The organism is Devosia sp., assembly GCF_028290625.1.
Taxonomy (GTDB): domain Bacteria; phylum Pseudomonadota; class Alphaproteobacteria; order Rhizobiales; family Devosiaceae; genus Devosia.
This window is the reverse complement of the sequence record NZ_JAQGJM010000009.1, coordinates 1-57,671: the sequence shown is the minus strand read 5'-3', so window position 1 is coordinate 57,671 and position 57,671 is coordinate 1. Positions and strand designations below refer to the sequence as shown.

52 protein-coding genes and 1 other RNA gene (1 of these 53 running past the window's edge) are annotated in these 57,671 nt (G+C 62.9%); 29 read left to right on the top strand and 24 right to left on the bottom strand.

The features are described from left to right. The 4 genes from JWR51_RS03955 to JWR51_RS03940 all read left to right on the top strand — a co-directional run. On the top strand, nt 1-130 hold the 3' portion of the coding sequence (locus JWR51_RS03955; RefSeq protein ID WP_299743974.1) for a response regulator. The gene continues 317 nt to the left of window position 1, outside the view; only the last 130 of its 447 coding nucleotides appear in the window; its start codon lies beyond the left edge, outside the window; it ends in the stop codon at nt 128-130. A gap of 3 nt (nt 131-133) precedes the next feature. Further along, nucleotides 134-1,162, top strand: coding sequence for a histidine kinase dimerization/phosphoacceptor domain -containing protein (locus JWR51_RS03950; RefSeq protein ID WP_299743971.1), 1,029 nt, complete (start codon nt 134-136; stop codon nt 1,160-1,162). Between the two features lie 143 nt (nt 1,163-1,305). Continuing rightward, nucleotides 1,306-3,510: an EAL domain-containing protein gene (locus tag JWR51_RS03945; protein WP_299743968.1), complete on the top strand. Its 2,205-nt coding sequence runs from the start codon at nt 1,306-1,308 to the stop codon at nt 3,508-3,510. A 147-nt stretch (nt 3,511-3,657) separates the two neighbouring features. Further along, nucleotides 3,658-4,095, top strand: a complete 438-nt coding sequence (locus JWR51_RS03940; RefSeq protein WP_299743965.1) for a VOC family protein — start codon at nt 3,658-3,660, stop codon at nt 4,093-4,095. A gap of 49 nt (nt 4,096-4,144) precedes the next feature. Here JWR51_RS03940 and rnpB read toward each other — a convergent pair. From rnpB to JWR51_RS03905, 7 genes are all read right to left on the bottom strand, one after another. Then, nucleotides 4,145-4,536: RNase P RNA component class A (rnpB, locus tag JWR51_RS03935), an RNA gene on the bottom strand. 185 nt (nt 4,537-4,721) lie between these two features. Further along, nucleotides 4,722-5,459, bottom strand: coding sequence for a DnaJ family molecular chaperone (locus JWR51_RS03930; protein ID WP_299743962.1), 738 nt, complete (start codon nt 5,457-5,459; stop codon nt 4,722-4,724). Nucleotides 5,460-5,594: 135 nt separating this feature from the next. After that, on the bottom strand, nt 5,595-6,464 hold the full coding sequence (locus JWR51_RS03925; protein ID WP_299743959.1) for a hypothetical protein: 870 nt from the start codon (nt 6,462-6,464) through the stop codon (nt 5,595-5,597). A gap of 184 nt (nt 6,465-6,648) precedes the next feature. Then, nucleotides 6,649-7,545, bottom strand: coding sequence for a methylenetetrahydrofolate reductase [NAD(P)H] (metF, locus tag JWR51_RS03920; RefSeq protein ID WP_299743956.1), 897 nt, complete (start codon nt 7,543-7,545; stop codon nt 6,649-6,651). A 12-nt stretch (nt 7,546-7,557) separates the two neighbouring features. After that, nucleotides 7,558-8,487 (bottom strand): metalloregulator ArsR/SmtB family transcription factor, encoded by a 930-nt coding sequence (locus JWR51_RS03915; protein ID WP_299743954.1) that lies wholly within the window; start codon nt 8,485-8,487, stop codon nt 7,558-7,560. A gap of 259 nt (nt 8,488-8,746) precedes the next feature. Next, complete coding sequence (locus tag JWR51_RS03910) at nt 8,747-9,550, bottom strand: hypothetical protein (RefSeq protein WP_299743952.1); 804 nt, start codon at nt 9,548-9,550, stop codon at nt 8,747-8,749. Nucleotides 9,551-9,649: 99 nt separating this feature from the next. Further along, nucleotides 9,650-10,783 (bottom strand): DUF2336 domain-containing protein, encoded by a 1,134-nt coding sequence (locus tag JWR51_RS03905; RefSeq protein WP_299743950.1) that lies wholly within the window; start codon nt 10,781-10,783, stop codon nt 9,650-9,652. A 206-nt stretch (nt 10,784-10,989) separates the two neighbouring features. Between JWR51_RS03905 and JWR51_RS03900 the strand changes: the two genes are divergently transcribed. Both JWR51_RS03900 and JWR51_RS03895 read left to right on the top strand, forming a co-directional pair. Then, nucleotides 10,990-12,750, top strand: coding sequence for a tetratricopeptide repeat protein (locus tag JWR51_RS03900; protein ID WP_299743947.1), 1,761 nt, complete (start codon nt 10,990-10,992; stop codon nt 12,748-12,750). After that, complete coding sequence (locus JWR51_RS03895) at nt 12,747-14,285, top strand: tetratricopeptide repeat protein (protein ID WP_299743944.1); 1,539 nt, start codon at nt 12,747-12,749, stop codon at nt 14,283-14,285. Before JWR51_RS03900 ends, JWR51_RS03895 begins: the two co-directional genes overlap by 4 nt. Nucleotides 14,286-14,440: 155 nt before the next feature. Here the strand turns inward: JWR51_RS03895 and rarD are convergent, their stop codons facing one another. Then, complete coding sequence (gene rarD, locus JWR51_RS03890) at nt 14,441-15,385, bottom strand: EamA family transporter RarD (RefSeq protein WP_299743941.1); 945 nt, start codon at nt 15,383-15,385, stop codon at nt 14,441-14,443. Nucleotides 15,386-15,551: 166 nt separating this feature from the next. On the opposite strand from rarD, the gene JWR51_RS03885 reads away from it, so the two are divergent. Then, complete coding sequence (locus JWR51_RS03885; RefSeq protein ID WP_299743938.1) at nt 15,552-16,001, top strand: host attachment protein; 450 nt, start codon at nt 15,552-15,554, stop codon at nt 15,999-16,001. A 252-nt stretch (nt 16,002-16,253) separates the two neighbouring features. On the opposite strand, the gene JWR51_RS03880 is transcribed toward JWR51_RS03885, so the two are convergent. The 4 genes from JWR51_RS03880 to ettA all read right to left on the bottom strand — a co-directional run bounded on the left by JWR51_RS03880 (nt 16,254) and on the right by ettA (nt 20,095). Then, nucleotides 16,254-17,096, bottom strand: a complete 843-nt coding sequence (locus tag JWR51_RS03880; protein WP_299743935.1) for an alpha/beta hydrolase — start codon at nt 17,094-17,096, stop codon at nt 16,254-16,256. Next, nucleotides 17,090-17,413 (bottom strand): hypothetical protein, encoded by a 324-nt coding sequence (locus tag JWR51_RS03875; RefSeq protein ID WP_299743933.1) that lies wholly within the window; start codon nt 17,411-17,413, stop codon nt 17,090-17,092. The genes JWR51_RS03880 and JWR51_RS03875 overlap by 7 nt, the downstream gene beginning before the upstream one ends. Nucleotides 17,414-17,563: 150 nt before the next feature. Beyond that, nucleotides 17,564-18,343 (bottom strand): hypothetical protein, encoded by a 780-nt coding sequence (locus JWR51_RS03870; protein WP_299743930.1) that lies wholly within the window; start codon nt 18,341-18,343, stop codon nt 17,564-17,566. A 96-nt stretch (nt 18,344-18,439) separates the two neighbouring features. Further along, nucleotides 18,440-20,095, bottom strand: a complete 1,656-nt coding sequence (gene ettA, locus JWR51_RS03865) for an energy-dependent translational throttle protein EttA (RefSeq protein WP_299743928.1) — start codon at nt 20,093-20,095, stop codon at nt 18,440-18,442. A 177-nt stretch (nt 20,096-20,272) separates the two neighbouring features. Between ettA and JWR51_RS03860 the strand changes: the two genes are divergently transcribed. The 3 genes from JWR51_RS03860 (at nt 20,273) to JWR51_RS03850 (ending at nt 24,015) form a co-directional block, all read left to right on the top strand. Continuing rightward, nucleotides 20,273-21,166: a biopolymer transporter Tol gene (locus JWR51_RS03860; protein WP_299743925.1), complete on the top strand. Its 894-nt coding sequence runs from the start codon at nt 20,273-20,275 to the stop codon at nt 21,164-21,166. A gap of 102 nt (nt 21,167-21,268) precedes the next feature. Next, nucleotides 21,269-22,645 (top strand): pitrilysin family protein, encoded by a 1,377-nt coding sequence (locus tag JWR51_RS03855; RefSeq protein ID WP_299743923.1) that lies wholly within the window; start codon nt 21,269-21,271, stop codon nt 22,643-22,645. A gap of 2 nt (nt 22,646-22,647) precedes the next feature. Further along, entirely contained in the window at nt 22,648-24,015 is a 1,368-nt protein-coding gene (locus JWR51_RS03850) for a pitrilysin family protein (RefSeq protein WP_299743920.1), read from the top strand. A gap of 28 nt (nt 24,016-24,043) precedes the next feature. Here JWR51_RS03850 and JWR51_RS03845 read toward each other — a convergent pair whose 3' ends face one another. The 3 genes from JWR51_RS03845 to JWR51_RS03835 form a co-directional block, all read right to left on the bottom strand. Beyond that, the gene (locus tag JWR51_RS03845; protein WP_299743917.1) at nt 24,044-24,997 is read right to left on the bottom strand and encodes an aminoglycoside phosphotransferase family protein; all 954 of its coding nucleotides are present in this window, start codon (nt 24,995-24,997) and stop codon (nt 24,044-24,046) included. Continuing rightward, nucleotides 24,994-27,162, bottom strand: coding sequence for an FdhF/YdeP family oxidoreductase (locus JWR51_RS03840; RefSeq protein ID WP_299743914.1), 2,169 nt, complete (start codon nt 27,160-27,162; stop codon nt 24,994-24,996). Before JWR51_RS03840 ends, JWR51_RS03845 begins: the two co-directional genes overlap by 4 nt. A gap of 299 nt (nt 27,163-27,461) precedes the next feature. Continuing rightward, nucleotides 27,462-28,619 (bottom strand): hypothetical protein, encoded by a 1,158-nt coding sequence (locus tag JWR51_RS03835; protein ID WP_299743912.1) that lies wholly within the window; start codon nt 28,617-28,619, stop codon nt 27,462-27,464. A 175-nt stretch (nt 28,620-28,794) separates the two neighbouring features. On the opposite strand from JWR51_RS03835, the gene JWR51_RS03830 reads away from it, so the two are divergent. Beyond that, nucleotides 28,795-29,445: a helix-turn-helix transcriptional regulator gene (locus JWR51_RS03830; protein ID WP_299743909.1), complete on the top strand. Its 651-nt coding sequence runs from the start codon at nt 28,795-28,797 to the stop codon at nt 29,443-29,445. Nucleotides 29,446-29,493: 48 nt separating this feature from the next. Here the strand turns inward: JWR51_RS03830 and JWR51_RS03825 are convergent, their stop codons facing one another. Continuing rightward, a complete protein-coding gene (locus JWR51_RS03825) occupies nt 29,494-29,823 on the bottom strand; it encodes a hypothetical protein (RefSeq protein WP_299743907.1) in 330 nt (109 codons plus the stop codon). A gap of 716 nt (nt 29,824-30,539) precedes the next feature. On the opposite strand from JWR51_RS03825, the gene urtA reads away from it, so the two are divergent. From urtA to urtE, 6 genes are all read left to right on the top strand, one after another. Then, complete coding sequence (gene urtA, locus JWR51_RS03820; protein ID WP_299744468.1) at nt 30,540-31,799, top strand: urea ABC transporter substrate-binding protein; 1,260 nt, start codon at nt 30,540-30,542, stop codon at nt 31,797-31,799. Between the two features lie 72 nt (nt 31,800-31,871). Next, the gene (gene urtB, locus JWR51_RS03815; RefSeq protein WP_299743904.1) at nt 31,872-33,488 is read left to right on the top strand and encodes an urea ABC transporter permease subunit UrtB; all 1,617 of its coding nucleotides are present in this window, start codon (nt 31,872-31,874) and stop codon (nt 33,486-33,488) included. 166 nt (nt 33,489-33,654) lie between these two features. Continuing rightward, entirely contained in the window at nt 33,655-34,995 is a 1,341-nt protein-coding gene (gene urtC, locus JWR51_RS03810; RefSeq protein WP_299743901.1) for an urea ABC transporter permease subunit UrtC, read from the top strand. A 4-nt stretch (nt 34,996-34,999) separates the two neighbouring features. Beyond that, nucleotides 35,000-35,749, top strand: coding sequence for an urea ABC transporter ATP-binding protein UrtD (gene urtD / locus JWR51_RS03805; protein WP_299743899.1), 750 nt, complete (start codon nt 35,000-35,002; stop codon nt 35,747-35,749). Nucleotides 35,750-35,850: 101 nt separating this feature from the next. Then, on the top strand, nt 35,851-36,369 hold the full coding sequence (locus JWR51_RS03800) for a hypothetical protein (RefSeq protein ID WP_299743897.1): 519 nt from the start codon (nt 35,851-35,853) through the stop codon (nt 36,367-36,369). A gap of 16 nt (nt 36,370-36,385) precedes the next feature. After that, entirely contained in the window at nt 36,386-37,087 is a 702-nt protein-coding gene (urtE, locus tag JWR51_RS03795) for an urea ABC transporter ATP-binding subunit UrtE (RefSeq protein ID WP_299743895.1), read from the top strand. 60 nt (nt 37,088-37,147) lie between these two features. On the opposite strand, the gene JWR51_RS03790 is transcribed toward urtE, so the two are convergent. Continuing rightward, nucleotides 37,148-37,486: a hypothetical protein gene (locus JWR51_RS03790; protein WP_299743893.1), complete on the bottom strand. Its 339-nt coding sequence runs from the start codon at nt 37,484-37,486 to the stop codon at nt 37,148-37,150. A gap of 128 nt (nt 37,487-37,614) precedes the next feature. On the opposite strand from JWR51_RS03790, the gene JWR51_RS03785 reads away from it, so the two are divergent. From JWR51_RS03785 to JWR51_RS03770, 4 genes are all read left to right on the top strand, one after another. After that, nucleotides 37,615-38,409: an urease accessory protein UreD gene (locus JWR51_RS03785; protein WP_299743891.1), complete on the top strand. Its 795-nt coding sequence runs from the start codon at nt 37,615-37,617 to the stop codon at nt 38,407-38,409. Nucleotides 38,410-38,446: 37 nt separating this feature from the next. Beyond that, entirely contained in the window at nt 38,447-38,749 is a 303-nt protein-coding gene (locus tag JWR51_RS03780) for an urease subunit gamma (protein ID WP_299743890.1), read from the top strand. Nucleotides 38,750-38,753: 4 nt separating this feature from the next. Further along, entirely contained in the window at nt 38,754-39,059 is a 306-nt protein-coding gene (locus JWR51_RS03775) for an urease subunit beta (RefSeq protein WP_299743888.1), read from the top strand. A 67-nt stretch (nt 39,060-39,126) separates the two neighbouring features. Beyond that, nucleotides 39,127-39,516 (top strand): hypothetical protein, encoded by a 390-nt coding sequence (locus JWR51_RS03770; RefSeq protein ID WP_299743887.1) that lies wholly within the window; start codon nt 39,127-39,129, stop codon nt 39,514-39,516. A gap of 61 nt (nt 39,517-39,577) precedes the next feature. Here JWR51_RS03770 and JWR51_RS03765 read toward each other — a convergent pair whose 3' ends face one another. Continuing rightward, complete coding sequence (locus JWR51_RS03765) at nt 39,578-39,958, bottom strand: hypothetical protein (RefSeq protein WP_299743884.1); 381 nt, start codon at nt 39,956-39,958, stop codon at nt 39,578-39,580. A gap of 126 nt (nt 39,959-40,084) precedes the next feature. Between JWR51_RS03765 and ureC the strand changes: the two genes are divergently transcribed. The 8 genes from ureC to ureG all read left to right on the top strand — a co-directional run bounded on the left by ureC (nt 40,085) and on the right by ureG (nt 46,373). Then, nucleotides 40,085-41,791, top strand: a complete 1,707-nt coding sequence (ureC, locus tag JWR51_RS03760) for an urease subunit alpha (protein ID WP_299743881.1) — start codon at nt 40,085-40,087, stop codon at nt 41,789-41,791. 884 nt (nt 41,792-42,675) lie between these two features. Beyond that, nucleotides 42,676-43,131, top strand: coding sequence for a DUF4126 family protein (locus JWR51_RS03755; RefSeq protein ID WP_299743879.1), 456 nt, complete (start codon nt 42,676-42,678; stop codon nt 43,129-43,131). A 76-nt stretch (nt 43,132-43,207) separates the two neighbouring features. Beyond that, nucleotides 43,208-43,591: an MliC family protein gene (locus JWR51_RS03750; protein WP_299743877.1), complete on the top strand. Its 384-nt coding sequence runs from the start codon at nt 43,208-43,210 to the stop codon at nt 43,589-43,591. Nucleotides 43,592-43,593: 2 nt separating this feature from the next. Beyond that, a complete protein-coding gene (locus JWR51_RS03745) occupies nt 43,594-44,181 on the top strand; it encodes a hypothetical protein (RefSeq protein ID WP_299743876.1) in 588 nt (195 codons plus the stop codon). An 11-nt stretch (nt 44,182-44,192) separates the two neighbouring features. Next, the gene (locus JWR51_RS03740) at nt 44,193-44,657 is read left to right on the top strand and encodes an urease accessory protein UreE (protein ID WP_299743874.1); all 465 of its coding nucleotides are present in this window, start codon (nt 44,193-44,195) and stop codon (nt 44,655-44,657) included. Next, nucleotides 44,654-45,316: an urease accessory protein UreF gene (locus JWR51_RS03735; RefSeq protein WP_299743871.1), complete on the top strand. Its 663-nt coding sequence runs from the start codon at nt 44,654-44,656 to the stop codon at nt 45,314-45,316. Before JWR51_RS03740 ends, JWR51_RS03735 begins: the two co-directional genes overlap by 4 nt. Next, the gene (locus JWR51_RS03730) at nt 45,313-45,744 is read left to right on the top strand and encodes a DUF3995 domain-containing protein (RefSeq protein WP_299743868.1); all 432 of its coding nucleotides are present in this window, start codon (nt 45,313-45,315) and stop codon (nt 45,742-45,744) included. Before JWR51_RS03735 ends, JWR51_RS03730 begins: the two co-directional genes overlap by 4 nt. Continuing rightward, a complete protein-coding gene (gene ureG / locus JWR51_RS03725; protein WP_299743865.1) occupies nt 45,741-46,373 on the top strand; it encodes an urease accessory protein UreG in 633 nt (210 codons plus the stop codon). The genes JWR51_RS03730 and ureG overlap by 4 nt, the downstream gene beginning before the upstream one ends. 9 nt (nt 46,374-46,382) lie before the next feature. Here ureG and glgX read toward each other — a convergent pair whose 3' ends face one another. The 6 genes from glgX to JWR51_RS03695 all read right to left on the bottom strand — a co-directional run bounded on the left by glgX (nt 46,383) and on the right by JWR51_RS03695 (nt 57,584). Continuing rightward, entirely contained in the window at nt 46,383-48,395 is a 2,013-nt protein-coding gene (glgX, locus tag JWR51_RS03720) for a glycogen debranching protein GlgX (protein WP_299743863.1), read from the bottom strand. Nucleotides 48,396-48,408: 13 nt separating this feature from the next. Further along, nucleotides 48,409-50,043, bottom strand: coding sequence for an alpha-D-glucose phosphate-specific phosphoglucomutase (locus tag JWR51_RS03715; protein WP_299743860.1), 1,635 nt, complete (start codon nt 50,041-50,043; stop codon nt 48,409-48,411). Beyond that, a complete protein-coding gene (gene glgA, locus JWR51_RS03710; RefSeq protein WP_299744465.1) occupies nt 50,024-51,484 on the bottom strand; it encodes a glycogen synthase GlgA in 1,461 nt (486 codons plus the stop codon). The genes JWR51_RS03715 and glgA overlap by 20 nt, the downstream gene beginning before the upstream one ends. After that, nucleotides 51,484-52,755: a glucose-1-phosphate adenylyltransferase gene (glgC, locus tag JWR51_RS03705; RefSeq protein ID WP_299743857.1), complete on the bottom strand. Its 1,272-nt coding sequence runs from the start codon at nt 52,753-52,755 to the stop codon at nt 51,484-51,486. The genes glgA and glgC overlap by 1 nt, the downstream gene beginning before the upstream one ends. A gap of 55 nt (nt 52,756-52,810) precedes the next feature. Further along, the gene (gene glgB, locus JWR51_RS03700) at nt 52,811-55,006 is read right to left on the bottom strand and encodes a 1,4-alpha-glucan branching protein GlgB (RefSeq protein ID WP_299743854.1); all 2,196 of its coding nucleotides are present in this window, start codon (nt 55,004-55,006) and stop codon (nt 52,811-52,813) included. Nucleotides 55,007-55,109: 103 nt separating this feature from the next. Further along, on the bottom strand, nt 55,110-57,584 hold the full coding sequence (locus JWR51_RS03695; RefSeq protein WP_299743851.1) for a glycogen/starch/alpha-glucan phosphorylase: 2,475 nt from the start codon (nt 57,582-57,584) through the stop codon (nt 55,110-55,112). Nucleotides 57,585-57,671: the final 87 nt, after the last annotated feature.

Below are 57,671 nucleotides of genomic sequence, written 5' to 3'. Positions count from 1 at the left end.
AATCCAGCGCTGCTACGACCTGGGCGCCAATGTCTACATCACCAAGCCGGTGAACTATGATGGCTTCGCCAACGCCATCAAGCAGCTCGGCCTGTTCTTCTCGGTCATGCAGATTCCGAAGGCCGACTGATCTATGCCCAACCGCATTCCGCGCGTGCTCTATATCGATGACGATCCCGGTCTCGCGCGCCTCGTGCAGAAAGCCATGGAGCGGCGCGGCTACTTCTTCGAACATGCAGCCACAGGGGAAACCGGTCTCACCCGGATCGCGCATGGTGGCATCGACGTCGTCGTCCTCGACCACTATCTGCCCACCGGCACTGGCCTTGACGTGCTGGCCGCGATGGCGTCGCTCAGCGACCATCCGGCCGTGGTCTATGTGACCGGCTCCGCCGAAACCGCCGTCGCCGTCGCCGCCCTGAAATCGGGCGCTACCGATTATGTGGCCAAAAGCCTCGACGACGATCTCATGGAATTGCTGGCTTCCGCCATTGACCACGCCGTCGAACGGGTCCGCCTTAACCGGGCCAAGTTGCTCGCTGAACGGGAGATGCGCGAAGCCCGCGAGCGCGCCGAAATGCTGCTGGGCGAGGTCAATCACCGCGTTGCCAACAGCCTCGCCATGGTCGCCGCGCTCGTCGGCCTGCAGGCCAATGCCCTGCAGAGCAGCGAAGCCAAGAACGCGCTGGCCGAAACCCAGGCCCGCATTTCCGCCATCGCCGGTGTGCACCGCCATCTCTACACCTCCGACGACGTCCGCACCGTCGAGATCGGCGACTATCTGCGCAGCCTCGCCGGCGAACTCGACGCCTCCATGAAGGCCGCCGGTCACCACGCGCTGATCAATGTCGAAGCGGTCAGCTTCCCCCTCGCCACCGAAAAGGCCGCCTCAGTCGGCGTCATCGTCACCGAACTCGTCACCAACGCCATGAAATACGCCTACCGCGACCAGCAAGGCGAGGTGCGCATCCGCCTGGTCCGTATCGGCGAGAGTGTCGAACTGCGTGTCGAAGACGACGGCATCGGCTGGGACGGCACCGGCACTCCGCAAGGCACGGGCCTGGGCAGCCGCATCGTCAAAGCCATGGCCCATAGCTTGGGCGCGACTGTCAGCTATGGCGGCGGGGCGGGCACCAGCGTGTCGTTGCAGTTTCCGGGATAGGCCACGGGATCCCACGGACGATTGAGGTCATCATGCGCGCCGCCGTTAAGGGGCTCTTCATCTACAACGCAAAGCATTATCAATATTAAGGCTCGCGCAAACACACCCCTCTAGGATGCTGGGTAACTGTGATGCGAGCCGAAATGATCCCTCCCACAACCGCCCCTCACCGGCTCTCCTTCCATATCGCGTGGATTTCGCTGGCATTTGGGTCTTTTCTCGTCCTCGCGCTGGTGCTTTGCGCGTCCTGGATGGCACGGGAAATCGACACGGCGGCTCTCAACGAACAAAAGAGCGCCATAGCGACCAACGTCGCGAGCATGGGCCAGCGCATTCAACTGGAGCAAAGCACCGCCGCAGACCGGACAGACGGCGTGTTCTATTCCATGCATGGCCGATTTGCCTGGGTCCCCAACGGTCTGGCCCAATGGATCAGTCAGCAGTTCAACCACGACCGCGTCTATGTCTATTACCTGGACGGATCGGTCTTGCAGGCCAGCTCGCACGGTCGACAGGCCAATGGCGCAATATTGTCATCTGACCGCCAGGCCGTGGCCTTGCTCAGCACACAGGTCGCCTACAACCTTTCCGCGCCGACGGTCGGAGGGCAGAGGCTCAGCGCCGGAAGCTTTGGGTTTCGGCGCCTGGAGGACGGTAGTCTCGCTTTCATCAGTGTGCGGCCGCTCGACGCATTTGCCAGCACGGCAGGCTTCTCCGGCAATCCACTGCTTCTGGCATCCGTGGTCCTGCTCAATGAGCAAGCCATGAACCCTATTTCACAACGCTTTGGCATTCCGGGAATCAGGACCGTCGGCGCATCCTTGTCCAGCGCGACAGTTGCTCTTAATGATGAGCTGGGCAGGCCCTTGGCTTACATTCAGTGGTCGCCTCCGGCTCCCGCGGCAAAGCTTTTCCAGCAGGTGGCGCTACCGGGGATCATGTCTATCGTGCTGGTGGGCGGCTGCATTTTCGGTCTTCTGGCATGGCTTCGGCGAACATCGCTGAGCCTGGAAAGCAGCCAGACCCATGCCAGCTTCCTGTCCCTGCACGACGCACTGACCGGCGCGGCCAATCGCATCCTGTTTGAGCAAAGCCTGCGCGAAGCGCTGCACTATCAGACGCTTGCCGAAAGCAAAGTGCTGCTAATCTCGGTTGATCTCGATCGGTTCAAGGAGGTCAACGACACCTTTGGCCACGCCGCGGGGGACGAGCTTCTCAGGGAAGTCGGACGCCGGCTTCTGGTCGAATTGCCCGAAGAAGCGACTTTGGCCAGGCTCGGAGGCGACGAGTTCGCCGTGGTCCAGCCGGGCATCGTGAGCGATGGTCATGCCAGATGGATATGCCAGCGCTTGCTGCAGGCGCTGTCCGATCCATTCGTGCTGTCGACCGGGATCATGAGCATCACGGTCAGCATGGGCTTTGCGGTGGAACCGCCAAGTGCCATTTCCCCCGAGGAACTGGCTCGACGCGCCGACGTCGCGCTGTATCACTCCAAGAAAGCGGGGCGCAATCGTTGCACGCTCTATGAGCCGGTCATGGATGCAGACCGCAAGGACCGCCTGACCCTTGAGGTCGATTTGCGAAACGCCCTGATGCAGGATGAGCTGCATCTGGCTTACCAGCCCATTTTTAGCGCCAGCGGCGGAACCATCGTTGGTGCCGAGGCCCTTTGTCGCTGGCAACACCCGGTCCGGGGTCTTATCTCCCCGGAGTTTTTCATCGGACTGGCCGAAGAAACCGGGATCATCGACGAGCTTGGACTGTGGGTTCTTCGGCGCGCATGCGTCCTTGCCAAGGAGATCGGCCTGCCCTGGATCGCGGTCAACGTTTCGCCGGTGCAGTTGAACCGGGCGGGCCTAGCCGAGCAGATCCTCAAAATTCTGCACGAAATCGGCTTCGAAGCCGATCGGCTGGAGATCGAAATAACCGAGGGCGTCCTCCTGCAGTGCTCGACCCAGGTTCAGGACACCCTGAGCAAATTGCGAGCCGCAGGCGTTCGCATTGCGATTGACGATTTCGGGGCGGGCTACGCCTCGATCAGCTACCTGCGCAACTACAAAATCGACAAGATCAAGATTGATCGCGCCTTCATCAAGTCACTGAACGACGATCCGTCTCTCATGCTGATCGTGCGCGCCATGATCGATATGGGCAAGGCGATGGGCCTCAGTGTCACGGCCGAGGGCGTGGAGGACGACGCCCAGCGTCGAGCACTGACGGCAATGGGATGCACACACCTGCAGGGCTTCCTGTTGTCGCGCCCGCTCCTGCCGGATCGCCTTGTTCAACTGCTGGCTGAGCCTGGATACGTGCCTTCTGATCGCATAGTGGCCAACAGCCTGTCTTGACGATCTTGAACTGCTCGCTCCTCGTAATTCACCAAAAAGGCCCTTCCGGCCATCTCCAACCTAAACCGTAAACTCATGAAACCCCTTGCTCATCTCGCGAGCGGTTTTATGAGTTATGGCCTGGACGACACCTTGGAGATTGGAAGCATGGCAATCAAACGGATGGATAACGTAGGGATCGTCGTCGATGACCTCGATGAGACGATTGAGTTCTTTGCCGAGCTCGGCCTTGAGCTCGAAGGGCGGGCCACGATCGAAGGAGAATGGTCCGGACGTGTCACCGGACTGCGCGATCAGCACGTCGAGATTGCCATGATGCGCACGCCGGACGGGCACAGCCGGCTCGAGCTATCCCGCTTCCTCACGCCGCCAGTCGTTGAGGATCACCGCAATGCCCCGGTTAACGCCCTGGGCTACCTCCGCGTCATGTTTACCGTGGAAGACGTCGACGACACAGTTGCAAGGCTCAGCAAGCGCGGCGCGCAGCTCGTCGACGAAATGGTGCAATATCAGGACGTGTATCGGCTCTGCTACATCCGCGGGCCCGGCGGGCTGCTCATCGGCCTCGCGCAAGAACTGAAGTAGCTCAGTTGGGCGACGAGCGGGCCTTGCGGTCGCCGCCCCCCAGAAAATCAACGCCAGTTGACCTGTAAGCCGGGTTCTGTAGGGCACGCACCTTGCGATGCGTACGTGGCGGCCATTCATCTTGAACGCCTGTTGCCAGGCGTTTCATGCAACCAACCCGGATGATCTGGCCTCAAAACAGGCTGGGGCCGAAGCCCCGCGTCATCCCTATTTGGTCTTGCTCCCGGTGGGGTTTACCGTGCCGTCCCTGTTGCCAGGTCCGCGGTGCGCTCTTACCGCACCCTTTCACCCTTACTCCGGCATGCCGGAGCGGTTTACTTTCTGTGGCACTTTCCCTGAGGTCGCCCTCGCCGGGCGTTATCCGGCACCGTGTTTCGATGGAGCCCGGACTTTCCTCCACCGCGCAGTTACCCACGCAGCAGCGGCCACCCGGTCAACTGGCAGGGGGACGTGTATGCAGGGCGTCGTGCGTCGTCAAGCAGCAAGGCCCCTCATCCCCCCTTCGGGCACCTTCTCCCACGAGGGGAGAAGGGGAAAGAATCGAAAGCTCTCAGTCATCACCCTCTCCCCTCGTGGGAGAGCGACAGCTTGCGACGCGTTCAGCGGAGCAAGCAGGGTGAGGGGCTCTAGGCGCTGAGCAGCGGCTGTACACGGGGCTTGGTGATCGCCCGGTAGGCGAGGTTAATGGCCGCCATCTTGGCGGTCGCCACGTCGATCAGCTCTTCGGGGACGCCCTTGGCGATCAGCCGGTCGGGGTGATGTTCGGCCACCAGCAGGCGATAGACCCGCCGCACTTCATCCGGCGGCGCATTGGGGGCCAGCCCCAGCACCAGATAGGGATCGACGCCTTCTTCCAGCATCACATGCTGGCTGGCCATCTGCTCGAACCGCGCCGGATCGAAGCCGAAAATATCGCTGACCGACTGCAGGTAATCCAGCTCCGCCTCATGCACCATGCCATCGGCGGTGGCGATGAAGAACAGGCTGTCGAGCACATGCTCCAGCGTTTCGGGGCTATCCTGGAAGAACCGGCCGATCTTGCGCGCATAATGCTCGTAGCCGGCCACATCCTGCTTGGCCAGGTTGAACAGGCGCTCCACCTGCGGCTCCTGCCCGGCGGTGATCTCGACCGTCATGTTGAAGGCCCGCACTTCGGACGCAGTCACGGCCCCGTCGGCGACAGCCATCTTGGCGGCGAGCGCAATCAGGGCCAGCGTGAACGCGGCCTCGCGCCCGCCCGGCAGCCAGGTGTCGGGGTCCAGAATATTGACCACCGAGCCGACGACGCCCGTGCGCTTGCTGAACGAACCGATGAATTCGGTCAGTCTCTGCCAGCCATCATGGTTCTCTTCGGGCCTGCGCACGCAGCTCAACATTCCGGCAGCCTTTCCCAAACGAAAGCGGCGCGCATCAGACGACGCAGCACCGCATATGTTCGTCCAGCATATATCGCAAGAGTGCGGCGGTCCACCGTCAGGAGTGCATGGCCGCTCTACGGATTAGTTGATGAATGGAAAAAACACCGCGTCGTCCTGCACCGGCCCGAGATAAACATCGCGGCGCGGACGGGGAGCGGCGCTATCGTCGTAATAGCCGTCCGGGAAAGCGCGCTCGCTGGTCACCGTCGCCGACGAGGATTGCTGCTGTGCTCGGCGGCGGGCGAGGAACTCGGACAGTGGGCCCGATTCCCAATCGCGCAGGTCATCCACGACCGCCGGTTGCGCATTGTTGTTGGCCAGCACTTCGGGCGGCAACACAATATCGTCATTGCGCGGCATGGTGGCGAGCGGACGTGTCACCGGCGTCGGTCGCATCGACAGCGGCATCGGCATGGGTGCGATGTTCGCCGGCGCCAGTGCGGCCACTTCGACAGGGTCGATGGCGACCGGAGCCTCCGGGGCGACAACCGGCTTGGCCGGCGCCACGACTGCGGTTTCGACCGGGGCGACGATGGGCTTGGTCACGGCCGGGGCCACTGGCTTGGCGGGCGCGGGGGCGACCACGGCCTGTGCCGGCTCGTCATCGCCGCCGGTGATATAGGAGGGCAATTTCTTGCCGGAGGACAGGAAGCTGTCGACCACCGGATTGGCAGCGGCGACGGGTTTGGCAGCGGCTGGAACCACCTGCTTGACCACGGGCGGCTGGGCTGGCGCGATCGCCGCCGTCTCGATCACCGGGGCATGGGGGCGCTGGCTCAGCGGCGCGGGAACCGGGGCTTCCGCGCGCGGCAATTCAGCGACGGTGGCGACGGCAAACTGGGGCTCATCGCCCATCAACTGCCGGGAAACGGCGTCAGCCACCGGTACGGCGACCACGACGAACAGGCCTGCCCAGGCCAGACCATTGGTAATGCGGCGGTTGATCTGCATGTTTCCCAGTCCCGAATTGCTCCGCCCTCACGGGCGACAAAGCCGGTTTTCATGGCCAATTTGTGAACTGGCACCGTCTTCCACGACACTCCCTGCGACCTGAATGGGACCTGAACGACGCTTCTTCAAGCTCGATGGCCGCCGAGCGCGGCCCTCATGGCACCAGATTATGGTGAACGCAAGGTTAATCGGGCCGCTTGCCTAACAGCCTCGCAAGAGCCAAAGCGAGATTTGATCGGTTGAGCGTATAGATGTGGAACTCGGTCACGCCCTCGTCGAGAAGCTCGATCACCTGCTCTGCGGCAACGGCCGACGCCACCAGCGCGTGGGTTTCCGGATCATCCTCCAGCCCCTCGAAGCGCTCGGCCATCCAGGCCGGAATGGTCGCGCCGGTGCGGGCCGCAAAGCCCGAAATCTGCTTGAAGCTGTGGATCGGCTGGATGCCCGGCACGATCGGCGCCGTCACCCCGGCCGCGCGGGCCCGCTCGACATAACGCAGGTAATCGGCGTTCTTGAAGAACATCTGGGTGATCGCGCGGGTCGCACCGGCATCGATCTTGCGCTTGAGATTGGCGATATCGCTATCCCAGTCCGGGCTCTGCGGATGCCGCTCCGGATAGGCGGCGACCGAGATATCGAAATCCCCGATCTTGCGGATACCTTCCACCAGTTCGGCGGCATTGCGATAGCCTTCGGGGTGCGCGGTGAACGGCTGGCCCACGCCCTCCGGCGGATCGCCGCGCAACGCCACGATGCGGGTAATCCCCGCCGCCTGATAGCCGCGCACCACCGCATCGACCTCGTCGCGCGAGGCGCCGACACAAGTCAGGTGCGCCGCCGCGTCCACTCCAGTATCTGCCTTGATCGAGGACACCATGCGCAGCGTGCGCTCGCGCGTCCCGCCGCCGGCCCCATAAGTGACCGACACGAAGCGCGGCTTGAGCGGGGCCAGCTTGTGGATCGACTCCCAGAACTTCTGCTCCATGACGTCGGTCTTGGGCGGAAAGAACTCGAAGCTGAGCTGCAATTCGGGCCGCTTTTCCGCGGTCAAACGGCTGGCGCGGGCGTTGTCGTCAATCATGATCTAAAACTTTCAGTTCTTGTCGTTCAGCCGCCAGAGGCAGACCGTCAGTCCGTTTTCGCCGTTGTCGCTGGGAAATTCTCGCGCCAGATCGACCTCCATGCCGATGGCGGCGGCCCAGGTCTCCATCTGGCTCCGCGACAGGCCAAGCCGGCGATGCGCATGCTCTTGGCGCAGGAATTCCAGGTTATGCGGCGCAAAGTCCACGATGACAATTTGCCCGCCCGGTTTGAGCAGGCGCCGCGCCTGCGCCAGCATGCGGCCCGGATCGTCGAAATAGTGCAGCACCTGGTGGATAACTATTACATCGGCCGGACCAACGCTGGCATCAAGAGCGCCGATATCGCCCAGGCGAACCTGCGCATGCCCGATCGCGGCATTCGCCAGCCTTGAGCGCGCCACCGCCAGCATTTCGCGGCTCGCATCGATACCGACGCCACGCTTATAGGAACCCGCCAGCACTTCCAGCATACGCCCGGTGCCGGTGCCTAGATCGACCAAGAGCTCGACCACCCTGCCCTCCAGCGCCTCCACCACGGCGGCTTCGACGGCGGATTCGGGTACATGCAAGGTCTTGAGCAGGTCCCAGCTTCCGGCGACCTTGGCAAAATACTGCGCCGCCTGTTCCTGCTGGGCCGCGCGCACGGCGTGTTGTCGCTCGCAATCGCGCTTGCGCTCGGGATCAGCGTCATCGACGCGGGTGATGAGCCACTGTGCCAGCTCGGCGCCCTCCCCGCCGGCGGCCAGCCCGTAATAGGCCCACGCGCCCTCGGCATTGCGCTGCACCAACCCCGCGTCCGCCAACAACTTGAGATGCCGCGATACGCGCGGCTGGCTCTGGCGCAGAATTTCCGTGAGGTCCTTGACCGAATGGTCGCCATCGGACAGCAATGCCAACAGGCGCAATCGGGTCCCTTCACCCGCCGCCTTCAGCAATCCCACCAATGTCCCCAGCTCCGCCATCGTCCCTCACGAGATATAAAGATGTCTTTATATCCGATTTGACGGAGGGGTCCAGAGGGATTTATGGGGCGGATATCCAAGACCCCTCATCCGCCCTTCGGGCACCTTCTCCCACAAGGGGAGAAGGGGGCATCGTGGCTTAGACGACCACCAGGCCAGCCCTCGCCCCTTGTGGGAGAGGGACAGATTTTCTGCGTTCAGCAGAAAATCAGGGTGAGGGGTTGGCTCCGCAAACGCCCTAGCCTTCCACAATAATCCCCAGCTCCGCACACACCACACCCAGCGCACTATCCCCCACCGGCACCGGCATCTCGGCGCGGCCGCGATTGGTGATCTGGCTGCGCCAGATATGTACGGCAAGGGTGTGGGGCGTGATGAAGGTTTCGAGCCGGCTCCCCGCCTGCATCAGCCGCGGAATCTCTTCGTAGCGCACGGGATAAAACACCTCCCGCGCTTGCACCTGCCCCGTCAGCCCTAGCGCCCGCGTATAATGCGTCAACGCAAACGGCCCGGTCGCGCCATATTGCATATATTCGGGCGGGACCGCCTGCCCCATCAGCCGCCGCGCCGCCACTTCCAGCCGCCGTCCGATCGGCAGGTGCGGCTCCAGCAGTGGCCGCTTCGTCTGGGTGAACACGGCCAGCAATCTGTCGAGCAATTCCGATTGCGCCGGCAGCAGCAGCACCGCGCCGTTGACCGAGCCTTCGCGCTCCCAGCCCATCAGATAGGGCGGCGGCTCGGCGATGGGGCACACGCAAAAAACATCCAGGTCCGCCCAGATGCCGCGCTCCGCCTTGAGCAGGCTCATGCGGAAATAATCGGAAAACACCCCCGGCGTGCCGCGGCCCTTGTAGAACACCAGCTTGTCGCGCGGCAGGATTTCGGTCGCATCGCGCCAGACGACGCCGTCCGGCAGATCGTCCATCGGCTCATAGGCATAGACTTCGACCCGGTGCCCCTGCCGCACGAACGAGACGGCGCACAGCCGCTCCAGCCAGCTCATTGGCCCGTGCCAGAACGTCACGATGGTCGGAAGTGTCATGCCTGTTCCCCGCAGCCGGCCCGGCAGCCCGCGTCCACAGGGACGCGGGTTGCCTAATAGCGGGTTGGCTGGCGAGGTCCAGCGGGAATTGCGATTGAGCTAGAGTGCCGCAGCAGTCGCCGCACGGTCCTCAGCGCCGCGTTTGCGGAACGAATGGGCACGCCACAATTCGAAGATTCCAAGCGCTTCATCGCGGCTGATCGCCTCGAAGCGGGCCAGCACATTGCGCTTGTCCATCTCGGTGGGCAGGTCGCGCCAGGGCAATATGCCGACGATGGACCCAAACAGCTCCGAGGTCAGGCCGGCGGCGCGCAAAGCCACGGTGATGGCCACATAATCCTGTCCGGCCAGCCATTTGACGAACACTTCGGGCTCCACCCGCAGGATCACCGTCAGCGCTGCCGCCGCATGGTGGCCGTATCCGAAGCGCGCGAACCGGGCCAGCGCGCGCTCATCGAGCTGCTTGCGATCGCTGAGCGCCTTGACCTGATTGTAGGCCAGCTTCCATTCGGTGGCCGAAAAGCCCGCCCGATTGCGCATGCGGTTGTAGACCACCGCATTGACCTTGCCGGCGGCGATCGGGTCGACATGGGTGTCCACGTCACCAAGCGCTTCCAGAACCTTGCCGGCCGCCTCATCGATCTGGCCGCGCAGCGAGGACCAATCGATCTCGGTGCGTGCCCGCAAATCATGGGCGATTTCGGCATCGGCCCGCGCGCGCGCCACCAGTTTGCGCAGGGTCTCGGCATCGAATTCGGCGGTCGGATTGCGCACCAGCCGGACCACCGAGGAGGTCCCGCCATGCTCGACGATCGCGCCGCCGACCCGCTCGGGGACATTGACGCGGCTGGCGATAGCCATCCGGTGGGCCTCGCCATGCGTGCTGATGATATCGATCAGGTCGTCATCGCTGAGCACGTTGGAAAATTCCAACAGGGGCCGCGCCACTTCGATGACGTCATTAGCCAGCTTGACCACCACAGTGCCGGGCGCCCGCTCGAGCGGCGCCAACAGCTTGGCGACATGCACCCGCGCTTCCACCTCGACCAGTTCGGCCAACTGGCACAGCACTTCGTCATATTGGGCGACCTGCTCGTCATCGCACTGGGCGGAGACGAAGCTGAAGAGCTGCGCCATGTTACGGAACAACTGGTCGCGTTCGGAGTGGTTTTCTTCGCCGTTCAGAACCCTGAAACTTGAAAACGCCCGCTGCCCCTGGTCAAGCTCGCTCATCGTCTGTCTCCCGGCTCCTGCCGCAAATTTGGACCATCAGGATGGACCGGGAGGTTCTCGTGCCCGCTGAAATTGCCAGTTCGGATTTGATTCAAATTGTCGGGATTTTTCGGGGCCTGCGCAGGGGGCACGGGAAACCGTCGGCGCTCCCATTCCCTCTCCTTAAATTCCGCACTAGAACTTCGCCATCGGCCCGGAGTTTGCCCATGGCGCGTCAGCCCGCCAAATCGACCGCCAGCGATCCCGCGACCGCCGCCGCGCCGGCGGACAAGCCCGTTCGCGCCCCGCGCCGCCGCGCTGCACCTAAACCCGCGGCCGTCGCTGTCGAGCCGCCTGCCGAGACTGCCCTGCCCCGACGCAAGGTGCCGCGCGTCCACCTGCCGACGCTGGAGGCCGGCTCCACCCACCTGCGCAAGGTCATTCTCAATATCGGCTTCGTGCTGGCGGTCCTGATTTTCATTCCGGTGCTGGCCAGTCAGTTCCTGCGCGATCAGGTGCTGATCGAACCGATCTCCGTGCCCGATGCAATATTAGAGCGCGGCCTCACGCCCGAAGTCGTCGCCAGTCGGTTATGGGATGGGCTGCGCGATGCCAATGCCGCCGCCCGCACCTCCAAGGCGACCGTCTCGGCCATTCCCGATAGCCAGCGCGTGCAGTTTTCGGTGCCCGAAGTGGGCCTGTCGATGGATTCCATCGTTCGCCAGACCCGGCAGTTCTTCAACATCTACCAGACCCGTATTTCCGGCGAATTCGTCTGCGCCGACGTGGCGTGCGTACCGGCCGACATGCGCCTGCGCCTGCGGGTGCTGCGCGGCAGCAGCGACGTCATCGACATGCCCCCGATCGGCAACCAGAGCCTGCGCGAGTATTTCACTGCGGCCGCCATCCAGGTGTTGTCAGTGCTCGACCCGTTCGTCGCCGTTTCGGCCATTTCCGGGACCGAGCCGGTCCGGGCCACCGCCCTCGCCCGACGCTTGATCCGCCAGCATCATCCCGACGCCAAATGGGCCTATAACCTGATCGGCAACCTGCGCTCGGTGGCGAAGGACTATCGCCCCGCTTTGGCGGAATACCGCGCCGCCGTGGCGCTGGACCCCAATTTCATCATCGCCCGCGCCAATGTGGCCATCACGCTGAGCCGGTTGGGCGACCCCGTCGCCGCCCGCGCTGAATATGACGCCATCGGCAAGGTGGAGCCCAGCAATCCCAATGTGCTGGAAGGCTATGCCGAACTCGCGGCCGCCGCCGGCAAGCCGGATGAGGCTATCGCCGACTTGCAGAAGGCGTTCGCTGTCGATCCCAATAGCCCGCATTACCTGGCGCGCATGGGCGAGATCGAGGCCAGCCGCGGCAACGAGGAGGTGGCCAACGGGTATTTCATCCGCGCTTTGCAGATCGACCCCGCTTACCCGCTGGCGCTCCAACCGCTGTTCACCGAGGCGCTAAGTACCGGCGACGTCGTCAAGGCCGAGGCCCTGGTGGGCGCCGCCGCCGATTATGAGCCGACCAGTGCTGAAGTGCAGGGGCTGCACGGCGCCGCCCTGACCTTTCTCGACCGCCACGCCGAGGCCCTCGCGGCCTTCGACCGTGCGCTGGCCATCACCCCCGACAATCCCGACATCCTCTATCAGTCGGCCAATATGTTGCAGGCTCTCGACCGCCAGGCCGATGCGGTGGTTCGGCTGAACCGGGCCATCGAACTCGATCCCTACAAGGCCGCGCCGATCTTCTCGCGCGGCACCTCGCTGGCGCTGACCGGCAATAACGCTGCCGCTCGCGCCGATTTCCAGCGCGTGCTGGAGCTCGACACCAGCGGCACCAATTACCATGACATGGCCGTCAACTTCATCGACATCCTCGATGGCCTCGACACTGCCACAGCCAAGCCCGCCACCGACGTGCCGGCCGAACCAGCCGTTCCCAAGCTGACATCCCCCGACGGCCCACGCATGGGGGTGCCGCTATGAGCGAGACCACCGCCCCCGTGCGGAATCTTTCCCTTCCCGGCATCGAGGCGATGTCGAGCACGCTGCGCACCGTGTTCATCAATATCGGCTTCTTCGCCGCCGTGCTGCTGCTGATCCCGGCGGTCGCCAGCCAGTTCTCGCGCAATGCCGTGGTCATCGAGCCCATTGCCGTGCCGCTGGCGCTGACCGATCGCGGTCTCAATGCCGATGTGGTCGCCAACCGGCTCTGGGACGGACTACAGGATTTCGCCAAGACCGCCAGCATTGCGCGCGCCACCATCATCGCCATTCCCGATAGCCAATTGGTGGAGTTCTCGCTGCCCGATACCGGCGTTTCCGTGGATTCGATCTTCAAGCAGGTCCGCCAGTTCTTCGGCGCTTACGAGACGCACATTGCCGGTGAGATCATCTGCGAGACCGCCGATTGCGCCACATCCGGCCTCCGGCTCCGCCTGCGGGTGATGCGAGGCAGCGCGGAAATCATCGACCTGCCGCCCATCGGCACCGAGTCCGAACCCGATTATTTCCGCGACGCCGCTGCAGGCATTTTCGATGTACTCGACCCAATGGTGGCCATCGCCGCCCGCTCGGTCACCGATCCACAGGGCGCCGCCAGCCGCGCCCGCCGCCTCGCGCTCAGCAACGGGCCCGATGCCAAATGGGCGTATAACCTGCTCGGCGATATCGCGCGCAATGGCGGCGATGCGGAGGGCGCTATCAGCGAATACCGTGCCGCGCTGGCGCTGGACGACAGCTTCAACATCGCCCGCATCGGCCTCGGACGCGCCCTTGCCGCCAGCGGCGACCTGCCAGGTGCCGCCGCGGCGCTGGACGCTGCTACGGCTCGTGATCCCTCGACGGTGGCGCTTCATTCGGCCCGTGCCGAGGTGGCGTTGCTGGCGGGCAACCGGGCACATGCGCTCAACGAACTGCTGGCCGCGTCGGAGATTGATCCGCTCGATCCCGGCCTGCTCGCCCGTGCCGGCGAGCAGGAGCTCGCCATCGACCGCCGCGACGACGCCGTGCGGCACCTGACCGAGGCGCTCAATCTCGATCCCGGCCACGCCGATGCCTTGCGCCTGTTGGGCGGCTCCTACCGGGCCGATGGCGATCTCGCGGCGGCCGAACGCCTGTTCAAGGACTGGGCCGATTACGATCCCAGCAGCGTCGAGGCGCATCTGGCGCTGGCGGAAATCCTGGTGGAGCGCGATGTGCTCGACAAGGCCGCCGAACAGTACAACCGTGTTGTCGCGCTGGCGTCGGAGAACCTCGACTACGCCATGGCCCGCGCCCACGTGCTGTTCACGCTCAAGCGCTATGCTCAGGCGGTCGATGGCTTGACACCGTTCGCGGATGCGGACCCTGCCAATCCGGCTGCGACCCTGCTGCTGGCGCAAATCCAGCAAGCTGCTGGCCGCACGGAACGGGCCGTGGAGCGATATCGGCAGATCCTGGCTCTGGAGATTGGCGAAAGCGAACGCGCTGAAACGGAGAAGGCGCTGGTGGAGTTGGGGGCGGACTCACCGGCTGATTGACCGCCTTCGAACGACGATCCAGTTAGCACCGTCTCTCCCACCCACCGCCCTTCCCGCGGACTTGATCCGCGGGCCACTCTCAATCCGGCACATGCGGCGAGAGGCCCGCGGATCAAGTCCGCGGGAAGGATCGTGGGTGTGGAAAAATAGTACCCCTACGCCGCAACAGCCCTCGGCCGCCGGCGAAAACTGTCCCAACTGAACACCATCAGCGATAGCCAGATCAGGGCAAAGCTCACTAGGCGCGTGGCGTTCATTTCCTCGTGGAACAGAAACACCGCTATGAGGAACTGGATCGAGGGCGCCAGGTATTGAAACATGCCGATCGTGGTCAGCCGCAACCGCTGCACCGCGAAGGCAAAAAGCAACAGCGGCACCGCCGTCGCCGGACCGGTCAGCACCAGCAGCAGCAGCATGGTCGGATCGCTGTGCACGCCGACCCCGACCGTCACCAGATTATAGCCGATATAGGCCAGTGCCACCGGCGCGATCATCAGCGTTTCGGCGAACAGGCCCGTCGCCGGCCCCAGCATCGCGGTCTTGCGGAAATAGCCGTAAAGTCCGAACGATATCGCCAGCCCCAGCGAGATATACGGCACACTGCCCAAGGCCGCGGCCTGGATGCCGATGGCGATCACCGCAATGCCGATAGATACGGTCTGCCACTTGTTCTGCCGCTCGCCCAGGAACACCATGCCGATGGCGATATTGACCAGCGGATTGATGAAATAGCCGAAACTGGCCTGCAGCAACTCGTTGGCGTCGACCGCATAGACATAGAGCAGCCAATTGCCCGCCAGCAGCACCGATGAAAGGGCCAGCACGCGCACCTTGCGACCGTCGCGCAGGAAGGCACGGACCTCGCCGAACTTGCCGGTGATGGCCAACACGATCGCCAGCAGGATCAGCGAATAGACCGTCCGTTCGGCCACGACGAGGACGGCACCTGCCTCACTCAGGGGATGCAGCAGCAGCGGCAGAAACCCCCACAGCAGATAGGCGACGAGCGCCGCCACCACGCCGTTGGCGGCATCCTTGGCATCGATGATGGGGGCTGGCGCCGGGGCGAGCGTGGCAGGCGCCGATTCTGGCAGGGACATGAAAAAGCTCCGCGCCCGGACGGCGCCGTAAGGGCCCCTGATAGCAGCCGCGACGGCGCCTCGCCAATGAAGCTTTGTGATCGCAACCCGCCCCATTTTGATGACCGGGGCCAACCTTTTGCCTGTCGGCACGTTGGTACTATTCAGACCAACAGGAGCAATTGCCATGAAGAAGACCGTCACTTGGGTATTGATCGCCGATGGCGCCCAGGCCCGCGTGCTGCAACATAACGGCCCCGGCAAAGGCCTCACTCAGGTCGATGGGCTGGACTTCGCGATCGATCCGCTGCAGGCGCAGGACATCATGTCGGACCGCCCCGGCCGTGGTCACTCGTCCAGCGGCTCAGCCCGCAGCGGCATGGAGCGCAAGACCGATCCGGTCGAATACCGCGAGACCCAGTTCGTCAAATCCCTCGCCGACATGCTCGACCGCGCGCAGCAGAAGGGCGCCTATGACCGCTTGGTTATCGCGGCCTCGCCGATTGCGTTGGGCGATATCCGCAAGGCCATCAGCGCCGGCGTGAAAAAGACCGTGGTCGCCGAACTGGACAAGGATCTCACCAATTTGCCGACGCCGCAATTGGACAAGCATCTGGACGGGATTTTGAGCGTTTAATCTCAAGGGGTTAGAAGCCGAAGGTGAATCATGCCGCCAAGCGGTTGATTCAGATTCGGAAGATGTTGATTCAAGACCTCAGTCCGACGTCTGCCTCCTACACCTCTCCCTTTGGGGGAGAGGTCGACCCTCTTGGGTCGGGTGAGGGGGCCTCTACTGGGTGCGGTGTTTGGGGAAGGCCCCCTCACCCGTCGCTACGCGCCGACCTCTCCCCCGAAGGGAGAGGTGCAGGAGAGCCAAGCCGTTACCAGATCAATCCTCGTCATCCCCATCATCCACGTCACCGCTGATCGCATCCAGAAACTGCAGCAGCAGTGGATTGACCCGATCGGGGCGCTCGATACTCGGAATATGCGCGACATCTTCCAGCACCACCGCAAACGCGTTGGGCATTTCTTCGGACAAATGATCGTGCCGCTCGATCAGGTAGTTGAAATCCTGGTCGCCCACCATCAACAGCGTCGGCGCATTGATCGCGTCCATCCGCTGGTAGGCATCCGCTCGCGGCTCTTCCTTGGTGAGTGCGGGCTTGCGCAAAGCCACCTCATTCATGTCGAGGAACAGCGTCCGCGCTGTCCCGCCGACCCGCCCATTCGCCGCGCGTGGCCCATCGAGCCATTCATGCGCCTGCACCTTGTTGAGCATGTCGAGATCGCCGCGCTCGAACGCATCTTCCTCGGCCATTTCTAGCTGCCGCTCGATCTCACTGACTTCCCACGGGGCCCCGGTGATCGACGTGCCGATCAGCACCAGCCCCAGCACGCGGCCCGGATAGCGCAAGGCGAAATCCACCGCCAGGCCGCCACCCATCGAGCAGCCCACAAACACCGCCGCATGGATATCGCGCGCTGCCAGAACCGCCACCAGATCGTCGACGTGGTTGAACGCCACGTCCTCCGAAGCCGTCTCGCCATAGCCGCGCCGGTCGTAGGCAATCGCCTCCCAGCCCTCCTCGGCGACCTCGTCCATCTGGCTCTGCCACATCCGCTTGTCGCAGACCCCGGCATGCAAGAACACCACCGGCAGGCCCTCGCCCGCCGCGATGCCCGCCAATGTTGCGCCCCGCACGGCTACCGAAAAAGGCGTCGCTACCACGCGCAGAGTTCCGCTTCCGTCTCGCGGCTCACCCAGCACGCGCCATCTTCTTCGGAGCGATCATAAGTCCCCGGCAATGGCACCGAACGCCCACCGGCCTCAAATACTGCGCCAACGCTGGCCTCACCCGGCCGGTCGATCCAAACCTGAAATGTCGGCTTGCCGGGCGCCGAAATCTCAAAGCTTCCCGCGGCGTCGAGGCTCTCGAAATTGCACGGATAATCCCCATCATCCGTGGTGTAGCAATCGGCATCTTTGGCGAAGGCCGGTGCCGCTATCATCGCGGCAACCGCGACAACACCCAGTAGCAAACGCATTCCATCCTCCCAGAAAAAAGGCCGGACTTGCCGTCCGGCCCACATCTACCGCGTCAGCGGCTTGTACGTCGCGCTTTGGAGTAGCTACAACCAACTAGACTCACAGATAAAGGCCAATCAAGAAGACAGTGAGAAATTCAACGGCGGAGGCTACCCAGGCGATGGCCATTCATCTTTGGCATATCCCCAAAGCCGCCCATCACGTTCCAACCCAATGATCGGCATCGCTATCTCAGGATACTCACCGGAAATAAGCGCAAAATAGTCACGCGCCCACAGATACTTTTCCATAACGCGACTATCGCCCGATGCATCGTACATTCCCTTGCAGATGACATATTTGTAATTGGAAAAGTAGTTGATATTTGGGCGCCAGGCCGGACGACCGGACGCTGGATAAATTTCGGTCGCCCCGAACGGCTGCATGTAGTCCAGAAAAAATCGGCCATCGAAATCTTTGCGCCACGACCTTCGAAAACCATAAGGCTCGCTCCCCTCCTTCAACAAGCTGCCATGCTGAAACTCGGCCTCAACTGCCTCATCCAACACTATTCGCGGGTAGACTGCGATATCTCGCTCAATTTTATAGGCGGTAATCATCGCCGGCCCGTAAACCATGCCCTCGCGATGATATATGGGGCCCCGGGTTATCCCGCCGCGGAGCAGAAACCCGCTCAGGCAGGCAACTAGGCACAGTTGATCGAGAAAGGTCGTCAAAAGCCCAGTGGACTGTTCCGACGACGCCAGAGCAGAAAGTACAATACAATCCGAAAACTGCGTTGCCTGGATTTTGCCAGACATATCGGGACCCGAAACGCCCAGCGATATCGTGTCCCAGAACGAACCGTATGCCGCTGCCTGTTGTCCCACGGTTTGCAGCAGGCCTATCAGCCAACCAAGATGGCGTGAATCCTGAGTAGGGTTACCCATTACCGCAGCGCTCCAGCCCAAGATATCGACAAACGCAACGTATCGATCTTCGTACGTTAGCTCATCATACTTGGGCTGGTCTAAGGTCACCCGATCCTACCGCGTCAGCGGCTTATACGTCGCGCGCTTGGGGTTCACCGCATCGGCGCCGAGGCGGCGGACTTTGTCGGCTTCGTAGTCGGCGAAGTTGCCTTCGAACCATTCGACATGGCTGTTGCCTTCGAAGGCCAGCATGTGGGTCGCCAGCCGGTCGAGGAACATGCGATCATGGCTGATGATCACGGCGCAGCCGGCGAATTCCTCCAGCGCCTCTTCGAGCGCGGCGAGGGTTTCGGTGTCCAGATCGTTGGTGGGCTCATCGAGGAGCAGCACGTTGGAGCCGCTCTTGAGCATCTTGGCGAGATGCACGCGGTTGCGCTGCCCGCCCGACAGGTTGCCGACCTTCTGCTGCTGGTCGCCGCCCTTGAAGTTGAACGACGAGGTATACGCACGGGAGTTCACCTCGCGCTTGCCCAGCATCAGCACTTCATCACCCTCGGAGATTTCCTCCCAGACGGTCTTATTGGGATTGAGGCTGTCGCGGCTCTGGTCGACATAGCCCATGTGGACGCTGTCGGCGATGGTCACGGTGCCGGAATCAGGCGTCTCCTGGCCGGTCAGCATGCGGAACAGCGTGGTTTTGCCCGCGCCGTTGGCTCCGATAATGCCCACGATGCCGCCGGGGGGCAGCTTGAAGGTCAGGTTGTCGATCAGCAGCCGATCGCCATAGGACTTGGACAGCCCTTCGATATCGATGACGTTATTGCCCAGCCGTTCGCCAGCCGGAATGATGATCTGGGCGGTCGAGGACTGCGTACGCGCCTCGTTGATCTTGACCAGTTCCTCGTAGGACTTGAGGCGGGCCTTGGACTTGGTCTGGCGCGCCTGCGGCGACTGCCCCATCCACTCGCGCTCGCGCTCCAGCACTTTTGCACGGGCCTGATCTTCGGATTTCTCCTGCGCAAAGCGCTTGGCCTTGGCAGTCAGGTAGGCGGAATAATTGCCCTCGTAAGGCACACCCTTGCCGCGGTCGAGCTCGAGAATCCAGCCCGTCACGTTGTCGAGGAAGTACCGATCATGGGTGATGATCAGTACGGCGCCTTCGAACTCACGCAAATGGCGTTCGAGCCAGGCGGTGGTTTCCGCATCGAGATGGTTGGTGGGTTCGTCGAGCAGCAGCAGGTCGGGCTTGCTCAGCAACAGCGCGCAAAGCGCCACACGGCGGCGTTCGCCACCCGATAGCTTGGTGACGTCGGCATCGCCGGGCGGGCAGCCCAGGGCTTCCATCGCCACTTCGACCTGCGATTCGAGATCCCACAGGTTTTCCGCGTCGATCTTGTCCTGCAGCTTGGATGCTTCGTCGGCGGTCTCGTCGGAATAGTCCATCATCAGCTCGTTGTAACGATCGATGACGGCCTTCTTTTCCTTGACCCCGGTCATGACATTGCCGAGCACGTTCAGCGCCGGATCCAGCTCGGGCTCCTGGCTCAGGTAACCAAGCTTGGCGCCCTGGGCGAGCCAGGCTTCGCCGGTGAATTCGGTATCGATCCCGGCCATTATCTTGAGCAGCGTCGATTTACCCGAGCCGTTCGGGCCCAGCACGCCGATCTTGGCGTCGGGGTAGAAGGACAGGTGGATATTGTCCAACACCTTCTTGCCACCGGCATAGGCTTTGGACATTCCGCTCATGTGGTAGATGAATTGGCGAGCCATCGGCTTGCAAACCTCGATAACGGGAACAGGATTTGCCCCGTATGTAGGCCAAGCCGCCCTTCGGGGCAATGCGTCTGGGCAATTGCCGCTGGGCACAACTTGCGCGGTGCCACTAGCGTCATCGAGAACCATCGGTTACGCTGGATTAACGTTCATACAACTACAAGGCGTTCCATCTTGACCTTCACCTTTCCCCGCCGCGGTCGCACTTTGTCGGCCGGTCAGCGCTCCGAACTGACCGTTATCGACATCCACGGCAACGCGTCCATCATCCTCACCGCCGATGAAATCATCGAGGCCCCGAACTGGACTGCGGACGGCACCGCCCTGGTGTTCAACGCCGGCGGCAAGCTGTTCCGCATCGCCCCGACCGGCGGCGAAGTGACCCCGATCGACACCGGCCGCCTGGCCGACCTGAACAATGACCACGTCCTAGCGCCGGATGGTTCCACCATCTATGTCAGCTCCGACGACGGCCACCTCTATGCCGTGCCCTTCGCCGGCGGCACCCCGCGCCGCGTCTCCAACACGCACGACACCCCATTCCATTATTACCTGCACGGCATCTCGCCCGACGGCAAAACGCTGTCCTACGTTGCCATCGAGGGCAAAGGCCCCGACCGCCGCGTCAACATCTTCACGATTCCCGCGGCCGGTGGCGCCGATACCCGCCTCACCGACGTGTCGGTGCCCAATGACGGCCCGGAATATTCGCCCGATGGCCGCTGGGTCTATTTCAACTCCGAACTCGCCGCGAGCCAGCCCGGCCATGCCCAGATTTTCCGCATGAACGCCGATGGCAGCGGACAGGAACAGTTGACCTTCGACAACCTGGTCAACTGGTTCCCGCACCTGTCGCCCGACGGCAAGCAGGTCGCCTTCATCAGCTTCCCCACCGGCACGCTCGGCCACCCCGCCGACAAGGATGTGCTGCTGCGCATGATGAACCCCGATGGCTCCGATCAGCGCACGCTGGTCAGCTTTTTTGGCGGCCAGGGCACCATCAATGTCAATTCCTGGGCCCCCGACAGCACGCGCTTCGCCTATGTCGCCTACCCGGTAATGCCATAGAATTGCTCGCATACCGCCACGCCGGCGGCTCGACTTGACCCCACATTGCCCTCTACAAGGCAAACCCATCGCCATCGTCGGCGGGTAAGCCTGGAGCGTCTGATGGTGTCGATGACTGGATTGGTGCGTGCATGTGCCTTGGCGCTGTCGATTGCAGCGCTGAGCCTGCCCGCCCGGGCGGAAGCCCCCACGACCGCCGCCAACGAGGCGGTCGTGGAGCATTACGTGCTCGATAATGGCCTCGAAATCGTGGTCATTCCCGATCACCGCTCGCCCATCGTCACCCATATGGTGTGGTACAAGATCGGCAGCGCCGACGAGCCACCGGGCAAATCCGGCATCGCCCATTTCTTCGAGCATCTGATGTTCAAGGGCACCAAGGCGCACCCGGCCGGCGAATTCGACCGGGTGGTCAGCGAAATCGGCGGCAACCAGAACGCCTTCACCGCCAATGACTACACCGCCTTTTTCCAGACCGTGCCGCCCGATGCCTTGCCCACCATGATGAGCTTCGAGGCCGACCGGATGCGCGGCCTGATCCTCACCGAAGACGTCATCGGGGCCGAGCGCGACGTGGTGCTCGAGGAGCGCCGGTCGCGCATCGAGAGCAGCCCCCGGTCCCTGCTGCAGGAAGAGACGCAGGCCACGCTGTTCCAGAACCATCCCTATCGCATCCCGGTGATCGGCTGGCTGCACGAGATGGAACAGCTCAACCGCGTCGACGCGACCGCCTTTTATGACCGCTATTACGCGCCCAATAATGCGGTGCTGGTGGTGGCTGGCGATGTCGAGCCCGAGGCCGTACTGGCGCTGGCGAAAACCACCTATGGCCTGGTGCCGCGCGGCCCCGACCTGCCGCCACGCGTGCGTCCGTCCGAGCCCGAGCACAATACCCGCCGCACCGTCACCATGAACGATGCGCGCGTCGGCGTACCAAGCTATTCGACCTCCTGGGTGGTTCCCACCTATCGCAATGCCCGGCCCGGCGAGGCCGAGGCGCTTGATTTGCTGTCCGAAATCCTGGGCGGCGGCACGCGGAGCCGGCTGTACCAGCAGGTCGTGGTCAAGGGCGACATCGCTTCGGCGGCCGGCGCGGGCTATGATTCAGGCGCCTATGATCCCAGTACCTTCACGGTTTATGGCGTGCCGCAGGGCGACAACACCGTCGCCAGCGTCGAGGCCGCGGTCAATGCCCAGATCGCCTCGGTGATCAAGGACGGCGTGACCGAAAAGGAGCTCGACAGCGCCAAGACGCGCTATGTCCGCAGCCTGGTTTTCGCCCGCGACGAGCAGGCCGACATGGCCAATCTCTATGGCCGCGAACTCGCCACCGGCGGCACTGTCGAGGACATCGCCGAATGGCCGGACCGCATTCGCGCGGTCACCGCCGAGCAGGTTCAGGCCGTCGCCCAGCGCTATCTCGATCCATCCGTCGCGGTCACCAGTTACCTGTTGCCGCCCGCCACCGAGGGCAAATAGCCATGGCCGTTCGTTTCATCTCCACCCTCGTCGTCGCGGCGCTGACCTTGTTCGCCATAGTGCCGGCGCAGGCCGAAGTGGTGTTCCAGGACGTCACCTCCCCCAAGGGCATCCATGCCTGGCTGGTGGAGGATTATTCCGTCCCCATCGTCACCATCCGCTTTTCGTTTTCGGGCGGCACCTCGCAGGACCCCGTCGGCAAGGAGGGCCTGGCCAACCTGATGACCAGCCTGTTCGACGAGGGCGCCGGTGACCTCGACAGCGACACGTTCCAGATCAAGCTGGATGACGCGGGCGCGGAAATGAGCTTTTCCGCCGACCAGGACGCCGTCCATGGCTCCATGCGCATGCTGGCCGACCAGCAGCCGGAAGCCTTTGGCCTGCTCAAGATGTCTGTCGAAAGCCCGCGCTTCGACCAGAACCCGATCGACCGGATGCGCAGCCAGATCGTCTCCGGCATCATGGCCAATGCGCAGCGGCCCGAAACCGCGGCCAATGAGCAATGGGCCAAGACGCTCTATGGCGACCACCCCTATTCGCGCACCAACGACGGCACCATCGCGGGGCTAACGACAGTCACCGCCGCCGATCTGCGCGCCTTCCACAGGGCCATGTTCGCCCGCTCCAACCTGCATATCGGCGTCGTGGGCGCCATCGATGCCGAAACCCTCAAGACTCGTCTCGACCAGGTGTTCGGTGACCTGCCCGCAGAGGCGGCCCTGACGCCGGTCCCCGATATCGTGCCCAAGCTGGGCCAGGACGTCGGCATCACCTACAACCTGCCGCAGACCACGATCTACATGGCCTATCCGGGCGTGCAGCGCGCCGACCCGGATTTCTTCGCGGCCTATGTGATGAACTACATCCTGGGCGGCGGCGATTTCTCCTCGCGCCTGTTCGCCGAAGTGCGCGAAAAGCGCGGCCTGACCTATGGGGTCAGCTCGTCGCTGCAGAATTCCGACCATGCCGATTCCCTGGTCATCGGCACCGCGACCCGCGCCGACCGCGCCGGCGAAACCCTCAAGGTCATCCAGGACGTAATCGCCGGCCTCGCCAAGGACGGTCCGACCGAAGCCGAGCTGGCTTCGGCGAAGAAGTATATCATCGGCTCCTATGCCATCAACAGTATGAGCTCCTCGGTGGCCATCGCCAATACGCTGGTGGGTTTGCAGGACGTGGATCTGCCCATCGACTACGTGGCGCAGCGGCCGGCCCTAATCAACGCGGTGACGTTGGAACAGGTCAAGGCGGCGGCGGCCAAGCTATTGAGTGTGAAGCCGACGATACTGTTGCTGGGTCCGGCGGCGACGCCGGCCGATGTGCCGACGCCAACCCCTGCTCCTGCGTTGGAGACGCCCACACAGCCATGAACCCGTGAGGACAGAGGCTAGGCGGCACCTATCCGCGCGCCATCGCGACAGTCGCCGTAAATGCCGCGAGCATTCTCGCCCGGTCCTCGGGCTTTGACGGCTGTTCATTGCCGTTGAACACGCCGCCATGCTCGGCCATCAGGTCGAGCAGGAATATCGCCACGTAGAGCCTGAAAATCGCATCGCCGGCCTGCTCGGCATGGTGGAGCCAGGCAGCGACGTAACCGGTCGGGCCTCCGTAGGCCAGCAGCGCCGCCAGGGTCAGCGCCGCGGGATAGCGCGGATCGCCGAAACACAGATCGTCGACATCGACGATGCCTGACAGCACGCCGGCAGGATCGATGATGACATTCTTGGTCGTCGTATCGTGCAGAAACGGCGTGGCCGGAATCTGGGCCAGCCGCTCGCGCTGGCTGGTCAATATGGTCTCGACGGTCCCGAGCAGGCCGGTATCGAACAGGCCATGAGCCGCCATGCGCTGCCGCGATCGATCGAGGTTGCCGCGCAACACGGCCTCCCAACTGGCAAAAGGCGCATCCTCCGGACGTATCGCATAGCCATAGCGGCCCGCCGATCCCGTTTGCGCCACGGCCGCCTGCGCAGCGGCCACACCTGCCGCGATACGATCGAGCTGGCGTTCCGACAGCGATCCGATGACGCCACCGAGATCGCCTCCCGCAAGCCGTTCCAGCACGATCCAGGGCAGAGGCGCCTCGATGTCCTGGGCCAACAGCGCCGGCAGCGGCACCCCGCGCGGCCGCAGCAATCGCGACAGATGCACCGCGCCCGCCATCGCGGCATGCGCCGATTGGCTACCGATGCGCACCACGACCGGCGGCAACTCGGCAAACTGCGCCTCATATACATAGTGCTGCGCGCCAGTGGTGAACCGCGTGATCGCCACGGGAGAAGCGCCCATGACCTGCTTGGCCACCGAGGCGGCCAAGGCAGCGCTCGGCACTGTGACGACGGGAGCGATCACGCCTCGATCCACACCGGGACCGATTTGAACGCCGGCGTCTTACTGCGCGGATCCACCGCCGTGCCCACCAGCACATTGGCCTCGGGGTAATACGCCATGGCGCTGCCGCGCGGCAGGTCGAATTCCTTGACCACCGCGCTCATCCGCCCGACGTCGGACGCGAGCGTCACCACCTGCCCCGCGCTGACGCCAAATGCCGCCATGTCGGCGCCATTGAGGAACACCGCATCGCGCCCCGCGCCGTCGCGATAGCTGTCATTGTCCTCGTAGATGATGGTGTTGAACTGGCCCTCGCTACGCACCGTCGCCAGCAGCAGCTTGCCCGGCTCCAGCACCGGCAACGGCGTCACCACGAAATGCGCCCTTCCGTCAGCAGTGCCGAATTCGGGCACATGCATCACCCGGTGCTTGATGTGGAATTCCTTCTTCGCCACATCGATATCTGCCAGTTGCTCTAGCCCCGGCACGATCGCCGCAATCGCCTCGCGCACTTTAGAATGCTGCGCGAACGCCTTGAAATCAATTGCGGAATCCGGCAGCAGCCGCACGGCTATATCACAGAGGATATGGCTTTCCGGCCGCACGTTCTCCAGTCGCTTGATGCCGCCATCGCTGAGGCGGACATAGTTGAACATCGATTCCTGGGTGGTCGGCTGCCACTCCTCGTCGCGCGCCGTAACCGGCAGGATCAGCACCTCGCCGTCGCCCAGCCCGTGCACGTGGCCCATATTCAGCGTCGTGGTCAGGAACAGCTTGAACCCTATGCTGCCCATGGCGCGGCTGGCGAAGTCGGTGTCCGGCGTTGCGCCCCACAGGTTGCCGCCCATGATCACCGCCGCGTCGATCTCGCCGCGCTCGGCCGCCTTGAGGCAGGCCATGGTGTCCATGCCCTGCTGGGACGGAAATCTCATGCCGAAGGCCGCTTCCATCTTGCCCAGCACGTCCTTGGCCAGCACCGGCTTGACCCCGATCGTACCGATGCCCTGCACATTCGAATGCCCGCGCAGCGGCAGCAGCCCGGCAAAACGCTTGCCCACCATGCCGCGCAAGGTCGCCAGATTGGCGATGGCCTCGACATTCTCCACGCCATGGACATGGTGCGTCATCCCCATGCCCCAGGCAAACACCGCGTTCTGAGCCTGCCCGTAACGCTGGGCGATTTCCTCGATCCGCGCCTGCGCGATGCCGCAAGCCGCCACGATCTCATCCCAAGCCAAGGCGTCTAGATCGGCCCGGAACGCCTCGTACCCGCTCGCGTGATCGGCGATAAAATCCCTCGCCTCCAGCCCCGCCGCGATCACCGCCTTGGCGATCCCCTTCATCAGCGCGATATCCGAGCCGATGCGCGGCTGCAGATAATCCGAGGCAATCTCGCTGCCGCCCTTGAGCATCGAGCTTGGCGATTTCGGCACCGCGAACTTGACCAGCCCCGGCTCCTTGGCCGGGTTGATCACGATCACCTGCCCGCCCCGCTCGCGGCAATTCTTGAGCATGTGGATGAAGCGCGGATGATTGGACGACGGATTGGCCCCGATCACGAAGATCAGGTCGCACCCGGTCAGGTCTTCGAGTTCGACGCTGGAGGTGCCTGAGCCGATCGTCGTCTTCAGCCCCTCGCTGGTGGCCTGGTGGCAGTAATACGAGCAGTTGTTGACGTTATTGGTGCCATAGGCCCGGGCCAAAAGCTGGAAAATGAACCCCGCCTCGTTGGACGAGCGCCCCGACGAATAAAAGAAACTCCGCTGTGGCTGCGTCACCTTGAGCTGCGCCGCCGCATGCGCGATGGCGAAATCCCAGCCCACCGGCTCGAACCGCTCCGCGCCTGCCGCCTTGAAGATCGGTGTGCCCAGCCGGCCGAGCTTTTCCATCTCGCGCCCGGTCAATTCGCCCAGTTCGGCAATGGAATGCTCGAAAATCGGCTCCGGAATGGCGGCGCGCACATCGCTCGATTGCGCCTGCACGCTCTTGTTGCAGACCGAGGGAAACTCCCCCAGCTCATTGGTCATGCCGCCGCGCTGGCCGCCCATGCCATAGGCACAGGCCTTGCAGGCGTTCTTGCTGGTCAGCGCCTTGGCCGCCTTGCCCACGCCCATCCGGCCAACGGTCTGCAGCGTATAGAGAACCTTCTTGGGTCCACCACCGACGATCGGCTTGCCATGGGCCATCACACACTCCCGGCCGTCTACAGCGGCGCATGGCGGCATTGTCCCCTCCCCGGCGCGTTGACGCAAGCGCGGGACAACAAAAAGGGCGCGAAACCGAAGTCTCGCGCCCCCACCGGAGACACCACAAAGGAGCGTCAGCCTCTGCAGCAGTCTGCCGATCGTATGGCAGCCGGGGAGGGATACGGCCGCCATTCCTGCGCCGTCATGTCTGGAGTGCACCGACGGTTCGCAGCCTTAACGGCGTCCGCTGGCAACAGTTCCTCCAAACGCAATCTGTGATCGCCCGATGCCGCCCGAACCTAAAGATTGCCGGTGACCGAAAACGCAATGCCGGTTTTGTCGTAGCTCTCGCCCGGATTGTCGTAGTGGCCGAACGAGACCGTCGCGCCATAGCTGAGCTGGGCCGAAGCCGCATAGCGCAAGCCCAGCGCCGCCGTGCGCCGGGACCGGATCAGGCTGGTGTCATAGAGTCCCACCTCACGCCAGAAGCCAAGCTGGGCCGATAGCTCCACCTGCGGCGCCAGGGCCACTGTGGCGGCCAGGTCGATCGCCGATGTGTGCCCTGCTACCCCATCGATTGGATCGACCAGTTCAACGCCGGTCCCCGCGTTCAGGCTCAAACTCACCCCAGCAGTAGGCACCAGACTTGCCGCCACCGCGAAATATGGCGACGTGCGGCGCAGATCGGCATGCCCCTTCGGCCACACCAGATCGAAGCCGGCCGACCCGCTCAGCGTCACTGGGCCAGCGGCGACCCGCAGGCCCGCGCTCACCCGCCCACCATCGGCGGGCGCCCGGAAAAACAGGTAGCGATCGAGTTCGGGGACCGTGGTGAACCACATTTCCATCGCCGCCAACGCAGCCATTGTCGGCGATATCGCCTTCTCCCACGCAATGCGTGTGGTGACGCTGCCAACATCCGGCTGCAATTTCAGCGGCGGCAGACCCAGCCCGACCAGTTCACTGTTCCCCTGCACGGCCCACAGTCCGGCGACATCCACCGTCACCTGCTGGTCCGGTCCCGTCACCACCAGCGTGCCGACGAATTCGTGATCCGTCTCCTCGCTGCGGATGGGAATGATGAACCCTTCGATATTCAGATCGTCGCCGGTCCAGCTTCGCGTCACGGCGTAGCCCAGACGCAGCTTGGCATCCCCCAGCGCCAGTTCGGCCTCGATACCGCCGGCCACCTCGTCGTCGTCTTCGAAGCTCGTCGCCATGAACCGCGTCTGGGTGATGCTCAGCGTGCCGCGCAACAGGGCGTTCCCGGCGACGCCGGTTAGCGATATTTCCTGGCTGTGGGTGCCGTAAAGATCGTCTTGCCCCGCCGCACTGTCGGTGGCGTTTGAGGTCCAGCCGGTTTCCACCTGGCTCTTGATCGAAAGCGGGGATTGCGCCGCGGCGGGCCAGGCCAGCAGCGTGGCGATCAATGCTGTACCAAATGCGCGCCCGATCATCCCGGTTCTCCTGCCTTCTTCGCAGGATCGCGTAGTTCGGTAACCAATATTACACGTAGCCCCTACGCGCTTATCCCGATTTTTGCTGCTTAAAATTCACCATTAAGACGCGAGAATCAGCCCGTAAGTATTTGATTAACTATATTATTCTGGTCGTTGCTGAGCTTTGTTGCCCATGATGTTCGACCAAGATCACGCCATGGAAAGCGAAATCTGTTCCGCCCTGCGGGCATGGCGCATCCGTTCGCGCCTGCGGCAGGATGCCATCGCCAAATGTCTGGGGGTGGCGCAAAGCCAGATCAGCCGCTGGGAGAGCGGGCGAGACCTGCCGCGCCCGCACAATATCGAGGCCATTCGCCGCCTGATCTGGGGCCCGGAAGCCGATCCACTGCTGGCGCTGCGGCACTTCGTGACCCATTCCACCCAGCATCTGCTGCTGCTCGATGCATCGCAGGATATCCTGGCGCGGAGCATTCCGTATCAGGCGTCGCCCAATCCGCTCGATCGCTTCGGCTGGGTCTTGGACCCGGGCCGCAACCCGGCCTTCGCCCCCGCCCACCGGCGCTACCTTGAATTGCTCCAGAGCCCCGGCGGGGTCATTGGCATGTCGATCACGGTACCGTTCGAGCATGAGGGCGAGGCCTGGTCGGCAGTCATCGGCAACACCATTCACTCGATTGCCGGCGTTCGGGTATGCCTCACCGAACTCACTTTCAGTCGCGCCGCCAGTAAAGACCGCGACGTGCGCATCCAGGAAGTCCGGCTCGATAGCCTTGGGGATATGCGCCACAGCCTCAAACTCTGGCACCAGCCGGCCCGTCTATAACAGAGGGGCCGCGCCACGGGCATGGCGCGACCCCTTGGCCGCAAGTGCTTACCAGCCGTGGTGGTGGTTGTTCTGGCCCTGGTTTTGGGTCTGCGTCTGATTCTGGCCACCGATACCCAGAATGCCGTTGCCGTTGAGCGCGCCATTCAGCAAGCCGCCGCCCAGCAGGCCATTGCCGATACCGGACAGAATGCTGCTGTTATTGCCGACGGCGACGGTATTGCCGTTGAGCACATTGATGTCACGCGTGGTGAGGCCAACAACAATGCCCGTGATATTGGTCAGGATAGGCGCACGCTTGGCAAAGAACCCGCCAGCCTGGGCGCCCGACGTCAGTGCCATGACAGCAACGACCGATACTGCGATCAAAGTCTTCATTTTCTCAACTCCCGATTGCTTATGTCTTCTCGACGAGGCGAGACAAACATCGAGCATCGGTCGCAGCAAGATTAGCGCCCAATTTTATGCGTTCCATGCAAACTATGCGCAGATTGGGCCGCAAGCGACCAAAATTAACGATGTCGGGTCGGTCACATTCGGCTCAGGCCGAGTCGAACCGAAGGTCCGCGTAGCGAATATGCTGGTTCGCGAGAACCGGACCGGAGCGTACATTCGTACGTGAGGACCGGAAGCGCAGAGAACCGGCATTTGCAGACCGGCATCAGCTGAATGGCGATGGGCCTCAGCTGAATGAAAGCCCCGCGCCGTATGCGGGCGCAGGGCCGAGGTAGTCGGTGCAAACGACCTCTGCCGAAGAATTTCTTCGGTGCACCAACACTATCCGATTTGTCGCGGCGGGTCACCTCTGCCGATTTTGCCTCTTCAAAGTCACTGCGGCCAATTATGCCCAAACATTAATCAGGCCTTAATGCTCCTGCCTAAAGAACCAGCAGTCTGCCACGGTTTGGACACAAGCCACACAACCCTTCGCTGCCGAAAACGACCTCATCCCCAATTGAATCAATCGATTAGCTCTTCCCCATAGGTGCTGGCACGGGCTTTGCAATTTGCTCTGCGGTGCAAACACCTAATCTGTCGGAGGGAATATGACAGTCGTAAACCGCATGATTGCGGGCCTGGGGCTCGGCGTGACGATGACTATGGGGGCGATAGCCGTTCCGGCATTCGCGGCAGACGACACCATCAAGGTGGGCGTGCTGCATTCGCTGTCGGGCACGATGGCGATTTCCGAAACGACGTTGAAGGACACCATGCTGTTCCTCATCGACGAGCAGAACAAGAAGGGCGGCCTCCTGGGCAAGCAGCTTGAAGCCGTCGTCGTCGATCCGGCTTCCGATTGGCCGCTGTTCGCCGAAAAGGCGCGCGAGCTGATCGCCGTCGATGGTGTTGCCGCCGTGTTCGGCTGCTGGACCTCGTCGTCGCGCAAGTCTGTGCTGCCGGTGTTCAAGGAACTCAATTCGATCCTGTTCTACCCCGTGCAATACGAAGGCGAAGAGTCTGAAAAGAACGTCATCTATACCGGTGCCGCTCCGAACCAGCAGGCCATTCCGGCCGTCGACTACCTGATGAGCGAAGAAGGCGGTTCGGTGAAGCGCTGGGTTCTCGAAGCCACTGACTATGTCTACCCGCGCACCACCAACAAGATCCTGGAACAGTACCTCCTCGACAAGGGCGTTGCCGCCGAAGACATCAAGATCAACTACACCCCGTTCGGCTTCGCCGATTGGCAGACCGAAGTTGCCGCGATCAAGGAATTCGGCTCGGCCGGCAAGAAGACCGCCGTGGTCTCCACCATCAACGGCGACGCCAACACCCCGTTCTACAAGGAACTGGCCAACCAGGGCGTCTCGGCTGAAGACATCCCGGTCGTAGCCTTCTCGGTCGGCGAAGAAGAACTCGCCGGTCTCGACACCACCAACCTCGTCGGTCACCTCGCCGCCTGGAACTACTTCCAGTCCGTCGATACCCCGGAAAACGCCGCCTTCATCGGCGCCTGGCACACCTATATCGGCAATGACACCCGCACCACCAACGACCCGATGGAAGCCGCTTACCTTGGCTTCAACCTGTGGGTTGCGGCCGTCGAAAAGGCCGGCACTACCGATACCGATGCCGTGCTCAAGGCCATCGTCGGCCTCTCCGTGCCGAACCTGACCGGCGGCACCGCCACCGTCCTGCCGAACCATCACCTGACCAAGCCAGTGCTGATCGGCGAAATCCAGGCCGACGGCCAGTTCGAAATCGTCAAGCAGACTGTAGAAGTACCCGGCGATGCCTGGTCCGACGTCCTGCCTGAAGACAAGGGCATCGAAGCCGACTGGACCGATCCGCTTACCGGTTGTGGTCATCTCGATACCGCAACCAAGACGTGCGGCGCCGCGCCTGCTTCCTGAGCGAGCCGATAGCCGCAGTGAAGGCGGGTTCGCCCGCCTTCACCACCCCTCTCTCCAGCGTTCGAGCGAGCGATGACCAACCGAATTTTGCGACTGATCGCGGTACTGTTCGCTCTCGCACTCTCTCCACTGCCTGCCCTTGCGCAGGGCACTGATTTCACCGCCATGGTGCAGGCTCTCGGCCAGGGCGGCTTCCCCGATCGCGAAGCGGCGATGAACGCCCTGGTCGCCACCGGCGACGAGCGTGTGCCCCCCATCCTGCAGGCCATGAGCGACGGCACGCTCTTTGTCCGCAAGTCCGACCAGCGCGTGCTGTTCGCCGCCAAGTCCGGTTCCGAATTCAAGCTGACCGACCCAGTCGATAGCTCCAATGCAGGCACCGCGACCAGCAAGGACATCGAGAAGGTCAAGGTCAACAATGGCCTGCGCGGCAAGATCCGCACTGCCATCGGCACCATGACCCTGCTCAGCCCCGATCGCGCCAGCCGCCTGTCGGCCGCGCAAAGCATCCTCAAGAACGCCGATCCGGCCATGCTGCCGCTGCTGGATAGCGCGCTCGCCGCCGAAACCGATCCGGCCATAAAATCCACCATGGACCTGGCCCGCGCCGTCATCGTCCTCAAATCCGACGCCACGCTGGACGACAAGCGCGCCGCCGTCGACACCATCGCTGCCCATGGCGATCTCGATGCGCAAACGGTTCTGGTCAATGCCCTCGCCGCCGCGCCCGACGAGCTCAAGCCGACTATCCAGACCGGCATCGACGCCATCGGCCGCAACCTGCAAATCTGGCAGGTGGCGCAAAACCTGCTCTACGGCGTCTCGCTGTCCTCCGTGCTCTTGCTCGCCGCCATCGGCCTCTCCATCACCTTCGGCGTCATGGGCATCATCAACATGGCGCATGGCGAAATGGTCATGCTCGGCGCCTACACCACCTTCGTGGTGCAGGAACTGATCCGTAATTTCGCCCCCGGCCTGATGGACTATTCCCTGGCCTTTGCGGTGCCCGCCGCCTTCCTGTTCACGGCGCTGGTCGGCATCGCCATCGAGCGCGGCATCATCCGCTGGCTCTACGGCCGGCCCCTGGAAACCCTACTCGCCACCTGGGGCCTGTCGCTGGCCCTGCAGCAGATGGTGCGCACCCTATTCGGCCCCACCAACCAGATGGTGTCGCCGCCAAGCTGGATGACCGGCGCCTTCGATGTCGGCGGCCTCTCCATCACCTGGAACCGCCTCTGGATCGTGGTCTTCGCCATCGCCGTCTTCGTCATCCTGCAGCTCGTGCTCAACCGCACCGCGCTCGGCTTGCAGATGCGCGCCGTCACCCAAAACCGCCGCATGGCCTCCTCAATGGGCATCCGCACTCCCTTCGTCGATGCCATGACCTTCGGCCTTGGCTCGGGCATTGCCGGCATGGCGGGCGTCGCGCTCAGCCAAATCGACAACGTCTCCCCGAACCTGGGCCAGGGCTACATCATCGATAGCTTCATGGTCGTGGTGTTCGGCGGCGTCGGCAATCTCTGGGGTACGCTGATCGGCGCGCTGATGCTCGGCGTCGGCAACAAGCTGCTCGAGCCACAATTCGGCGCCGTGCTGGGCAAGATTATCATTCTCGTCCTCATCATCCTCTTCATCCAATGGCGTCCGCGCGGCCTCTTCGCGCTCAAGGGCCGGTCCATCGAACAATGATGCTGTACAATCCGAAGTCCCCCTCATCCGGCGCTGCGCGCCACCTTCTCCCACCAGGGGAGAAGGGTGCCGACTGCAATCTCCCGGCTCTGTCCCCTTCTCCCCTCGTTGGAGAAGGTGCCCGAAGGGCGGATGAGGGGGCCTTCCTTGTTTCCGGTGTGCCAGCATGATTACCCAACTCATCCTTCGCGCCCTCGACAAGAAGGCCGTCTGGCTGGTCGCTGTCCTGGCGGTCATCGCCATTGGCGTGCCGATGCTCAATCTGGGGCTGCCGGCCGATCATCCGCTGCACATCCCCAACTATGCCGTGCCGCTGTTCGGCAAATACCTGAACTACGCCATGCTCGCGCTCGCACTCGATCTGGTCTGGGGCTATTGCGGCATTCTCTCGCTCGGCCACGCAGCGTTCTTCGCGCTCGGCGCCTATGCGATGGGCATGTACCTGATGCGCCAGATCGGCGCGCGCGGCGTTTATGCCAATCCCACCCTGCCCGATTTCATGGTGTTCCTGAATTACAAGGAACTGCCCTGGTTCTGGAACGGTTTTGACATGTGGTGGTTCGCCTTCGCCATGGTGCTGATCGTGCCGGGCCTGCTGGCCTTCGTCTTCGGCTTCCTCGCCTTCCGCAGCCGCGTCACCGGCGTGTACCTGTCGATCATCACCCAGGCCATGACCTATGCGCTGCTGCTGGCTTTCTTCCGCAACGATCTCGGCTTTGGCGGCAATAACGGGCTGACCGACTTCAAGGACATCCTCGGCGTCAACGTGCAGGCAGCCACCACCCGCGCCGCCTTGTTCGCCGCCTCGGCCTTTGCCCTGGCGCTGGCAGTGCTGGTCTGCTCGGCCATCGTCAATTCCAAGCTCGGCAAGGTCATGGTCGCCGTGCGCGATGCCGAAAGCCGCACCCGCTTCCTCGGCTACCGCGTCGACAACGTGAAGCTGTTCGCATTCGTGGTGTCGGCCGTCCTCGCCGGTATTGCGGGTGCGCTTTATGCCCCGCAGGTCGGCATCATCAACCCGTCCGAATTTGAGCCGGGCAATTCCATCGAGGTCGTCATCTGGACCGCCGTCGGTGGTCGGGGCACCATTGTGGGCCCGATCATCGGCGCCATCGTGGTGAACCTAACCAAATCCATCTTCACCTCCGGCTCATCCTATGTCGCCGCCGGCGTCGTCATCCTGATCTTTTCGGCCATCGTCGCCGTCGCCAGCGGCTGGACCAAGGGCCTGATCGTTATCGCCGCTTCGGTCGCGATCCCGGTCCTCTATGGCCTCTATCAGTTGATCCTCTACGGCAACTTCAAGCTGCCGGCTTTGTCTGACGTCTGGCTCTATGCGCTGGGCGGGCTGTTCATTTTCACCACGCTGTTCCTGCCCAAGGGCATTGTGGGGCTGATCGCGCAGTGGCGCACCATGACCACCAAGCGCGAACAGCACGATCGCAACGCAACCTCGCCCGTCGATGTCGAAGCCGGCGTCGATCCCGAACCCAATCCGGCGGAGTAGCACCATGGCTGACAAAACCGGCACCATGCTCTACCTCGACGGCGTCTCGGTGTCGTTCGACGGCTTCAAGGCCATCAACAAGCTCTCCATCATCGTCCACCCGGCCGAAATGCTGGCCATTATCGGCCCCAACGGCGCCGGCAAGACCACGATGATGGACATCATCACCGGCAAGACCCGCCCCGACGATGGCGAAGTGTTGTTCGATGGTCGCACCGACCTGACCAAGCTGGACGAAGCCGCCATCGCCAATCTGGGCATCGGCCGCAAGTTCCAGAAGCCGACCGTGTTTGAAAGCCAGACCATCTGGGACAATTTGGTCATGGCCCTGCGCAAGCCGCGTGGCGTGTTCTCGGCGCTGTTCTATTCGATGAGCGCCGACGATGAGGCCCGCATCACCGAAATCCTCGACACCGTCCGCCTGCTCAACCGCAAGGACGACCTCGCCGCCAATCTCAGCCACGGCCAGAAGCAATGGCTCGAAATCGGCATGCTGCTGGCGCAGGACCCCAAGCTGCTGCTGGTCGACGAACCAGTCGCCGGCATGACCGATAGCGAGACCGTCGAAACCGCAAAACTGCTCAAGGACATCGCCAAGACCCGCTCCGTCGTCGTCGTCGAACACGATATGAGCTTCGTCCGCGACCTCGGCTCCCGCGTCACCTGCCTGGCGGAAGGCTCGGTCCTGGCCGAAGGCACGCTGGACCAGGTCAGCGCCAACCCGGTGGTGATCGAGAGGTATCTCGGGCGATGAGCTACCGCCTAGCAATACCGATGAACATGTCGCTCGTTCGACATTGTCAGCCCGATAGAATGATGGAACGTTGCGCCATCTTCGCTTGGGGTCGTATTGCTATGCATATTTTGGGACTTTTGGTCGCCGTCATTGCGGGCGCTGGCGTTTGGTACTGGCGTTACAAGATGCTCCGTGATGTCGGCGGGGAGGTTCTCGATGCCGTTGGCCGGGCCCAGGGCGCTTTTCGCACCCGTAATTTCCGCAACAAGGCTGAGGCCTCGGTCCTCAACGCTGTCGACGATCCGGCTCTGGCGGCAACATTGTTCCTGTTTTCGCTCTCCAACGAAAATTCCGCTGGCGAGCACCTCGCCGAGCCCGAAATCCGGCGCCAGGTTGAGGCGATTGTGCCGGCCGGTAAGCTCGACGAGTTCATCGCCTATGCTAGCTGGGCCGCCCGTGGCGTCGTCGATTCGCGCGATTGCGTCCGCCGCTTCAAGCCGCTGTGGCGCCAGCATCTCGATGCCGCCGAACGCGACCAGTTGATAGACATGGCCGAGGCAGTCGTCGCCCTGACGGCCAAGCCCGAGCATAGCCAGGCCATGGCGCTCGACGCCCTGCGCACGGCGCTCACCCCATGAACCCAGGCCATCACCCATGACCGCCCTCTCCGTCCAGGCCATCGATCTCCACTATGGCGCCGCCCAGGCGCTCAAGTCCGTGTCGCTGGAGTGCAAGCCCAACCGCATCACCGCCGTGCTCGGCCGCAATGGCGTCGGCAAATCCTCGACGCTACGGGCCATCACCGGGGTCCACAATATCACCGCTGGCGATATCACGTTCGGCACCGAAATCCTGCGCAAGGCCCCGCCATACAAGCGCGCCCGCATGGGCCTGGCCTATGTCCCGCAAGGGCGCGAAATCTTCCCGCTCCTGACCGTGCGCGAAAACCTGCAGACCGGCTTTGCCAGCGTCGCCCGCGCCGACAAGAACATCCCGCCCTACATTTTCGAGCTCTTCCCCGTGCTGAAATCCATGCTCAATCGGCGCGGCGGTGACCTCTCGGGTGGCCAGCAGCAGCAGCTCGCGATTGGGCGCGCCCTGGTCACCCGACCCAAGGTGCTGGTGCTGGATGAGCCCACCGAAGGTATTCAGCCATCGATCATCAAGGATATCGGGCGCGCGCTGCAATTCCTGCGCGATGAAAAGGGCATGACCATCCTGCTGGTCGAACAATTTCTCGATTTCTGCCGCGAAATCGCCGACGATATCTATGTAATGGATCGCGGCGAGATTCAGCATGCCGGGCCGGCGAGCGATCTCGACTTGCCCGAAGTGCGCCGCCACCTGATGGTATGAGCAAACGAAAAAGCGCCCGGCCGAAGCCGAGCGCTCATGGATATTGCAATGGACTATTCGTTACTTGCTGAGACCAGCGGCCTTGCACTGCTCAAGCGTAACCGTGTCGAGATCGATCGACGTCGTGGTCGCAGCCTGGGTTTCATCGACGGCCGTGGTGGCATTGGCGGTAGCATCGGCGGCGCCGTCATTCGAGCCGGCGGCGGTGTCGTCGTCAGTATTCTCTGTAAGCGAGGTAGAGTCGGCGGTAGTCATCAGCTGGTCGCAACGAGCCTGAACGGCCGGAAGATCAGCATCAGTAACAGTCGACGAACCAACCATAGTATCAGCATAGGCGGCGCCACCAAACATAAGTGCCGAACCCATAACAATAGCACAAGTAACAGTTTTGAAGGTCATTTCATTCTTCCTCTTCTTTGTTGCTCTGTGACGTCAAAAATTCTGTGTCGGGTTCAAAACGTGCGGCTTGGGCATAGGTTCCCATGAACGGCGCAATATCCGCAACACCACTACTGTCAACCGCCCCTATGCAGCGCGCCCGTGGCGTCGGTCGCATTGCCACCAAGCTGCGCGACGGCGTCACCGTGATCGACACGCTCTACCAGGACGGCTGCGCCAAGATTCGCGTGCCCCATACCCACAGTTCCGCCCTTGAAGCCGTACTGATAAACACCGCCGGCGGCCTCACCGGGGGCGACCACATGCAATGGGGGGCCGACGCCGCGCCCGGCGGCAAGATGGTGCTGACCACCCAGGCCTGCGAGCGCATCTACCGCTCCACCGGCGCCACCGCTCGCGTCGAAACCCGCCTCACCGTCGGCGCCAATGCCCATCTCGATTGGCTGCCGCAGGAAACCATCCTGTTCGAGGCCAGCAAGCTCGATCGCCGCATCGACATCGACCTGGCCGATGGCGCCAGCCTCACCGCCATCGAGGCGGTCCTGCTCGGCCGCGACGCCATGGGCGAGATGGCCAATGATGCCTGGTTGCGCGACAACTGGCGCATCCGCCGCAATGGCCGCCTGATCCATGCCGAGGCCACGTTGCTGACTGGCGAGGGCAGCGAACGCACGGCCACGTCCCTGCTGGCCGGCGCCCGCGCCTTCGCCACCATCCTGCATATCGGTCCCCTCGCCACCCGCCGGCTGGAGACGGTCCGGGCGCTGATGCCCTCCAACGGCCTCATCGCCGCCAGTGCCATCGGCGAGCGCCTCGTCGTCCGCGCCATTGCCGAATCCGGGCTTGCGCTCCGCCGCATGATCGTCCCAATTGTTGCTGAACTGTCGGGCGCGGGCAGCCTGCCCCGCCTCTGGCACCTCTAACCCTTACCGTGATCCGATCTGGACCCAGGAAAGCCGAATGAACCTGACGCCGCGCGAAAAAGACAAACTGCTGATCTCGATGGCCGCTATCGTCGCCCGCAAGCGGCTGGAGCGCGGCGTCAAGCTCAACCACCCCGAAGCCATCGCGCTGATCACCGATTTTTTGGTCGAAGGCGCCCGCGACGGCCGCCCGGTCGCCGAACTGATGGAGGCCGGCGCCCATGTCATCTCCCGCGACCAGGTCATGGAGGGCATTGCCGAAATGATCTCCGACATCCAGGTCGAAGCCACCTTCCCCGACGGCACCAAGCTGGTGACCGTGCACGAACCCATTCGGTGACCCCATGATCCCCGGCGAAATCTTTCCTAAATCCGGCGATATCGAACTCAATGTCGGCGCGCCGCAAATCACCATCGAAGTCGCCAATACCGGCGACCGCCCGATCCAGGTCGGCTCGCACTATCATTTCTACGAAACCAATGCCGGCTTGCGCTTCGATCGCGAAGCCACCCGTGGCATGCGCCTCGATATTGCCGCCGGCACTGCTGTCCGCTTCGAGCCGGGCCAGGCCCGCGAGGTCAATCTGGTGCCGCTGTCAGGCGCCCGAACCGTCTACGGCTTCCGCGGCAAGGTCATGGGAGCCCTATGATAGTCTTGGCAGTGCCTCCGCAAAAATGCTCAAAGACCGGCTTAGCCATTCCGCTGGGACTTTTCGCATGACCAAAGAACAAGATTTCAAAAACCGCTTCGCCACCGTGCTGCAGGATTTGCAGCAGGACGGCAGCAAAGACCCTCAGGTCATGTACCTGCTGGGCAGCCTCGCGGCCGATCTGAGCGACGACCTCAAGAGCAAGAACTGGACCGAGGCCAAGCAGGTCATCACCCCGGCCCTCTATGATCAACTGCTGAAAAAGTTCGAGCACGAAGGCAGCGAACATCACACTGCCGGCCGCGCCACCCATGCCTACGCCATTCAGGCGCTGGCGGTTTCGCTGATCGCCGGCACGCAGCGCAAGGACCCCGATATGCGCGAAGGCGAGCAATTGCTGGATGCCCGCATCAACCACGCTATCGCGCTGTATCGCGCCCAGCCCAAGCCCAACTAACGCAATGCCGCAGGATCGCGCCCAGCGTCAGCATCCTGCGGCCCACCGCTTAGGACCGGTCCTAGCCGCGATCGTCCACATAGACGACGATCGAGCCATCCACATTGCTCTCCATGGCAACGACGTCATCGACCGTATAGCCGCCGGCGTCGAGCTTGGCCTTGACCGTGGGATTGTCCGTGATCGAAGCGTGCAGCGTCGCCAGTTCGTCCTTGTCTTCGGTCACGTCCAGCGGCGTTGCATTCTCCGGCAGCTCGGACAGCAGCACGATCTGCACGTCGGTTTTCTCCTCGGGCACGGCCAGATCGACCGGCGCTCCGCCTTCCACCGCGATGGACGGCGCATTCGGGTCCTCGGGCGCCACGGGAGCGGCAGCGTCCTGCGCGAACGCCGTGCTCATCAGCAGCCCGGCCGCCAACGCGGTGATGATTATTCTGTTCATGGCAATTCCTTTCGAGCCGCCCGGATTAGCCCCCGCCCGATCGCTGCACCAACGGGCCCGCACGCCGATGGTTGCGCCACGCCCCTAAACCCCAGTTCTGCCTTTTCCATCTGACGGAGCCGCCCCATGCCCGCTCGCATTTCCCGCGCCACCTATGCCGACATGTACGGCCCCACCACCGGCGATCGTGTGCGCCTGGCCGATACCGATCTCATCATCGAGGTGGAAAAGGACTTCACCACCTATGGCGAGGAGGTGAAGTTCGGCGGCGGCAAGGTGATCCGCGACGGCATGGGCCAGTCACAGGCAACCCGCGCCCAGGGCGCCGTCGATACCGTCATCACCAATGCCCTGATTGTCGACCATACCGGCATCTACAAAGCCGATATCGGCCTGCGTGACGGCCGCATCCACGCCATCGGCAAGGCCGGCAATCCCGATACCCAGCCCGGCGTCAACATCATCATCGGCCCCTCCACCGAAGCCATTGCGGGCGAGGGCAAGATCATCACCGCCGGCGGCATGGATGCCCACATCCACTTCATCTGCCCCCAGCAGATCGAAGAGGCCCTGATGAGCGGCATGACCACCATGCTGGGCGGCGGCACCGGCCCGGCCCATGGCACGCTGGCCACCACCTGCACCGGAGCCTGGCACATCCAGCGCATGATCGAGAGCTTCGATGCTTTCCCGATGAACCTCGCACTCGCCGGCAAGGGCAATGCCTCCCTGCCCGCTCCGCTGGTCGAAATGATCCTGGCCGGCGCCTCCTCGCTCAAGCTGCACGAGGACTGGGGCACCACCCCTGCCGCCATCGACAACTGCCTGTCGGTCGCCGACGATTACGACGTTCAGGTGATGATCCACACCGATACGCTCAACGAAAGCGGCTTCGTCGAGGACACCATCGCCGCGTTCAAGAACCGCACCATCCACGCCTTCCACACCGAAGGCGCCGGCGGCGGCCATGCGCCGGACATCCTGCGCGTCGCCGGCCTGCCCAACGTCATCCCGTCATCGACCAATCCGACCCGGCCCTACACGGTCAACACCATCGCCGAGCATCTCGATATGCTGATGGTCTGCCATCACCTGTCGCCATCGATCCCCGAGGATGTGGCCTTCGCCGAGTCGCGCATCCGCAAGGAAACCATCGCCGCCGAAGATATCCTGCATGACATGGGCGCGCTCTCGATCATCTCGTCCGACAGCCAGGCCAGGGGCCGCGTCGGCGAAGTGCTGATCCGCACCTGGCAGACCGCCGACAAGATGAAAAAGCAGCGCGGCCGCCTGGCCGGCGAAACCGGCGACAACGACAATTTCCGCGTCAAGCGCTACATCGCCAAATACACCATCAACCCTGCCATCGCCCACGGCATGAGCCAGCACATCGGCTCGGTGGAAGTGGGCAAGCGCGCCGACCTGGTGCTCTGGTCCCCCGCCTTTTTCGGCGTAAAGCCCGAAATGGTCCTGCTCGGCGGCTCCATCGCCGCCGCCCCGATGGGCGACCCCAACGCCTCCATCCCGACGCCCCAGCCGATGCACTACCGCCCCATGTTCGCCGCCTATGGCAAACTGCGCACCAATTCCTCCGTCACCTTCATCTCGCAAGCCGCATACGACGATGGCCTGCGCGGCAAGCTGGGCGTCGACAAGCAACTGGTGCCGGTTTCCAACACCCGCAACATCGGCAAAGCCTCAATGATCCACAACTTCGCCACCCCGGTCATCGACGTGAATCCGGAAACTTACGAGGTCCGCGCCGACGGGGAATTGCTAACCTGTGAGCCGGCAACGGTGCTGCCGATGGCGCAGCGGTATTTCCTGTTCTAAGTCCATGATGAGCCACCCCCCTTATTTTGGGAGGAAGGGCGTCGCTGCCCTTAGATATCGTCCCAGCAGCAAAGTGGCCGTCACGATGCGAAATCGTGGCGCCCATCACCCCCACCCAACCTCCCCCTCTAAGGGGGAGCAGCCGGCCAGTGGGTTGAACTGCATCGCGCCCCAAGAGCGGCGCGTACTCCTCCCCCTGCCAGGGGGAGGCTGGGTTGAATTGCATCGCGCCCCAAGAGCGGCGCGTATTCCTCCCCCCTGCCAGGGGGAGGCTGGGTGGGGGTATAATTTGACCTCGATCTCACCCCATCCACCCCTTCCCGCGGGCTTGACCCGCGGGCCTCTCACCGCAGCACCGCCGTCAGTGGCTGACCACAGGGACCCGCGGGTCAAGCCCGCGGGAGGGTCGGTGGATGTGTGAGACGTTGTCTCAGATCCCTTTGATCAAGAGCAACCTCGGCCTGGATGACACCGAGAATGGGGATGCACTTGTGCCTCTTACCCAACTAATCCCCACCCCAAATTCCTCCCGCATAATGGCCCCCGATATCCCCACAACGGCTGCGGGTTCGCGACGAACGGCCGTGGGGAGTTTGGTGGGAGGGGAATGCGGTCGCGCGATCCCTGGGCCAGCGCGACGTTCGTCATCCGCGTCAAAGGATGGCCACGTTCGAGCGGCCAGAAACCCCATCGCATGCGGCGAGACGCTGTCTCGCTTATCTACAAAACCCATGAGGCACGTCTCGCCGCATGCCGCAGTCTTCCTCCACCGTCCGTGCGAGCGGCGCGGCGTTTCCGCGCGTCCATTCAAATATCGAACGATACAATCAACAATTTCCACGCTAGACTTTACCCACGTCACAAATGCCTTGGGGGCTTTCGTCATGATCTATGTTTTCGTTCTGCTTATCGGTGTTGTGGCGGGTCTGCGTGCCGCCACGCCAATCGCCGCCATCAGCCTGGGCGCCTATCTGGGCTGGCTTGATTTCACCGGAGCCTGGTACAGCTTCCTCGGCTCGCTGCCCGCCGTCATCATCCTGGGCATCCTGGCCATTCTCGAACTGGTCGGCGACCAATTGCCCACGGCGCCAAGCCGCAAGGTGCCGATGCAGTTTGGCGGCCGCGTCGTCTCAGGCGCCATTGCCGGCGCGCTGCTGATGCCGGGCAACTGGATCATCGGGCTGATCATCGGCGCCGTCGGCGCCGTACTCGGCACCCTTGGCGGCGCCGAAGTGCGCTCGATGCTGGCCAAGGCCCTGGGCCGCGACTTGCCCGCCGGCATCATCGAGGACATCGTTGCCGTCGTCGCTGCCCTGCTGATCGTCTACTACATCGTCTGATCGGTCCGCAGCCAAACTTCCGCCCTGCGCATCGCCTAGCAAAGGCTGCGCAGGGTGTCCTCACGGGAGTCGAAGAATGACCTTTCACGTCACGCGCGTTGCAGTGTCTGTCCTGCTGCTGGGTGCCTCGGCCGCGCCCAGCTTTGCCCAGGCCGTCCAGTCCACGCTGACCCTCAGCCTCGGTGGCGATGCCGAACAGCACAGCACTGCCTATGATTGCGGCGAGCTCGGCCAGATCAGCGTTGGCTACATCAACGCCGCGCCGAATTTCCTCGCTCTGGTGCCTTATGAAGGCAAGACGCTGATCTTCGCCGCCGCCCTGGCCGCCTCCGGTGTGCGCTACGTTTCGGGCAATTACGAATGGTGGACCAAGGGCGCCGAAGCCACGTTCCACGACCTGACCGCCGCCGAGGACGCCCCGCCGCTGGCGTCCTGCTCCGAAATCACCAACACCCCATAGCCATGGACGCTCTGCCGCCCCCCGAAATGTTCCCCCATGTCCGCATCGTCATGGGCATGGTCGTCGGCCTTGGCATCACCCGACTGCTGATGGGCGTCGCAGGTCTGGTGCAGCATCCGGCGCGGGCCAAAGTCTCGACCCTGCATCTGCTCTGGGCCTTCTCCATCCTTGTCGAACTGGTGTTCTTCTGGTGGTGGCAATTCGCTCTTTTCGAGGTCGACGACTGGACCATCGGCCTGTTCTTTTTCATCATCCTCTATGCCGTCACGCTGTTCATGCTCGCCGCCTTGCTATTCCCCGATAGCCTTGCCGAATATGACGGTTACGAGGATTTCTTCCTCAAGCGCCGCCATTGGTTCTACAGCCTCTTCGCCGCCACCTTCGTGCTCGACATCATCGACACGTTCATCAAGGGTCCCAACCATTGGCAGGAATTCGGCTGGCCTTATTACATCCAGGTCCCCGTCGGCCTCGCCCTCAGCGCCATCGCCATCTGGACGCCGAACCGGCGCTACCATCTCAGCCTCGTCACCCTGCACCTGCTGTTTCAGGGCGCTTGGATCCTTAGGCTCTTCAACACCGTCACCTGAGAAAGCCCTTCATGCTACGTGCCGTATCCCACCTCCCTGCCGGTCACGGCCAAGGCATTCCGTTCGCCAGTGTCGTGCTCGAACACGACGAACGTCGCCTCCGCCGCAAGCTGCTGCGGCTACAGAACGGCGAGGAAGTCATGCTCGATTTCCCCCAGACCATTACGCTGGACCACCAGGGGGCCATCCAGCTTGACGACGGCCGCCTTGTCGAAGTCATCGCCGCCCCAGAGCTGCTCTACGAAATCCGCGCCCGCGACACCGATCATCTGGTCCGCCTCGCCTGGCATATCGGCAACCGCCACACCTCGGCACAGCTTGAAGCCAGCCGCATCCTGATCAAGCGCGACCACGTGCTCAAGACCATGCTGGAAGGTCTCGGCGCCGTGGTCACCAATGTCTCGGAGCCCTTCTTCGCCGAGCACGGCGCCTATCACAGCCACGCCGAACTCGGCCACGCTCTGCTCGCCCGATGACCGAGCAAGGCGATCTGCAAAAGCTGCTGACCTGGCTCTCCCCTGCCTTTCCGGTGGGCGCCTTCGCCTGGTCCGCTGGGCTCGAAACCGCCATCGTCGACCGCCGCATCCACGACCGGGCCACTACGCACGACTGGATAGAAGCCAACCTCGCCCATGGCGGCCTCCGCACCGACGCCATCCTGCTGGCCCACGCCCACCGCTCATCCACCGATGCCACCGCCCTCGCTGAACTGGCCGATCTCTGCCTCGCGCTCACCCCGGCCCGCGAGCGTCACGACGAAACCACCATCACCGGCGACGCCTTCGCCAGCGCCGCCCGCGCCTGGCCCTCGCCGGTCTATGCATCGTTGCCCCAGCCCTGCCCCTACCCCATCGCGGTCGGCGCTATCGCCGGTGCCCATGGCATCGATCTGGCCGCCACGCTGACGGCTTTCCTGACCGCAATTGTCCACGCCCAGGTCTCGGTCGCCGTCCGCCTCGTGCCTATTGGCCAGTCCGATGGCCTGGCGATCATGGCGGCGCTCGAACCGGTTATCCTCGTCCGGGCCGAACTGTGCCAGCATGCCGCACTGGACGATATCGGCACGATCGCCTACGCCGCTGATATCGCCCAGATGCGCCACGAAACTCTTCCGACGAGAATTTTCCGCTCATGAGCATGCTGATCGCCGCCTTCATGTTCGTCGCCCTGCTGGCGGTTTGCTTTGCCCATCTGCTCTGGTCGATCGGCCGCACCTGGCCCATCCGCGAGGAAAAGCTGCTGGCCCAGACCGTCGTCGGCACGGCTGGCATCCAGCACATGCCGCCCAAGCTTACCTCCTTCGGCGTCGCCGTCTTCACCATCATCTCCGGCGTGACGGCTCTCGCTCTCGCCGATCATGACAGCGGCGGCGTGGGCATGACCCTGCTCGGCGTCCCCTTCGCGGCCATTTTCCTGGCCCGCGGCATTGCCGGCTACACCGCATGGTTCCAGGCCAAAACCCCCGAACCCAACTTCCGCCTCAACGACCGGCGTGTATACTCGCCCCTATGCTTGGCGCTCGGCGCTGGCTTTCTGGTTCTCGTGGTGATGAGGCTCATATGAAATCGTTGAATGGCCCCCTTCGCATCGGCATCGGCGGCCCGGTCGGTTCCGGCAAGACCACGCTCTGCGAAATGCTGCTCAAGGCGATGCGCGACCGCTATTCCATGGCCGTCGTCACCAATGATATCTACACCCAGGAAGACGCGCTGATCCTGGCCCGGGCCCAGGCTATCTCCGAGGACCGCATTGTCGGCGTCGAAACCGGCGGTTGCCCCCATACCGCGATCCGCGAAGACGCCTCGCTGAACCTCGCCGCCATCGCCGATCTGAACCGCAAATTCCCCGATCTCGACATCATCCTGATCGAAAGCGGCGGCGATAACCTGGCCGCGACCTTCTCGCCGGACCTGGCCGACCTGACGATCTACGTCATTTCGGTGGCCCAAGGCGAAAAGATCCCCCGCAAGGGTGGCCCCGCCATCTCCCGCTCGGACCTGCTGGTCATCACACACACCGACCTCGCCCCCTATGTGGGCGCGAGCCTCGCGGTGATGGAAAGCGACACCCAGAAGGTGCGCGAGGGTCGGCCCTACATTTTCACCGACCTGCTCCGCCGCGAGGCTCTCGACCAGATCATCGCCTATATCGAGCACGCCGGCGGCCTGCAGGACGCCGTCGCGGCAGAATAGAAGTGAGCATTAGGCGTCCGGGTTGTCGCGCACCAGCGCCACCACCGAGCGCGGCGTCAGGGTGACGGTCCCCTCGGAGAACGCCACATCGGCCTGGTCGTCGGATTCGATCCCCACCACCCACTCGCCCTCGGGCAAGCGCGCCACCACCGGCTCGGCGCGCCGGTTGAACCACACCAGCACCTCGTCGTCTTTGGTCCGCAATTGCATGCCGAGCACGGATGCGCCCGATTGCTGCCAGTCGCCCTCGTTCATTTCGCGCCCATCCGGATGCAGCCAGACCACATCGCGGATGCCCGTCTTGTCGGTAGCCCCGGTCAGAAAATGCTCATGCGTCAGCGCCGGATGGCTGCGCCGGAACCGCTGCGCCGCCGCGACGAAGTCCACCAGATCGCCATCATTGGTTTCCCAGTCCACCCAGGTGATTTCGTTGTCCTGCGCATAGGCATTATTGTTGCCGCTCTGCGTCCGGTACATCTCGTCGCCCTGCTGGATCAGCGGCGTGCCGCGCGACAGGAACAGGGTGGCGAGCAACGCCCGCACATCGCGTTTACGCGCCGCATTGACGCCTTCGTCGTCGGTTTCGCCCTCGACACCGCAATTCCACGAGGAATTGTTGCTGTGCCCGTCGCGATTGCCCTCGCCATTCGCTTCGTTGTGCTTGTCATTATAGCTGACGAGATCACGCAGCGTGAAACCGTCATGCACAGCCAGAAGGTTCACGCCACTCGTCGGCTTGCGTCCGGCAAAGTTGAAAATCTCGGCCGAACCGGTGACCTTGCCAGCCAGTGCGCCGATCTTGCCATCGTCGCCGCGCCAGAAGCTGCGCACTTCATCGCGGTAGGTGTCGTTCCACTCGCGGAATTCCTTGCCGAACTGCCCGAGCTGATAGCCGCCCGGACCCGGATCCCATGGTTCGGCCACCAAAATGGCCTTGCTCAGCACCGGATCGGCCTTGATCTTCTGCAACAGCTCGGCGTTCGGATTGAACCCCGGCTCGCGACCCAGCACTGGCGCCAGATCGAAACGGAAACCGGACACGCCCATTTCCTCGACCCAGTAGCGCAGGCTCTCGATCACCAACCGCTGCGTCGCCGGATGATCGCAACGCAGCGTATTGCCGGTGCCGGTATCGTTGACCAGATGCTGCTGCCCGTCCATTTCCACGAAGCGATAGTAGGTCTTGGCATCCAGCCCCATCAGGCTGAGCATCGGCCCGTTCTCGTCGCCCTCGCCGGTGTGGTTATAGACCACGTCGAGGATCACCGAGATGCCGTTCTTGCGGTACAAATCGGTCATGTTCCGCAATTCCTGCGGCCCGCGCGGCATCAGCCGCGGATCGGGCGCGAAATAGCTGACCGGATTATAGCCCCAGGCATTGGTCAGCCCCAGGCTGGGCAAATGCCCGTCGTCGATCCAGGCCGCGATCGGCATCAGCTCGACCGTATCGACGCCGAGATACTTGAAATGGTCGATCACCCGCCGCGTCGTCAGCGCCGCAACGGTGCCGCGCAACGGCCCCTGAACGCTCGGGTGGCGCATGGTGAACCCACGCACATTGAGCTCATACATCAGCTTGGGCGCACGATTACGCGGCATGATGGACTCATTGCCATCGCTCACCACCACCGCTTTGGGGATCAGCGGCGCCGTATCCACGGCCTCCTGCCGATCGAGGCGCAGCCGCGGCGAGCGCACGAACACCCGGTCCAACCGGCGCGCATATGGATCGACCAGCAGCTTTTGCGGATCGAAGAAATAGCCCTGCGACGGATTGTATTCGCCATCTGCCCGCAGGCCGTAGCGCGTGCCCGCACCCAGCCCGGCGACGAGGCCGGCCCGGATATTGTCCTGATGCACATCGAGCTCGAACCGATCGGTCTCCTGGTCTTGCTCATCATAGATGGAGACCCAGATCTTGGAGGCGGACTCTGAATAGACGGCGAAGTTCACACCCTGGTCGACGATGGTCGCGCCGAGCTTTTCGATGCTCCCCGCACCGGGGACCAGACTGGGCTTCATCAGATTGCCGACGTTAGGTGATGACACTGGGTTCCTGACGGCCGGTTCGCTGCTTGAGTCCGGAGAGCTGGTCGGCGAGGTCGATGAGGGACGCAAGGGCGGATTGGGTCTCAAGATCGTGTCGTCCATCGGCTGCCTCATAATTTTCGAGATACAGCCGCAACGTCGCTCCGACAGTGCCGGTTCCACTCAAGCGCAGGACGATGCGCGACCCATCGGTGAATCCGATGCGAATTCCCTGCTTGGCGCTGGTCGATCCATCGATCGGGTCGTGATAGGTGAAGTCGTCCGCATAGGCGACCTGCAGGTCATCGCCGAAGTTCTGGCCCACGAGGCCAGGCAGCTTGGCGCGCAGGTCATCCACCAACTTGTTGGCGATGCCGGCGTCGACCTCTTCATAGTCGTGCCGCGTATAGTAATTGCGCCCATAGGTCGCCCAATGCTCACGCACGATCTGATCGACGCTCTGCTTGCGCGACGCAATAATGTTGAGCCAGAGCAGGACCGCCCATAAGCCATCCTTCTCGCGCACATGGTTCGAACCCGTGCCCGCGCTTTCTTCGCCACAGATCGTTACACGACCCGCATCGAGCAGATTGCCGAAAAACTTCCAGCCCGTGGGCGTCTCGTGCATTTCGATGCCGAGCTTTTCCGCCACCCGATCCGCCGCCGCGCTGGTCGGCATCGAGCGCGCAATGCCCGCAATGCCGCCCTTATAGCCGGGTGCCAGATGCGCATTGGCGGCCAGCAAGGCCAGCGAGTCCGACGGCGTCACGAACCGGTTCTTGCCGATGATCAGGTTGCGGTCGCCGTCGCCATCCGAAGCCGCGCCGAAATCGGGCCCTTCGGGGGTCATCAGCAGGTCGAACATGTCCTTGCAATAGACCAGGTTGGGATCGGGATGGCCGCCGCCGAAATCCGGCAGCGGCTTGCCATTGACCACGGTCCCCACCGGCGCGCCCAGCTTGCCTTCGAGGATGGCATGAGCATAGGGTCCGGTGATCGCGTGCATGGCGTCGAACGTCATGGTGAAGCCGCCAGCGAACAGTGCTCGAATGGCCGGGAAATCGAACAGCGTCTCCATCAGCGCCGCATAGTCAGCGACCGGATCGATGACCTCAACGATCATCCCGCCAGAATTCTGGATGCCAAGCCGCCCCAGTTCGACATCGCGATCATTGGCGATCTTGTAGCTCTCGATCACTTTGCTGCGCGCAAACACTGCGTCGGTGATCTTCTCAGGCGCCGGGCCACCATTGCCGATATTGTACTTGATGCCAAAGTCGCCATCTGGGCCGCCCGGATTATGGCTAGCCGACAGGACAAGCCCGCCAAACGCCTTATAGTGCCGGATCAGGTGGCTCGCGGCCGGGGTCGACAGCAGCCCCTCCTGGCCGACGATCACCTTGCCGAACCCATTGGCGGCAGCCATGCGGATCGCGGTCTGGATGGCGACGTCATTATAGAAACGACCGTCACCCCCAATCACCAGCGTCTTGCCCTGGAAATCTTCAAGGCTATCAAAGATCGCCTGTAGGTAATTTTCGACGTAGTTTTCTTGGCTATAGACCTTTACCCGCTTGCGCAGGCCCGAGGTCCCCGGCTTCTGGTCGTCGTAGGGCGTCGTGTTAATCGTTTGAATCGTCATTTAATTTCAGCCCTGTCAGTGTGGCGTAGAGATCGGCATAGCGGTGCGCGCTCGCTTCCCAGGAAACTTCGGACTTCATCCCCCGCCGTTGAATCTTTTTCCAGGTCTTGTCGTCATTGTAGAGCCGAACCGTCCTGCGGATCGCCTCGTAAAGCGCATGCGCACTATTGGCGTCGAACATCACGCCCGTCGCCACGCCCGCATCCAGCGCCGCCGGATTGGCGTCAATTACCGTATCCGCAAGCCCGCCGATCCGGCTGACCACCGGCACGCAGCCGTAGCGCAGCCCATAAAGCTGGGTCAGCCCGCATGGCTCGAACCGCGACGGGATGACGATCGCATCCGCCCCGCCCTGGATCAGGTGCGATAATTCCTCGTCATAGCGCGTGATGATGCCGACCTTGCCGGGATAGAGGCCGGTGGCATGGCGGAACCCGTCTTCCAAATACCCTTCGCCCGATCCCAGCACCACCAGGCGTGCGCCGAGGCCGACGAGCCCGGCCAGCGCCTGCAGCAGCAGGTCCATGCCCTTCTGGTCGGTCAGCCGGCTGATGACGCAGAACAGCGGCCCATCCTCGCCGTCGAGCCCAAATTTCTCGACCAGCAGCGCCTTGTTGGCCCGGCGCATATGCACCGTATTGCCCGAGTATTTTTGCGGCAGCGCCGGATCGGTCATCGGGTCCCAGGCGGCAATATCGATGCCGTTGAGAATGCCGATCACCGTATCGGCGCGCCCGTTGAGCAGTCCCTCGAGCCCCATGCCGAATTCCGGCGTGCGGATTTCGTCGGCATAGTTCGGGCTGACCGTCGTGACGTAGTCAGCGCATTCCATGCCCGATTTCAGGTAGGAAATCCCGCCGTAATATTCGACGCCCCCCACCTCGAACGCCTGCGGCGGCAGCCGCAATTGCCCGAAGATTTCACGCCCGAAAAAGCCTTTGAACGCCATGTTGTGGACGGTCATGATCGTCTTGATGCCCGAAGGCGCGCCATACTTGATATAGGCCGGCACCAGCCCCGCCTGCCAGTCGTGGCAATGGATGACCTGCGGGTGATAGCCATCGACCAGCCCCCAGGCCAGTTCCGCCGCGACCCAGCTTAGCGCCGCAAAGCGCTTCCAGTTGTCGGGCCAGTCCCAGCCGTCCGGCGCCACATAGGGATTGCCCGGACGGTCATAGAGATGCGGGGCCTCGATGACGATCAGATCCAGCCCAGCGAACCGGCCCGCGATCAATTTGCCGGGGGCGCCAAACAGGTCGTCGATTTCCGCGACCACCCGTCCGCCATTGACCTTGCTCATCACCGCCGGATAGCCCGGCAGTAGCGTACGCAGGGTCACGCCCTTATCGCCCAGCGCCAAAGGCAGGGCGCCGGCCACGTCGGCCAGCCCCCCGGTCTTGATCAGTGGATAGACTTCCGCAGCAACGGACAGAACTTCGATCATCGGCTCGCCAGGTACTTGTCAATCATCGCCTGGGTGATCAGCGTCACCCCCTGCTCGCTGCGCCGGAACCACTTGGCGTCGAATTCGGGATCTTCGCCAACCACCAGTCCCTCGGGAATATTCACCCCGCGGTCGATCACCACCTTCTTCAGCCGCGCGCTCCGCCCGATATCGCAATAGGGCAGCACTACCGCTTCGTTCAGCTCGGAATAGGAATGCACCCGCGAGCCGGTCGATAGCAGCGTCTTCTGCAGGTAACCGCCGGAGATAATGCAGTCGCCCGAGACCAGCGAATTGACCGCCGTACCGCGCCGTCCGTCGAAGTCATGCACGAACTTGGCCGGCGGCGTGATCTCCGCATAGGTCCAGATCGGCCAGTCGCGGTCGTAGAGATCGAGCTGTGGCTGGATATCGGTCAGGTCGATCGATGCCTTCCAATAGGCGTCGATGGTGCCCACGTCCCGCCAATAGCTGACGTCTTCCTTGGAGGAGCGCACACAGGAGCGGTTGAAGCGGTGCGCCCAGGCGGTGCCGTTCTTGACGATATAGGGAATGATGTCCTTGCCGAAATCGCGGCTGGAGCCTTCGGTGGCGGCGTCGCGGCGCAGTTGTTCCATCAGGAACCGCGTCTCGAACACATAGATGCCCATCGAGGCCAGGGCCATGTCCGGATTGTCCGGAATGCCCGGTGGGTCCTTTGGTTTCTCGACGAAATCCACCACCCGGTCGCGCCCGTCGACATGCATGACGCCGAACCCGGCGGCTTCCATGCGGGGCACTTCGAGGCACCCGATGGTGACGTCGGCGCCGGTGTCCACATGCTGGCGCAGCATGATTTCGTAGTCCATCTTGTAGATGTGGTCGCCGGCCAGGATGACGATGTAACGCGCGCCGTAATCCTCGATGATGTCCATGTTCTGGTACACGGCATCGGCGGTGCCCGCATACCACATGTCCTCGGCCACGCGCTGGCTGGCGGGCAGCACGTCGAAGCTTTCGTTACGCTCGGGGCGCAGGAAGTTCCAGCCGCGCGACAGATGCCGGATGAGGCTATGGGCCTGGTACTGCGTCGCCACCGAAATGCGGCGAATGCCCGAATTGATGGCATTGGAGAGCGCAAAATCGATGATGCGCGACTTGCCGCCAAAGTACACGGCCGGCTTAGCGCGCCGGTCCGTCAATTCCATCAGCCGCGTACCGCGGCCACCGGCGAGCACATAGGCCATGGCCTCGCGTGCCAGCGGTGAAGGAACTCTGTAGTCTGCCATCTTACCCTCCACAATATGCCCGGATTGGTCCGGGACGTATCTCAATGAGACCGGCTCATTCCGGCTCGAATTTCAGGAACAGTGTCGATAGCGGCGGCAGATACAGCACTGCCTCCGCCGGCCAATGCTGGCCCTCCACAGCCACGGCGGTGACCGTGCCGTGATTGCCGGTATTGCTGCCCGAATACCAACCGGCATCGGTATTGATCCGCTCCACCCACTTGCCGGCAACCGGCATCGGGATGCGGTAATTCTCGCGCGGCACTGGCGTGAAATTGGAAATCACCAGCACAGGGTCCGCCCCTGGCGCCTTGCGCACCCAGGCAAACACCGAATTGGCATAGTCATTGCCGATGATCCACTCGAACCCGTCGGGCTCGCAGTCGCGCTCGTGCAGGGCCGGCAACTGGCGATAGGCGGTGTTCAAATCCGTCACCAGCCGGCGCATGCCTTCATGCGCGCCTGCGTCCAGCAGCCACCAATCCAGCGACTTGCTCTCGGCCCACTCTTCGCGCTGGGCGAATTCCTGGCCCATGAACAGCAGCTTCTTGCCCGGATGGCCCCACATGAAGGCGTAGTAGGCGCGCAGGTTGGCGAATTGCTGCCAGTCATCGCCCGGCATTTTCTCGATCAGCGAACCCTTGCCATGCACCACTTCGTCATGGCTCAGCGGCAGCACGAAATTTTCGGAGAACGCGTAGACCATGCCGAAGGTCATGTCGTTGTGGTGGTATTTGCGATGCACCGCCTCTCGGCTCATGAACCGCAGCGTGTCGTTCATGAAGCCCATGTTCCACTTGAACCCGAAGCCAAGTCCGCCGGTATAAGCCGGGTGGCTGACGCCGGGCCATGACGTGGATTCCTCGGCGATCATGAACGTACCGGGATGCAGCCGGTAGGCTTCGACATTCACCTTGCGGATGAACTCGACCGCTTCCAGATTCTCATTGCCGCCGAGCTTGTTGGGCACCCACTGCCCGGCCTGGCGCGAATAATCGAGGTATAGCATCGACGCCACGGCATCGACGCGCAACCCGTCGATATGGAATTTTTCCAACCAGTAGAGCGCATTGTTGACGAGGAAGCTGACGACTTCGCGCCGCCCGAAATTGTAGATCGCAGTGTTCCAGTCGGGGTGGTAGCCCTGCCGGGGATCGGAATGCTCATAGAGCGCCGTGCCGTCGAAATGCGCCAAGCCGAACGCATCGGTTGGGAAATGCGCTGGCACCCAATCGAGGATGATCCCCAGGCCTGCTTCGTGCGCTGCATCGACGAAGCGCGCAAACGCCGCCGGGTCACCGAACCGCGCCGTGGGAGAATAGAGGCCGGTCGGCTGATAGCCCCAGCTCGGATCGAACGGATGCTCGGTGATGGGCATCAATTCAATATGAGTGTAGCCCATGTCGGCCGCATAGGGCACCAACTGCTCGGCCAACTGGTCATAGGTCAAAAACCCGCCATCCGGACGACGGCGCCAAGATCCTAAATGCACCTCATAAATCGTCATCGGCGTGCGGCGCCAATCGCGGGTCGCGCGCTCTTCGATGTACTTCTGGTCGGTCCATACGAACGGCGTCGGATCGGGCACCACCGAGGCCGTCTTGGGCCGCATTTCCGACTGCCGCGCGAACGGATCTGCCTTCAGCGGCAGCACCACCCCATCGGGCCCGACGATCTCGAATTTATACAGCGTTCCCGTGCCCAGCACCGGGATGAACACTTCCCAGATGCCGTTCTCGAACCGATTGCGCATCGGATTGCGCCGCCCGTCCCATTCGTTGAACGGCCCAACGACGCTGACGCGCTTGGCATTGGGCGCCCAGACGGCAAAATGCGTGCCGTGAATGCCCTCGAATTCCATCTCATGGGCGCCGAGCTTGTCGAACAGCCGCAAATGGCTGCCTTCGCCGATGTAGTAATCGTCCATCGGGCCGAGCACAGGGCCGAAGCTATAAGGATCGTAGACGTCCCATTCGCCGCCGGCATTCTTGGCGTGATAGCGGATCGGCTGGCGCTTATCGACCTTGACCTGGCCCTCGAAAAAACCGGCCGGATGCCGTGGCGTCAAAAAGCCAAGCTCGGTGCCGTCGAGCGTGAACGCTTCAACCAGTTCGGCATGCGGAATGAACGCGCGCAGCACCCAGTCGGCGCCGATCTGCTGCAGCCCCAGAAAGCCGAACGGATTGGCGTGCCGTCCGGCGACGATTGCCTCCACCTCTGTCGAGTCGGCCTGCCAGATTTCCTTGCTCAAACGTCCGTCCCCCTATGGTCCGTTGCGGCGCACCAGTGCACCACATGTGACCTTATGTTTCCTGGCGGCCTGATCTTGAGGTCAGTTACCGCCAGTTCTGTCGTCATGCGGGCACCGTTACGCCCCAGATTTCAGCGGCATATTGCCGAATGGTGCGGTCCGACGAGAAGAACCCCACATTTGCGGTATTGCGGATCGCCATGGCGTTCCATTTCCGCTTGTCGGTCCAGATGGCATCCACCTGCGCCTGCGCTTCCACATAGGCGTCGAAGTCACGCGCCACCATGAACCAGTCATGGTCGTATAGCGCACCGATCAGGTCGCGATAACGGTTCGGATCATCGGGCGAGAACACACCCGACGAGATCGAGCCCAGCGCTTCCTTGAGCCGCGACGAGTTATCGATCGAGGACCGCGGCACTTCGCTCTTGGCCCGCCTCTCGTTCACTTCATCAGTCGATAGACCGAAGATCACGATATTGTCCGCTCCCACTTCCTTGTGCATTTCCACATTGGCGCCATCCATGGTGCCGATGGTGATCGCGCCATTGGCCATGAACTTCATGTTGCCGGTGCCGGACGCTTCCATGCCAGCCGTCGAAATCTGCTCGGACAGGTCCGCGGCAGGTACGATCACTTCGGCAAGGCTGACATTGTAGTTGGGCAGGAAGACCACCTTGAGCAGGCCACGCACCGCAGGATCGTTGTTGATGACCCTGGCCACGTCATTGATCAGTTTGATGATGAGCTTGGCGTTCCAATAGCCCGGAGCCGCCTTACCCGCGAAAATCTTAACGCGCGGAACCCATTCGCGTTCCGGATGCGCCCGAATTTCATCATAGGCGGCAACGGCTTGGATGATGTTCAGCAATTGCCGCTTGTATTCGTGAATGCGCTTGATCTGCACGTCGAACATTGCGTCCGGCGACACCACGATGCCCAGCCGATCCTTGATCAACTGCGTCAGCCGCTGCTTGTTGGCCATCTTGACCGCCGCGAACTGTCCCTGGAACGAGGGATCGTCGGCATGTGCATCGAGCCCCTTGAGCAGCTCGATATCGTCGAGGAAGCCAGGTCCGATGCGGTCAATCACGAGTTTGGTGAGCCCCGGATTGCACTGCATCAACCAACGCCGCGGCGTAATGCCATTGGTCTTGTTGTTGATGCGATCCGGATAGAGCTTGTGCAGGTCCGAGAACACCGTCTTTTTCATCAGCTCGGTGTGCAGCGCCGAGACGCCATTGATCGAGTGCGATCCGACAAAAGCCAATTGGCCCATGCGGACGCGCCGGCCGCCTGCCTCATCGATCAGCGACACATTGGCGATCTGCCCGTCGGTGAACTTGGCGCGCACCCGCGCCTCGGTCAGCACGTCGGCATTGATCTGGTAGATGATCTGCATGTGGCGCGGCAGCAGCCGTTCCAGCAGCGCCACCGGCCAGGTTTCGAGCGCTTCGGGCAGCAGCGTGTGATTGGTATAGCCGAACACGCCGCGGCTGAGCTTCCAGGCGTCGGCCCACTTCAGCCCATTGTCATCGACCAGGATGCGCATCAGCTCGCAGATCGAAATGGCCGGATGGGTGTCGTTGAGATGGATCGCCACCTTGTCGGGCAGCGAGCCCATATCGCCATATTGCTGCAGATGCCGCCGCACGATGTCCTGCAGCGAGGCCGACGAGAAGAAGAACTCCTGCCGCAACCGCAATTCCTGGCCCGCCGCCGTCGAGTCAGCTGGGTACAGCACGCGCGTGATCGCTTCAGCCCGCGAGCTTTCCTCCAGCGCGCCGATATGGTCGCCTGAGTTGAACTTATCCAGCAGGATCGGATCGATCGGCTGCGCACTCCACAGCCGCAGGGTATTCACCCGCGCGCCGCGCCAACCCACGATCGGCGTATCGAAAGCCACTGCCAGGACATGGTCGTTCGGCCGCCATTCCTGGCGGATCGTGCCGTCCGGATCGGTCACCGGCTCGACATGCCCGCCAAACCCGACTTCATAGGCGCTTTCGCGCCGCTCGAATTCCCACGGATTGCCATGCGCAAGCCATTCTTCGGGCAATTCGACCTGCCAGCCCTCGCTCATTTCCTGGCGGAATAGACCGTGCACATAGCGGATGCCGTAGCCATAGGCCGGGATCTTGAGCGAGGACATGGATTCGAGAAAGCAGGCGGCGAGCCGCCCGAGGCCACCATTGCCGAGCGCCGCGTCCGGCTCCAGCGACAGCAGGTCGCCAAGCTCGACGCCGAGCGACTTTAGCGCATCCTGCATCGGCTCCATCAGCCCGATATTGCTCATGGCATCGCGCATCAGGCGGCCGATAAGGAACTCGAGGCTGAGGTAGTAGACGCGCTTCAGCGAGGTCCGCCAGGTGTCGCGGCTCGACTCCATCCACTGGTCGATAATGCGGTCGCGGACCGCATAGATCGTCGCCTTCAGCCAGTCGTGTGGCCGGGCGACAATCGGGTCTTTACCAATGAAATAGGTGAGCTTCTCGAGTATCTCCGCCTGCAGCGCTTCGGTCGTCAGACCACGGCGTTGAGGGACAGGGGCATCCAAAATGATGGGCTTTTGCTGCATTGCGGCAATCCGGTCAGCATGACGATGTATTCCCCTCTAGACGTCCACTGTTGCATTGAATCGACAGTTGGGGAAGGCCCGTAAAAA

Bases quoted from the DNA above. Each gene is read 5' to 3' on its own strand.
- JWR51_RS03950 (WP_299743971.1), top strand. From the start codon at position 134: ATGCCCAACCGCATTCCGCGCGTGCTCTATATCGATGACGATCCCGGT.
- JWR51_RS03945 (WP_299743968.1), top strand. From the start codon at position 1,306: ATGATCCCTCCCACAACCGCCCCTCACCGGCTCTCCTTCCATATCGCG.
- JWR51_RS03940 (WP_299743965.1), top strand. From the start codon at position 3,658: ATGGCAATCAAACGGATGGATAACGTAGGGATCGTCGTCGATGACCTC.
- JWR51_RS03925 (WP_299743959.1), bottom strand. From the start codon at position 6,464: ATGCAGATCAACCGCCGCATTACCAATGGTCTGGCCTGGGCAGGCCTG.
- metF (WP_299743956.1), bottom strand. From the start codon at position 7,545: ATGATTGACGACAACGCCCGCGCCAGCCGTTTGACCGCGGAAAAGCGG.
- JWR51_RS03910 (WP_299743952.1), bottom strand. From the start codon at position 9,550: ATGACACTTCCGACCATCGTGACGTTCTGGCACGGGCCAATGAGCTGG.
- JWR51_RS03905 (WP_299743950.1), bottom strand. From the start codon at position 10,783: ATGAGCGAGCTTGACCAGGGGCAGCGGGCGTTTTCAAGTTTCAGGGTT.
- JWR51_RS03900 (WP_299743947.1), top strand. From the start codon at position 10,990: ATGGCGCGTCAGCCCGCCAAATCGACCGCCAGCGATCCCGCGACCGCC.
- JWR51_RS03895 (WP_299743944.1), top strand. From the start codon at position 12,747: ATGAGCGAGACCACCGCCCCCGTGCGGAATCTTTCCCTTCCCGGCATC.
- rarD (WP_299743941.1), bottom strand. From the start codon at position 15,385: ATGTCCCTGCCAGAATCGGCGCCTGCCACGCTCGCCCCGGCGCCAGCC.
- JWR51_RS03885 (WP_299743938.1), top strand. From the start codon at position 15,552: ATGAAGAAGACCGTCACTTGGGTATTGATCGCCGATGGCGCCCAGGCC.
- JWR51_RS03875 (WP_299743933.1), bottom strand. From the start codon at position 17,413: ATGCGTTTGCTACTGGGTGTTGTCGCGGTTGCCGCGATGATAGCGGCA.
- JWR51_RS03870 (WP_299743930.1), bottom strand. From the start codon at position 18,343: ATGGGTAACCCTACTCAGGATTCACGCCATCTTGGTTGGCTGATAGGC.
- ettA (WP_299743928.1), bottom strand. From the start codon at position 20,095: ATGGCTCGCCAATTCATCTACCACATGAGCGGAATGTCCAAAGCCTAT.
- JWR51_RS03855 (WP_299743923.1), top strand. From the start codon at position 21,269: ATGGTGTCGATGACTGGATTGGTGCGTGCATGTGCCTTGGCGCTGTCG.
- JWR51_RS03850 (WP_299743920.1), top strand. From the start codon at position 22,648: ATGGCCGTTCGTTTCATCTCCACCCTCGTCGTCGCGGCGCTGACCTTG.
- JWR51_RS03840 (WP_299743914.1), bottom strand. From the start codon at position 27,162: ATGGCCCATGGCAAGCCGATCGTCGGTGGTGGACCCAAGAAGGTTCTC.
- JWR51_RS03835 (WP_299743912.1), bottom strand. From the start codon at position 28,619: ATGATCGGGCGCGCATTTGGTACAGCATTGATCGCCACGCTGCTGGCC.
- JWR51_RS03830 (WP_299743909.1), top strand. From the start codon at position 28,795: ATGATGTTCGACCAAGATCACGCCATGGAAAGCGAAATCTGTTCCGCC.
- JWR51_RS03825 (WP_299743907.1), bottom strand. From the start codon at position 29,823: ATGAAGACTTTGATCGCAGTATCGGTCGTTGCTGTCATGGCACTGACG.
- urtA (WP_299744468.1), top strand. From the start codon at position 30,540: ATGACTATGGGGGCGATAGCCGTTCCGGCATTCGCGGCAGACGACACC.
- urtB (WP_299743904.1), top strand. From the start codon at position 31,872: ATGACCAACCGAATTTTGCGACTGATCGCGGTACTGTTCGCTCTCGCA.
- urtC (WP_299743901.1), top strand. From the start codon at position 33,655: ATGATTACCCAACTCATCCTTCGCGCCCTCGACAAGAAGGCCGTCTGG.
- urtD (WP_299743899.1), top strand. From the start codon at position 35,000: ATGGCTGACAAAACCGGCACCATGCTCTACCTCGACGGCGTCTCGGTG.
- JWR51_RS03800 (WP_299743897.1), top strand. From the start codon at position 35,851: ATGCATATTTTGGGACTTTTGGTCGCCGTCATTGCGGGCGCTGGCGTT.
- urtE (WP_299743895.1), top strand. From the start codon at position 36,386: ATGACCGCCCTCTCCGTCCAGGCCATCGATCTCCACTATGGCGCCGCC.
- JWR51_RS03790 (WP_299743893.1), bottom strand. From the start codon at position 37,486: ATGACCTTCAAAACTGTTACTTGTGCTATTGTTATGGGTTCGGCACTT.
- JWR51_RS03785 (WP_299743891.1), top strand. From the start codon at position 37,615: ATGCAGCGCGCCCGTGGCGTCGGTCGCATTGCCACCAAGCTGCGCGAC.
- JWR51_RS03780 (WP_299743890.1), top strand. From the start codon at position 38,447: ATGAACCTGACGCCGCGCGAAAAAGACAAACTGCTGATCTCGATGGCC.
- JWR51_RS03775 (WP_299743888.1), top strand. From the start codon at position 38,754: ATGATCCCCGGCGAAATCTTTCCTAAATCCGGCGATATCGAACTCAAT.
- JWR51_RS03770 (WP_299743887.1), top strand. From the start codon at position 39,127: ATGACCAAAGAACAAGATTTCAAAAACCGCTTCGCCACCGTGCTGCAG.
- JWR51_RS03765 (WP_299743884.1), bottom strand. From the start codon at position 39,958: ATGAACAGAATAATCATCACCGCGTTGGCGGCCGGGCTGCTGATGAGC.
- ureC (WP_299743881.1), top strand. From the start codon at position 40,085: ATGCCCGCTCGCATTTCCCGCGCCACCTATGCCGACATGTACGGCCCC.
- JWR51_RS03755 (WP_299743879.1), top strand. From the start codon at position 42,676: ATGATCTATGTTTTCGTTCTGCTTATCGGTGTTGTGGCGGGTCTGCGT.
- JWR51_RS03750 (WP_299743877.1), top strand. From the start codon at position 43,208: ATGACCTTTCACGTCACGCGCGTTGCAGTGTCTGTCCTGCTGCTGGGT.
- JWR51_RS03745 (WP_299743876.1), top strand. From the start codon at position 43,594: ATGGACGCTCTGCCGCCCCCCGAAATGTTCCCCCATGTCCGCATCGTC.
- JWR51_RS03740 (WP_299743874.1), top strand. From the start codon at position 44,193: ATGCTACGTGCCGTATCCCACCTCCCTGCCGGTCACGGCCAAGGCATT.
- JWR51_RS03735 (WP_299743871.1), top strand. From the start codon at position 44,654: ATGACCGAGCAAGGCGATCTGCAAAAGCTGCTGACCTGGCTCTCCCCT.
- JWR51_RS03730 (WP_299743868.1), top strand. From the start codon at position 45,313: ATGAGCATGCTGATCGCCGCCTTCATGTTCGTCGCCCTGCTGGCGGTT.
- ureG (WP_299743865.1), top strand. From the start codon at position 45,741: ATGAAATCGTTGAATGGCCCCCTTCGCATCGGCATCGGCGGCCCGGTC.
- glgX (WP_299743863.1), bottom strand. From the start codon at position 48,395: ATGAAGCCCAGTCTGGTCCCCGGTGCGGGGAGCATCGAAAAGCTCGGC.
- JWR51_RS03715 (WP_299743860.1), bottom strand. From the start codon at position 50,043: ATGACGATTCAAACGATTAACACGACGCCCTACGACGACCAGAAGCCG.
- glgC (WP_299743857.1), bottom strand. From the start codon at position 52,755: ATGGCAGACTACAGAGTTCCTTCACCGCTGGCACGCGAGGCCATGGCC.
- JWR51_RS03695 (WP_299743851.1), bottom strand. From the start codon at position 57,584: ATGCAGCAAAAGCCCATCATTTTGGATGCCCCTGTCCCTCAACGCCGT.